The sequence below is a fragment of the Dyadobacter sp. NIV53 genome, assembly GCF_019711195.1.
In the GTDB taxonomy this organism is placed as follows: Bacteria; Bacteroidota; Bacteroidia; order Cytophagales; family Spirosomataceae; genus Dyadobacter.
On the sequence record NZ_CP081299.1, the window covers coordinates 2,652,890 to 2,710,560 of the forward strand.

General features: G+C 39.0%; 56 protein-coding genes and 2 pseudogenes (2 of these 58 running past the window's edge). 25 read left to right on the forward strand and 33 right to left on the reverse strand.

Annotation, left to right across the window (positions count from 1 at the left end; translation table 11 throughout):
- Positions 1-67, forward strand: partial view of a PepSY domain-containing protein gene (locus tag KZC02_RS10625; RefSeq protein ID WP_221394089.1) — the end only. It extends 1,484 nt beyond the left edge of the window; 67 of the gene's 1,551 nt are visible here — the last part of the coding sequence; its start codon lies off the left edge, out of view; it ends in the stop codon at positions 65-67.
- A 4-nt stretch (positions 68-71) separates the two neighbouring features.
- On the opposite strand, the gene KZC02_RS10630 is transcribed toward KZC02_RS10625, so the two are convergent.
- The 4 genes and pseudogenes from KZC02_RS10630 to KZC02_RS10640 all read right to left on the reverse strand — a co-directional run bounded on the left by KZC02_RS10630 (position 72) and on the right by KZC02_RS10640 (position 3,145).
- Entirely contained in the window at positions 72-995 is a 924-nt protein-coding gene (locus KZC02_RS10630) for a hypothetical protein (RefSeq protein ID WP_221394090.1), read from the reverse strand.
- A 157-nt stretch (positions 996-1,152) separates the two neighbouring features.
- Positions 1,153-1,917, reverse strand: coding sequence for an FGGY-family carbohydrate kinase (locus KZC02_RS10635; RefSeq protein ID WP_409014263.1), 765 nt, complete (start codon positions 1,915-1,917; stop codon positions 1,153-1,155).
- 24 nt (positions 1,918-1,941) lie between these two features.
- Positions 1,942-2,612: pseudogene (locus tag KZC02_RS31695) on the reverse strand (FGGY family carbohydrate kinase); the annotation flags it as partial.
- Between the two features lie 116 nt (positions 2,613-2,728).
- Positions 2,729-3,145 (reverse strand): hypothetical protein, encoded by a 417-nt coding sequence (locus KZC02_RS10640; protein WP_221394091.1) that lies wholly within the window; start codon positions 3,143-3,145, stop codon positions 2,729-2,731.
- Between the two features lie 324 nt (positions 3,146-3,469).
- Here KZC02_RS10640 and KZC02_RS10645 point away from each other — a divergent pair, with 324 nt between their 5' ends.
- Positions 3,470-3,679, forward strand: coding sequence for a hypothetical protein (locus KZC02_RS10645; protein WP_229254149.1), 210 nt, complete (start codon positions 3,470-3,472; stop codon positions 3,677-3,679).
- A 58-nt stretch (positions 3,680-3,737) separates the two neighbouring features.
- Here KZC02_RS10645 and KZC02_RS10650 read toward each other — a convergent pair whose 3' ends face one another.
- Positions 3,738-5,009 (reverse strand): metallophosphoesterase, encoded by a 1,272-nt coding sequence (locus KZC02_RS10650; protein ID WP_221394092.1) that lies wholly within the window; start codon positions 5,007-5,009, stop codon positions 3,738-3,740.
- Positions 5,010-5,220: 211 nt separating this feature from the next.
- Between KZC02_RS10650 and KZC02_RS10655 the strand changes: the two genes are divergently transcribed.
- Positions 5,221-5,736, forward strand: coding sequence for a DinB family protein (locus KZC02_RS10655; RefSeq protein ID WP_221394093.1), 516 nt, complete (start codon positions 5,221-5,223; stop codon positions 5,734-5,736).
- A gap of 71 nt (positions 5,737-5,807) precedes the next feature.
- On the opposite strand, the gene KZC02_RS10660 is transcribed toward KZC02_RS10655, so the two are convergent.
- Positions 5,808-6,794 carry a glycosyltransferase family 2 protein gene (locus tag KZC02_RS10660; RefSeq protein ID WP_221394094.1) on the reverse strand — a complete coding sequence of 329 codons (987 nt, stop codon included), beginning with the start codon at positions 6,792-6,794 and terminating at the stop codon, positions 5,808-5,810.
- A 128-nt stretch (positions 6,795-6,922) separates the two neighbouring features.
- Here KZC02_RS10660 and pgeF point away from each other — a divergent pair, with 128 nt between their 5' ends.
- Positions 6,923-7,681 (forward strand): peptidoglycan editing factor PgeF, encoded by a 759-nt coding sequence (gene pgeF, locus KZC02_RS10665; protein ID WP_221394095.1) that lies wholly within the window; start codon positions 6,923-6,925, stop codon positions 7,679-7,681.
- Positions 7,682-7,731: 50 nt separating this feature from the next.
- Here pgeF and KZC02_RS10670 read toward each other — a convergent pair whose 3' ends face one another.
- The 6 genes from KZC02_RS10670 to KZC02_RS10690 all read right to left on the reverse strand — a co-directional run bounded on the left by KZC02_RS10670 (position 7,732) and on the right by KZC02_RS10690 (position 11,473).
- Entirely contained in the window at positions 7,732-8,868 is a 1,137-nt protein-coding gene (locus KZC02_RS10670; protein WP_221394096.1) for a lamin tail domain-containing protein, read from the reverse strand.
- 52 nt (positions 8,869-8,920) lie between these two features.
- On the reverse strand, positions 8,921-9,469 hold the full coding sequence (locus KZC02_RS10675) for a lamin tail domain-containing protein (protein WP_221394097.1): 549 nt from the start codon (positions 9,467-9,469) through the stop codon (positions 8,921-8,923).
- A 109-nt stretch (positions 9,470-9,578) separates the two neighbouring features.
- Positions 9,579-9,860: a hypothetical protein gene (locus KZC02_RS31700; protein WP_229254150.1), complete on the reverse strand. Its 282-nt coding sequence runs from the start codon at positions 9,858-9,860 to the stop codon at positions 9,579-9,581.
- A 20-nt stretch (positions 9,861-9,880) separates the two neighbouring features.
- Positions 9,881-10,015, reverse strand: coding sequence for a hypothetical protein (locus KZC02_RS32475; protein ID WP_255637381.1), 135 nt, complete (start codon positions 10,013-10,015; stop codon positions 9,881-9,883).
- Between the two features lie 131 nt (positions 10,016-10,146).
- Entirely contained in the window at positions 10,147-10,683 is a 537-nt protein-coding gene (locus tag KZC02_RS10685) for a TrmH family RNA methyltransferase (protein ID WP_221394098.1), read from the reverse strand.
- Between the two features lie 169 nt (positions 10,684-10,852).
- The gene (locus tag KZC02_RS10690) at positions 10,853-11,473 is read right to left on the reverse strand and encodes a response regulator transcription factor (RefSeq protein WP_221394099.1); all 621 of its coding nucleotides are present in this window, start codon (positions 11,471-11,473) and stop codon (positions 10,853-10,855) included.
- 372 nt (positions 11,474-11,845) lie between these two features.
- On the opposite strand from KZC02_RS10690, the gene KZC02_RS10695 reads away from it, so the two are divergent.
- Positions 11,846-12,790 carry a GNAT family N-acetyltransferase gene (locus KZC02_RS10695; RefSeq protein WP_221394100.1) on the forward strand — a complete coding sequence of 315 codons (945 nt, stop codon included), beginning with the start codon at positions 11,846-11,848 and terminating at the stop codon, positions 12,788-12,790.
- Here the strand turns inward: KZC02_RS10695 and KZC02_RS10700 are convergent, their stop codons facing one another.
- Positions 12,791-13,432, reverse strand: a complete 642-nt coding sequence (locus KZC02_RS10700) for an FkbM family methyltransferase (RefSeq protein WP_229254152.1) — start codon at positions 13,430-13,432, stop codon at positions 12,791-12,793.
- A 212-nt stretch (positions 13,433-13,644) separates the two neighbouring features.
- Between KZC02_RS10700 and KZC02_RS10705 the strand changes: the two genes are divergently transcribed.
- Entirely contained in the window at positions 13,645-14,526 is an 882-nt protein-coding gene (locus KZC02_RS10705) for an FkbM family methyltransferase (protein ID WP_221394101.1), read from the forward strand.
- 64 nt (positions 14,527-14,590) lie between these two features.
- On the opposite strand, the gene KZC02_RS10710 is transcribed toward KZC02_RS10705, so the two are convergent.
- The 4 genes from KZC02_RS10710 to KZC02_RS10725 are packed head-to-tail and all read right to left on the reverse strand — an operon-like array spanning position 14,591 to position 18,441.
- On the reverse strand, positions 14,591-16,090 hold the full coding sequence (locus KZC02_RS10710) for a lipopolysaccharide biosynthesis protein (RefSeq protein ID WP_229254154.1): 1,500 nt from the start codon (positions 16,088-16,090) through the stop codon (positions 14,591-14,593).
- 9 nt (positions 16,091-16,099) lie between these two features.
- Positions 16,100-17,200, reverse strand: a complete 1,101-nt coding sequence (gene wecB, locus KZC02_RS10715) for a non-hydrolyzing UDP-N-acetylglucosamine 2-epimerase (RefSeq protein WP_221394102.1) — start codon at positions 17,198-17,200, stop codon at positions 16,100-16,102.
- A 33-nt stretch (positions 17,201-17,233) separates the two neighbouring features.
- Positions 17,234-18,172, reverse strand: coding sequence for a glycosyltransferase family 4 protein (locus KZC02_RS10720; RefSeq protein WP_221394103.1), 939 nt, complete (start codon positions 18,170-18,172; stop codon positions 17,234-17,236).
- Positions 18,121-18,441: a hypothetical protein gene (locus KZC02_RS10725; protein WP_221394104.1), complete on the reverse strand. Its 321-nt coding sequence runs from the start codon at positions 18,439-18,441 to the stop codon at positions 18,121-18,123. Before KZC02_RS10725 ends, KZC02_RS10720 begins: the two co-directional genes overlap by 52 nt.
- Positions 18,442-18,555: 114 nt before the next feature.
- Between KZC02_RS10725 and KZC02_RS10730 the strand changes: the two genes are divergently transcribed.
- Positions 18,556-19,362 carry an FkbM family methyltransferase gene (locus KZC02_RS10730; protein ID WP_221394105.1) on the forward strand — a complete coding sequence of 269 codons (807 nt, stop codon included), beginning with the start codon at positions 18,556-18,558 and terminating at the stop codon, positions 19,360-19,362.
- A gap of 251 nt (positions 19,363-19,613) precedes the next feature.
- Here the strand turns inward: KZC02_RS10730 and KZC02_RS10735 are convergent, their stop codons facing one another.
- On the reverse strand, positions 19,614-20,882 hold the full coding sequence (locus KZC02_RS10735) for a nucleotide sugar dehydrogenase (protein WP_304488626.1): 1,269 nt from the start codon (positions 20,880-20,882) through the stop codon (positions 19,614-19,616).
- 164 nt (positions 20,883-21,046) lie between these two features.
- Here KZC02_RS10735 and KZC02_RS10740 point away from each other — a divergent pair, with 164 nt between their 5' ends.
- Both KZC02_RS10740 and KZC02_RS10745 read left to right on the forward strand, forming a co-directional pair.
- Entirely contained in the window at positions 21,047-21,343 is a 297-nt protein-coding gene (locus tag KZC02_RS10740; protein WP_221394106.1) for a type II toxin-antitoxin system HigB family toxin, read from the forward strand.
- 14 nt (positions 21,344-21,357) lie between these two features.
- The gene (locus KZC02_RS10745; protein ID WP_221394107.1) at positions 21,358-21,717 is read left to right on the forward strand and encodes a type II toxin-antitoxin system HigA family antitoxin; all 360 of its coding nucleotides are present in this window, start codon (positions 21,358-21,360) and stop codon (positions 21,715-21,717) included.
- A gap of 131 nt (positions 21,718-21,848) precedes the next feature.
- On the opposite strand, the gene KZC02_RS10750 is transcribed toward KZC02_RS10745, so the two are convergent.
- The gene (locus KZC02_RS10750; RefSeq protein ID WP_221394108.1) at positions 21,849-22,760 is read right to left on the reverse strand and encodes a class I SAM-dependent methyltransferase; all 912 of its coding nucleotides are present in this window, start codon (positions 22,758-22,760) and stop codon (positions 21,849-21,851) included.
- 162 nt (positions 22,761-22,922) lie between these two features.
- Between KZC02_RS10750 and KZC02_RS10755 the strand changes: the two genes are divergently transcribed.
- The 6 genes from KZC02_RS10755 (at position 22,923) to KZC02_RS10780 (ending at position 32,655) form a co-directional block, all read left to right on the forward strand.
- The gene (locus KZC02_RS10755; RefSeq protein WP_221394109.1) at positions 22,923-24,173 is read left to right on the forward strand and encodes a glycosyltransferase family 4 protein; all 1,251 of its coding nucleotides are present in this window, start codon (positions 22,923-22,925) and stop codon (positions 24,171-24,173) included.
- A gap of 46 nt (positions 24,174-24,219) precedes the next feature.
- Positions 24,220-25,551, forward strand: a complete 1,332-nt coding sequence (locus KZC02_RS10760) for an RNA-binding domain-containing protein (protein WP_221394110.1) — start codon at positions 24,220-24,222, stop codon at positions 25,549-25,551.
- A gap of 32 nt (positions 25,552-25,583) precedes the next feature.
- The gene (locus KZC02_RS10765; RefSeq protein ID WP_221394111.1) at positions 25,584-26,354 is read left to right on the forward strand and encodes a glycosyltransferase family 2 protein; all 771 of its coding nucleotides are present in this window, start codon (positions 25,584-25,586) and stop codon (positions 26,352-26,354) included.
- A gap of 213 nt (positions 26,355-26,567) precedes the next feature.
- A complete protein-coding gene (locus KZC02_RS10770; RefSeq protein ID WP_221394112.1) occupies positions 26,568-29,645 on the forward strand; it encodes a TonB-dependent receptor in 3,078 nt (1,025 codons plus the stop codon).
- 69 nt (positions 29,646-29,714) lie between these two features.
- On the forward strand, positions 29,715-31,055 hold the full coding sequence (locus tag KZC02_RS10775) for a RagB/SusD family nutrient uptake outer membrane protein (protein ID WP_221394113.1): 1,341 nt from the start codon (positions 29,715-29,717) through the stop codon (positions 31,053-31,055).
- 148 nt (positions 31,056-31,203) lie between these two features.
- The gene (locus KZC02_RS10780; RefSeq protein ID WP_221390362.1) at positions 31,204-32,655 is read left to right on the forward strand and encodes an IS1182 family transposase; all 1,452 of its coding nucleotides are present in this window, start codon (positions 31,204-31,206) and stop codon (positions 32,653-32,655) included.
- A 214-nt stretch (positions 32,656-32,869) separates the two neighbouring features.
- On the opposite strand, the gene KZC02_RS10785 is transcribed toward KZC02_RS10780, so the two are convergent.
- The 6 genes from KZC02_RS10785 to KZC02_RS10805 all read right to left on the reverse strand — a co-directional run bounded on the left by KZC02_RS10785 (position 32,870) and on the right by KZC02_RS10805 (position 40,969).
- Positions 32,870-34,162, reverse strand: a complete 1,293-nt coding sequence (locus tag KZC02_RS10785) for a DUF4302 domain-containing protein (RefSeq protein ID WP_221394114.1) — start codon at positions 34,160-34,162, stop codon at positions 32,870-32,872.
- Positions 34,163-34,188: 26 nt separating this feature from the next.
- Positions 34,189-35,106 carry a putative zinc-binding metallopeptidase gene (locus KZC02_RS10790; protein ID WP_221394115.1) on the reverse strand — a complete coding sequence of 306 codons (918 nt, stop codon included), beginning with the start codon at positions 35,104-35,106 and terminating at the stop codon, positions 34,189-34,191.
- 47 nt (positions 35,107-35,153) lie between these two features.
- Positions 35,154-36,641: a RagB/SusD family nutrient uptake outer membrane protein gene (locus KZC02_RS10795; protein ID WP_221394116.1), complete on the reverse strand. Its 1,488-nt coding sequence runs from the start codon at positions 36,639-36,641 to the stop codon at positions 35,154-35,156.
- 36 nt (positions 36,642-36,677) lie between these two features.
- Positions 36,678-39,788, reverse strand: coding sequence for a SusC/RagA family TonB-linked outer membrane protein (locus tag KZC02_RS10800; protein WP_229254164.1), 3,111 nt, complete (start codon positions 39,786-39,788; stop codon positions 36,678-36,680).
- A 5-nt stretch (positions 39,789-39,793) separates the two neighbouring features.
- Positions 39,794-39,979, reverse strand: coding sequence for a carboxypeptidase-like regulatory domain-containing protein (locus KZC02_RS31705; RefSeq protein WP_229254168.1), 186 nt, complete (start codon positions 39,977-39,979; stop codon positions 39,794-39,796).
- Positions 39,980-40,387: 408 nt separating this feature from the next.
- Positions 40,388-40,969, reverse strand: coding sequence for a bifunctional precorrin-2 dehydrogenase/sirohydrochlorin ferrochelatase (locus KZC02_RS10805; RefSeq protein WP_221394117.1), 582 nt, complete (start codon positions 40,967-40,969; stop codon positions 40,388-40,390).
- Positions 40,970-41,123: 154 nt separating this feature from the next.
- Here KZC02_RS10805 and KZC02_RS10810 point away from each other — a divergent pair, with 154 nt between their 5' ends.
- On the forward strand, positions 41,124-43,079 hold the full coding sequence (locus tag KZC02_RS10810) for an ABC-F family ATP-binding cassette domain-containing protein (RefSeq protein ID WP_221394118.1): 1,956 nt from the start codon (positions 41,124-41,126) through the stop codon (positions 43,077-43,079).
- Between the two features lie 135 nt (positions 43,080-43,214).
- Here the strand turns inward: KZC02_RS10810 and KZC02_RS10815 are convergent, their stop codons facing one another.
- On the reverse strand, positions 43,215-43,799 hold the full coding sequence (locus KZC02_RS10815) for a Uma2 family endonuclease (protein ID WP_221394119.1): 585 nt from the start codon (positions 43,797-43,799) through the stop codon (positions 43,215-43,217).
- 106 nt (positions 43,800-43,905) lie between these two features.
- Here KZC02_RS10815 and KZC02_RS10820 point away from each other — a divergent pair, with 106 nt between their 5' ends.
- Positions 43,906-45,189, forward strand: a complete 1,284-nt coding sequence (locus tag KZC02_RS10820) for a DUF5103 domain-containing protein (protein ID WP_221394120.1) — start codon at positions 43,906-43,908, stop codon at positions 45,187-45,189.
- A gap of 42 nt (positions 45,190-45,231) precedes the next feature.
- Complete coding sequence (locus KZC02_RS10825) at positions 45,232-45,612, forward strand: hypothetical protein (RefSeq protein WP_221394121.1); 381 nt, start codon at positions 45,232-45,234, stop codon at positions 45,610-45,612.
- A 78-nt stretch (positions 45,613-45,690) separates the two neighbouring features.
- On the opposite strand, the pseudogene ychF reads toward KZC02_RS10825, so the two are convergent.
- A pseudogene (gene ychF, locus KZC02_RS10830) lies at positions 45,691-46,790 on the reverse strand (redox-regulated ATPase YchF).
- A gap of 162 nt (positions 46,791-46,952) precedes the next feature.
- On the reverse strand, positions 46,953-47,303 hold the full coding sequence (locus KZC02_RS10835; protein ID WP_221394122.1) for a DUF3276 family protein: 351 nt from the start codon (positions 47,301-47,303) through the stop codon (positions 46,953-46,955).
- Positions 47,304-47,545: 242 nt separating this feature from the next.
- On the opposite strand from KZC02_RS10835, the gene KZC02_RS10840 reads away from it, so the two are divergent.
- Genes KZC02_RS10840 through KZC02_RS10855 form a run of 4 tightly spaced genes read left to right on the forward strand, consistent with a single transcriptional unit; the run spans position 47,546 to position 50,129 of the window.
- Positions 47,546-47,998, forward strand: coding sequence for a septal ring lytic transglycosylase RlpA family protein (locus tag KZC02_RS10840; RefSeq protein ID WP_221394123.1), 453 nt, complete (start codon positions 47,546-47,548; stop codon positions 47,996-47,998).
- A 20-nt stretch (positions 47,999-48,018) separates the two neighbouring features.
- Complete coding sequence (locus KZC02_RS10845) at positions 48,019-48,933, forward strand: DUF58 domain-containing protein (protein ID WP_221394124.1); 915 nt, start codon at positions 48,019-48,021, stop codon at positions 48,931-48,933.
- A 48-nt stretch (positions 48,934-48,981) separates the two neighbouring features.
- On the forward strand, positions 48,982-49,830 hold the full coding sequence (locus KZC02_RS10850; protein ID WP_221394125.1) for a hypothetical protein: 849 nt from the start codon (positions 48,982-48,984) through the stop codon (positions 49,828-49,830).
- Positions 49,831-49,883: 53 nt separating this feature from the next.
- The gene (locus KZC02_RS10855) at positions 49,884-50,129 is read left to right on the forward strand and encodes a hypothetical protein (RefSeq protein ID WP_221394126.1); all 246 of its coding nucleotides are present in this window, start codon (positions 49,884-49,886) and stop codon (positions 50,127-50,129) included.
- A gap of 103 nt (positions 50,130-50,232) precedes the next feature.
- Here KZC02_RS10855 and radA read toward each other — a convergent pair whose 3' ends face one another.
- Positions 50,233-51,606 (reverse strand): DNA repair protein RadA, encoded by a 1,374-nt coding sequence (gene radA, locus KZC02_RS10860; protein WP_221394127.1) that lies wholly within the window; start codon positions 51,604-51,606, stop codon positions 50,233-50,235.
- A gap of 191 nt (positions 51,607-51,797) precedes the next feature.
- On the opposite strand from radA, the gene KZC02_RS10865 reads away from it, so the two are divergent.
- Complete coding sequence (locus tag KZC02_RS10865) at positions 51,798-52,490, forward strand: porin family protein (RefSeq protein ID WP_229254172.1); 693 nt, start codon at positions 51,798-51,800, stop codon at positions 52,488-52,490.
- Between the two features lie 145 nt (positions 52,491-52,635).
- On the opposite strand, the gene KZC02_RS10870 is transcribed toward KZC02_RS10865, so the two are convergent.
- Complete coding sequence (locus KZC02_RS10870; RefSeq protein WP_229254173.1) at positions 52,636-53,034, reverse strand: LytTR family DNA-binding domain-containing protein; 399 nt, start codon at positions 53,032-53,034, stop codon at positions 52,636-52,638.
- Positions 53,035-53,415: 381 nt separating this feature from the next.
- On the opposite strand from KZC02_RS10870, the gene pheS reads away from it, so the two are divergent.
- Positions 53,416-54,456 (forward strand): phenylalanine--tRNA ligase subunit alpha, encoded by a 1,041-nt coding sequence (gene pheS, locus KZC02_RS10875; protein WP_221394128.1) that lies wholly within the window; start codon positions 53,416-53,418, stop codon positions 54,454-54,456.
- Between the two features lie 134 nt (positions 54,457-54,590).
- Here pheS and KZC02_RS31710 read toward each other — a convergent pair whose 3' ends face one another.
- The 3 genes from KZC02_RS31710 to KZC02_RS10885 form a co-directional block, all read right to left on the reverse strand.
- Positions 54,591-54,902, reverse strand: a complete 312-nt coding sequence (locus KZC02_RS31710; protein ID WP_229254174.1) for a hypothetical protein — start codon at positions 54,900-54,902, stop codon at positions 54,591-54,593.
- Entirely contained in the window at positions 54,899-55,321 is a 423-nt protein-coding gene (locus tag KZC02_RS31715) for a hypothetical protein (protein ID WP_229254175.1), read from the reverse strand. The genes KZC02_RS31710 and KZC02_RS31715 overlap by 4 nt, the downstream gene beginning before the upstream one ends.
- A gap of 126 nt (positions 55,322-55,447) precedes the next feature.
- A complete protein-coding gene (locus KZC02_RS10885; protein ID WP_221394129.1) occupies positions 55,448-56,878 on the reverse strand; it encodes a circularly permuted type 2 ATP-grasp protein in 1,431 nt (476 codons plus the stop codon).
- Positions 56,879-57,218: 340 nt separating this feature from the next.
- Here KZC02_RS10885 and KZC02_RS10890 point away from each other — a divergent pair, with 340 nt between their 5' ends.
- Positions 57,219-57,671 carry the 5' end (the start) of a DUF5723 family protein gene (locus KZC02_RS10890; RefSeq protein WP_221394130.1) on the forward strand. 1,095 nt of this gene lie beyond the right edge of the window, so only the first 453 of its 1,548 coding nucleotides appear in the window; it begins with the start codon at positions 57,219-57,221; its stop codon lies beyond the right edge, outside the window.

Consider the following 57,671-nt stretch of genomic DNA (forward strand, 5'->3'; position numbering starts at 1 on the left):
GTTTTGGTTGATTACGGGAATTTTGGCTTTGTTTTTTGGTTGGAAAAGCTCCAGATCACTGTATTAAAGCATCAGTTTTTATATTTAAATTTACCTAAATCCCAACCATCAGTTTGAACCCTGCTTTGCAAAATTAGTCGTCCCTGATCATCGTAACTATTTTCAAATTGTTGCCTCGGAGATAAATAATGAGGATTCTCCATTATTTCAATTATATTATTTGCACTGAGATCCAGATTTGATGATGAGTACCAAAACATACCTTTTATAGGATTTTGTTTATTGTCGTATTTATAAGAACCCAACAATGAAACCTGATTTGTTTTCGGATCAACAGCTTCCATCATGGTAACATTACCGTCTGTGTAGGTGTAACGCTCACGTACAGCAAATTTATTGACATCTCTGGTTTCAATCAGCCGCCCTTCCTTATCATGGAACATTTGAATCCTGGAAGACAGCCAGGCATCTCCAGATAACTTAACGTAATACTCAAGTATGAAATCGGGTGTTTTCGATGATTTATAAACAAATTCATTCATCATGTATCCTTTGATGCCCGGAGTTCCATACTCTCCCGTTGCCCTAAATATTCTGTAAGGCAGGTTATTTTTATATTCGTAAACCCATGCGTTAGAGGAAGGTGCATTTGATCCAATGAATCCAATTATTCGGGCCTCACTATCATACAGGAAACGGATTGTAGATGAATTCTTAAACAGCTCACTATCGGGGGTATACCGCTGGGTAACATCACGTGTAAACTGATCCAGTTTTCCAAAAGGTGTTACCGATTTGTTGACAATGGATTCGAAGTCCGGAATGACCACCTTTATCAAGGAGTCCGCGGCATATGTCAACTCTGGTGTTACAACAGAATTATCCTTATTCTTACAGGAAATAATCAAGGCCAGAAAAGCTATCACAACTAAATACTTTATTGAGTCACGGCTTGTTTTTGACCAGAAGCTTTTATTTACTAAGGTGTATTTCATTTAATGTTTAAAATAGAAAAAGTAAAAATTGAAATTGAAAAGCAATGGAAGGATAGAAGCTAAAAGTGGCAAAATAAAAAAATTCACTCAAAGTGAGGTAAGTGGATGCCGCGCGGAAAACTTAGAGTGCTTTTCCTTTGCGTGAAACCTTTTTTTCTTAAACCGCGTGAGCCAGCATCAGCTTCGAACCTTTTATGAACCTGTCGCACAACGCCTTATACTGCTTATGCACAGCCGGATCTGCGTCGAACTCTTGCCCTACCAGCGTAAACGCACTCATTTCTGAATAGTTTTTATAAACACCCAGTGCCTTTAATGCCATCATGGCAGCACCAGCAGCGCCGGTTTCAACCGTTTCGTTCAAAACCACCTTTTTACCAAAAATATCAGCCAGCATTTGTACCCAGATCGGACTTTTTGCGAAACCTCCGTTGGCAAAAATGGTGTCAATATTGTGCATTTCAAGCATTGCCTTCGCTATGCTGCTAAGGTTAAGGAGAATTCCTTCCATCACGGCTCTTGCAAAATGCGGACGTGTATGCTGAATATCCAAGCCTGAAAAACCACCGCGAACTTCCGAACTCCACAATGGAGCACGTTCTCCTAAAAGATATGGGTAAAACAGCAGTCCGTCAGAGCCCGGTTTAATTGTCGATGCTTCCTTAAAAACCACATCGTATTCTTCATTGGCAAAAAAGGTATTCATCAGCCATTCAAAAATAACGGCACCGTTATTAGAAGGGCCGCCAACGATATATGTTTTTTCATCAAGAATATAGCAAAAAGTTTGCATCAACGGATCGGTATAGGCTTTGTCCGAACATATTCTTACCGCCGCACTCGTCCCGATTGTTACCGCCATCGAACCGGTACGAATTGCACCACTTCCCAGATTTGCCAGACAGCCATCACTGGCTGCCATAATTAGCGGCGTTCCGGCGGGTAGTTCAGCAGGATTATTAACCGGAAGTTTCTCGATGTGATAGGGAGAAACGGCTTCCGAAAGTTTGGAGGATCTTAACCCTATTTTTTTAAGGGTGTATTCATCCCATTTCAACTGCCTGATATTAAACATGCCTGTTGCAGATGCTATGGAATAATCGACTACAAATTTTCCGGTGAGCCGGTAGACGATATATTCTTTTATGCCAATGAATTTGCTCGTGTTGCGGAAAATTTCAGGTTCATTTTTTTGATCCAAAGCAATTTACACACCGGCGTCATCGCGTGAATGGGCGTTCCGTTGTGCTGGTACATTTTCTTACCAACAGAAGATGAACGAAGCTTAACGGCGATTTCAGAACTTCGGTTATCCGCCCAAATAATCAGGTTAGTAAGTTTTTTGCCAGTAGAATCGATGGACAAAACGCCATGCATGGCCGCACTGAAACTAATTCCCAGTAATTCACCATGTTCTTTACAGGAATTAGCTATAGTCTTTAAGGTTTTACATGCAGCCTGAAAAATCTCTTCCGGATTTTGTTCACTCCAATCCGGTTTTGGGTGATTCATTTCATAGCCTTCACTATGCGAAGTAAGAATGTGTCCTGAAACAGAATCAAAAGCAACAGATTTTACATTTGTTGTGCCAATGTCACAACCGATTATATATGGCATTTTAATTTGTTTTAGTCTGGAACTGTGCTGTTATGAAGTGCCAGCATATTTCACTTTTTACTAAAACAAATGTAAGGATTCAATACAAGAAACTATACTTAACAACAAATTCAGATTTAAAAACCGGTGACCACTGTAATCTCGTCATTTTGGGAAGTCACTACCCGTGTAGTTTTTGTCAGGACATTTATAGAATGTGTGAAAGTTTTCATACCATCTGCCAGCTCGAACGTGTACTGTCCATCCAAAAATGCCGACAGATCAAAATGTTTCTGATATTTTTTGTAAACCATTGCATTTTCTCCGAAAAGTATGTTCCGGTTCGCATCCAGAATACGTACCCGGACCCGCTCATTTACAGGAAAGTTATACGTTATTTTGAATTCCATTGGTTTAACCTCCATGACGTAAAAATCTGAATAAAAAGCAGATTCGTGCTTTTCAGTTATAATTTGCTCTTGTGCACTTGCCTTCTTAGTGGACAAACTAAAAAAGATGCTTAATAGAAAAAATAAAGTATAAACACTTTTCATGGAGATCGGGGTTTAATTACAATATAAAACCAATAATTCACTCAATAAATGCAGTTCAAAATCCTACAATTATGATATATGAAATTATAACATATTGAAATACAAACCTATGCATAATGAATGCATTTAGAAAAGTTGTTCAGAAAACAAATAGTTAACTTTAAATAGTACAACAATTATTGTTACAATAATGAAGATTGTTTTGATAGTACAATAACTGTTTTTATAATGATTTGACAAAATATGAGTTTTCATGACAGAAACTGGCAGCTATTTATTATTTTCGCAGCATAACATCATTACGATTAAAACTTATACTGAATCATGTCCGATTTGACCCATATCACGCCTGACCACTCACACGCTGAACCAAAAAGACTTTCAGCAGGAACGTATGTTGCAGCATTTATAATATTATTCCTGATACTCGTAGCTTTCGCAGATCTTTTCGTTTTAGTACTTGGGACAATAGGCCTTGTAATTACTTTTGCTGCATTTTACACAGATAGCGCAGATCACGGAGCACACCATTAATTGGTTATAACCGGTATCAGTCAATAAGTTACCTGTTATTGATAAAACGCCGAATCTGTTATTTTCCTGAAGAATTTTCAATGCCTGGCATATCTGTGCGGGGCATTTTTATTTCGGGAATTATATTATTAATGCTCCATTCAAGATGACCGTTTGATTTATCTACCAGCCATTGCTCTTCCAATACGCAGGTGTCTTCCAGATCACGGTATTCTGCCGTTAAATTTTCTCCTTTAATACAAAGCTTTACAAAGCCGTTATATCCCAGCTGATGCCTTTTAAGAATTTTCCTGACACGGCGGTCATAGAACAATATTTTTTGTTCATCTGCCTCGCCATCAGGCATTTTTATCTCCACAGGCAAGCCCCCATGCCCAAGACAGCGACCGTAAGCCATCGGCCCTTTGCCATTTTTAGCTTTGTTGTAAACAACCAGCCGGTGGTCATGGCCCCAAAACCATATAATCTCTCTTTCAGAATCGCCGAGTAATTCCTGGATTTGTTTTCCAGGTTTTTCGTATTCCTCGCGAAATGCAGAGATATAAGGATGATGACTTAAAATAACAATTCCTCTTTTATCCTCTGGATTGCCAATCCGGACAATGTCACGCAGCCAGTTAATCTGCTCTTTTTTAAGATGACAATCCGGCGGAGAAATAATTTCAACAAATGGCCTACCAACTGATGTGTAGCCGGTATCAATGCCAATAATCCGCCAGTGTTCATTTTCCAGACAGAAAAATCCTGCCTGCTGGGTTTTACGCACTTCTCCCTGCTGTACATACATGGCAGGAAGCAGATGCTGAAAAAATGCATTTCCATTCGAATACATTTCATGATTTCCCGACAATGCCAGACTGCCGGAAGCACCATAATACCAGGACGCGTGAGGAGCCGTAAAGTTGTCCTCCACTTCCTTAGGCGCGCCTACAAAATACACATCACCCATATGTATCGTGTAGTCGGGAGCATAACGAGCTACCAAATGACCAACTGAATCTGACTCAGCCGTATCACTGGCCCAGTCGGAAAGCAATGCAATACTTATTTCCTCACGGGATGGGATGGATGATTGTAATGTATAAACTCCGCTGTCATCATTTTTCGGATATGCCTGATATGCATGCCTTGGCCCAAACCTGCTTTTTAAATAATGCCACGCAAAACCAAGCAGATTAGTTTTAAAAAAACTGGAAATAACATTGGTTACAGCAGATGTATTTTTAACGTGTTTCTCGTAAAGTTCCAGCTGTGTTTTTGCATGATTTTCAGCTTCACTATGGCCCAGGTCAAGGTATTTTTGAGTGCGCTGTTCAGAAGATTCAGCCATAAATGCGTTTGATTCGTTATTATATCAGACAAGTAAAGAAAATATTCTGTTACTGAGACAGATAATACTTTTAGAAAATGTTTTATTTTAATTTAAGTAACTCATTGCACACATATCATTCACTAATTTCATTCCGGCCATATTGGTAATCACATTACTTCCTGCTACCTTTCCGATAAAATAATGTTTAACCACCAAACTAATAAGAACTATGAAACAATTGACTTTTACCTGCATGATGTTGTTTACAACCACATTAATGTTTGCACAAACGGCTCATGACAAACAGGTAGCAGACTGGGAAAGAGCAAAAGTTTATACCAGGGAATATCTGGATGCAATGCCTGATGATGGTTACAGTTTTAAGCCTACTCCTGAAATGCGTTCATTTGCCGAACAAATGGATCACATTGCAGACGCTAATTTTGGTTTTACTGCGGCAGCAACGGGAAAGAAGAGCCCATTTGAAGGAAAGGCAGAAAAAATGACAGACCAATCCAAAGCAGCGGTTACCAAAGTAGTTATGGACAGTTATGATTTCGTTATTGCTTCCTTGAAAGATGTTCCTGATGCGGACATGAATAAAGACATCAAGTTATTCGGAATGGAGACCAAAACCGGAATTGCATTTGAAAAAGCATTTGAACATCAAACCCACCACCGCGGACAAACAACCGTGTACATACGTTTAAAAGGTGTGAAACCACCACAGGAAAAGTTGTTTTAATATTTTTAGAAAACATAAAAAATGCCTCAGTAAGTTGAGGCATTTTTTGTATAATCTGATTTGGAAGATCACTAAGCTTTTACTTTCGAACGCAGGTGAAATATAGAAATAGCCAGAAAGCTATAAATTTTCAGTAAAAACGGCGGTACAACAAAGTCTCTGATGATCTCTTTCTTCTTTTCCGAAGGCGGCTCTGCCAAGGACAAATATTTTAATGCAAATTTCATTTTTGGCCAGTATTTATCCTTGTATTGTTTGGCAAATAACAACTTGTGGTAATAAACTGCAATGTTTTTCCTGATCCTGGAATCGTACTTATAACTGAACTCCTTATTAATATTGGAGTAAAGCTGAATACGATTAAAAAGGAAATCAGAACTATAATGATTATCGGCAAAACTGGCTCCTCCCCTGTTTTTTCTGTAAACAGACATTACTTCATCAATGTAACCGATTGGTCCCCGGCTTGCCAGCATTATGTTACGTGGAATATCACCGCTAGTTGACAGATTAGTCCACTCAGGATCAGGATTATCCGCAAAATCCTGACGACGAAACATCAGGCTGGACGTAGCGATGTAGCACAGTTCATCCTCACCAATGAGATCATCAACAGTAATTTCCGGTTTTTTAAGTTCGTTTACCAAATGAGATGGTGCTGAATTATCATCATAGATAGCCATCGCATTGTGGTAACTGGCAGAATAATGAGGATTTGCATCCAGCATTTCAACCTGTTTCTGCAATTTGTGAGGAGAAGTCAGATAATCGTCCCCATCAAACTGAGCTATATATTCCCCCTTCGCATTGGCAAAAGTATTAAGCGCATTGAACTTGCCGTTTAACCCCAGGTTTTTAGAATTCAGTAACAACCTGATCTTGTCAGGAAAGCGCTTTTGGTATTCTTTAAGAATGCTGACAGTATTATCTTTCGAGCAGTCGTCACCTACAATGATCTCATAAGGGAATGTGGTTTGCTGCATAAGCAGTGAATCCAGCATTTTGCTCACAAATTTTTCGTGGTTATAAGTAACAACACAAACACTCACTTTTATCATAAAAATTCATTTTCAAGCCGCAAAGGTAAGGCAATTGTAATAAAACTATACAAACGATACGGGAATCATAGTTTATAGTAACTTTGGAAATAATAAAAAACTGTACTCCGAACGCAAAACAAACTTCCATGATTGAACAGCCCCTTTTCAGAAGTCCCAAAATATTTAGTCAGTTTAAGTACCTTGTTGCTGCTGAAAGTACCAGACATGGAGGTGTAAGTACGCATCCCTATTTGTCTTTAAATCTGGGAGGAGCTACAAACGATGCGCCGGAAAATGTAGAGGAAAATAATTTAAGATTCTTTTCTGCTTTAAACATCCCGTTAGCCCAGGTTGCCAAATCTCATCAGGTCCATAGTTCTGAAATTCTGAATGTCCAAAATCCGGGAAGATATGAAGGATACGATGCCCTGATTACCAATAAACCTAATATACAGTTAGCCGTTACTATTGCAGATTGTACACCCGTTTTGATTTATGACCCAGTCAGTCATGCGGTTGCAGCAATTCATGCAGGATGGAAGGGAACAATGCTGAATATTGTGTTAAAAACAGTACAAACAATGCAAAAAGAATTTGGGTCTGATCCGAAGGCTTTTGTGGCTTACGTGGGCACATGCATTGACGAATGTTCATTTGAAGTGGGGGAAGAGGTTGCAATAAATTTTGATTCCGAATACAAACGCTGGGATGCAGAAAAAGGGAAGTTCTTTATTGATCTGAAACTCGCTAATAAAAATCAGTTGTTGCATGCCGGGCTGAATGCTGAAAATATTGAAATATCAGCCTGTTCTACGGTTCTGAACAACAACGATTATTTTTCGTATCGCCTTGAAAAAGGACTAACCGGCAGAATGCTGGCAACCATAGGAATGACAGGTGTTTAGGATTTAGAAAGAGTTCCTATACTCTTGACTTTTAACTCAAAACTCTGAACTTACTTGCCCTTCCTTGCCACTATCACCCTTTTTTTAAACTGCTGTTTATTACCAGTTGTATCGAAAGTATCAACGAGCAAAAGATAATATCCCGTTGGAACAAGTTGTCCATGATCGTCGGTTCCATCCCAGCGTATTTCTCCGGTTGTTCCAATCAGCTGGTTATCAATCATATTTCTGATTAATCTGCCGCTAATATTATAGATCCGTAAGGCAGCAATCCGGCCTGTTACACTTTGGCTGTAACGGATTATGGTATAGTCATCCAAGCCATCATTATCCGGAGTAAATGCTTCAGGTTCAACGGTAAAAACATCTTCCGGCATATCTGTCAACATTTGAGAATTTGCATATCCCGGTGTTGCATAACCAACAGTCGCGGCCGCAGAATGCCAGTTTGATAAATCGGCAGAAGTCTTTTCAGCATCTGTTTTTTCCAGGGAAACGCCTTTCACATCCGAAAGTAGTTCATGATGCATTTCTTCCGAATAAATAAATTTATCGGATAACCTTAGATTATTGTCTCTTAAAATTACACCTCCGCCTACATTTGAATATGCCGGAAAAGAAGCCATTTCCAAAAAATTCTGTGGCCGGTCAACAGGATACTGTTCCTTTACAACAGACGGTTCAGTTGTGAGGGCCAGATAGGAATTGGGTGGCATAATAACCTGATCAGTAGTAATTATGCTAAAAACATTTGGCTCTCCGTTTTTAGTGTTTCCTAATGCCCAGTTGTTCAGGCTGATATATTTCCTTGATTTATTATTTAATTCAACAAAATCGACTCCGCCTTCTCTGGGATTAAAAAGGATTTCGTTAATAACAATATCACCAGAGTCTGCCTGCGACGGCAATGCCAAAATATGGTTTGATTCTCTCAGAAGATTTCCGGCACAATCTGAAATATTACGAATGTTCAGCACGTACTCACGGCCTTCCAAAAGTGGCGAATCCAAGGTTAGAATTAGATTATGAAAAACTGGAAGTGCCAATTGCCGTTTAATAATGTTTCGCCCGGAAAGTGTAATGACAGATCCCAATACAGCATTTACACTATCCATTCTTTCATTAAATACAACAACCAATTCTTTATTCCCTAGTATATCTACCCTGGTCACAAGAGGAGGAATCACGTCAGTATCAGCCTTTTCAATACTATTTTTTCCATCTGGCGTACCTCCTTTTTTATCCAGGGGAAACCGACCAGTTACCGGCTTCTCCGCACGGATTGTTCAAGTCAGTCATTTCCAAAGAATAACCACCGTCCCTTTTATCAGAATCCCACCATTTTTTTTGGTAAGAAATGGAATATACAAGTTGGTTTTGCTTATTGTAAAGTGCGAGTGCCATACCGTCGTTTGTCAGCGAAAAAGAGCTTAGTCCAATCACTTTTCCATAAACGGATAGTAAGTCCGTGTTATTCCGATGGCAAATAATTCTAAAATTGCCAGGAGGAATCGTTGAGTCCGGAAGTAAAATTGAACGGTTGCCGGAAGTCAATTTCCATCCTTTTAAGGAAATTACATTTGAAGTTCTGTTATGCAATTCAATATATTCCGCATCCGGCAAACCAACCACAGGAGTTGGATCCGCCATAATTTCGCTGATTACAACTGAATTGTAAACTTGTGAATAGCCAAAAAGAGGTGAATTTAAAACTATAAAAAAGATAAATGTGCAGATCCTGGCCATAATGATAACAAGACGTAAAATAAGTATGTCCTTTGTTAACATATACGAAAAGGTACCAGTCAGGTAACAAAATGATGGCAGGTACTGAAAAACAAAATTCAACCCCAAACGAGGTTGAATTAAATATTCCTAAATAATGAGTTATGGCAAATTAATTATTATCTCCTGTTACTGCCGGATTTGCAACCACAGTAGATACCGGCTGAGCTGGTTTTGCTTTTGGAGTTGATACAGTTCTGCCCGTCACAGGTTTTGCCGCAACTGGTTTCGCTGAAACAACCTTTGCAGGCGTGGCCACCGGAGGTTTAGATGTTGCTGCTGCTACCAAAGCCGCAATTTTTTCTGATTTTTTCTTGTCTTTTTTACCTTCTTTCTTACCCTGTCCTTTTGCCTTTTTTTCAGCATTTTTTGCTTCTTTGGCCTTCAGTTTCAAGGTTTCCTTTTCAAATTTGGCTACTTTTTTGCCAGTTTGGCTGCTGCTTTTTCAATCGTTCTTTTTATTTTCTTCGAGCCGGTTACGATAGATTCGATTTTTCCGGATAGTGTTTCGGCGATCTCAGAGGATAATTTTTTTGTTGCGGATTTCATAATTTCTTATTTAAATACATTTAAAGATGGAATTAGTGTCAGTTAAGATTATTTCAGAATACATAAAGCTATATCCACACTATCAACCTGCAATTACAAGTTTATTTAATATAACATCCAAATATTTCGTGTTATATTTCTGTTAACTTATTTCTGACAAACTCCCACAAAATGATTCCCGCTGAAACTGAAACGTTAAAAGAATGCTTGGTGCCAAACTGAGGAATCTCCAGGCAACCATCAACCAATGACATTACTTCTTCCGAAACCCCTTCCACTTCATTCCCAAAAACGAAGGCATAAGACGTATTTTGAAGCGGTTGAAAATGTTCCAGCGAGGTACTTCCTTCCACTTGTTCCACGGCCAATACTTTATACCCCGAACTTTGTAATTTTCTTACTGCGTCAGTAGCAAGTGCTTCTTTTTCCCATATCACTGCAAGTTCAGCACCTAATGCGCTTCTTGTAATTTCACGATGCGGGGGTTCTTGTGTATAGCCGCACAATATCATTTTTTCGGCCCGAAAAGCATCAGCTGTACGAAAAAAAGAACCTATATTATTGAGGCTCCGTATGTTGTCCAATACTATTACATAAGGAAATTTATCTGAATCTTTAAACTCATCCACAGATAAGCGATTCATTTCTTCGACGCGCAGTTTTCGCATGAAAGGTGATTTGGTATAAATAAAGAACAAACCTACTACGAAATGCTCAGATTCGAACTGAAAACACAGCTTTACAGGAACGAAAATATGGACTGTGTAAAGGATCAGGCAAAAAAAATAACCCTGTAAAATAACAGGGTTATCATATAAAAATGAATGTTACTGACTACTACTTAATTTTGGTGATCAGCTCAACAATGTTTTTAACGCCAAGTTTTTCAAAAATCCTTGCTTTATAAGTACTAACAGTGGACAATTGCAAATTCAGCTTTTCCGCAATTTTTGCTGTTCCAAGCCCTTCTTTCAGCAAGTTCATTACATCTGTTTCGCGTGGAGAAAGTGTAACGATTGGATCCGGAAGATATTCCTTAGGATTGATAAGCCTGTTAATATTCATTTGCTGCATATCCTGGCTCATATATTTTTTATTGTCCAGAACGCTCATTACGGCTGCCTTAAACTCATCTTCAGGAGCATCCTTTGACAAGTATCCGTCAGCACCAGCTTGTAAATATAACAAACCATAAAGCTGCTCATCATAGCTGGAAAACATTAAAATCCTGGTTCCTGGTGATTTGGAACGTATGGTTTCAACCATTTTGGTAGTATTACCACCCGGTATATTAATATCCAGAATTAAAAGATCGTATGATTTTAATTCCAGCTCTTTAATTATCTTATCAAAATCATCAACATCTGAAATTGAGGAATCAGGAATAAGAGATTGAAGGAGATGTTTTGTTCCAATCCTCACTACAACGTGATCTTCGGCAATAAGTATGTGTTTCATGTACGGGTTTTGATCCAAATAAGAATGGAATTGCTCATGTCCAAAGTTAAATTAAACTATTAACTTTTAATTAACCATTTATCTTTTTTTATGAAAAAGTTATTGATTAATTACCAATTTTCTCCAGTTATCCGGTTTTGATTGATTTTGTTTGCACAAAAATAGCAATAGGCGTCGTATTTAACATAAAAAAAATGAAATTAGTATATTTTAATTAACTAACGGTCAAATTCACCGTTATTTCGATGCCAATCGAATTTATTCGCGTAAGTTAATTTTTTATTTATACTTTGTATCACACAATTCGTTAATTTTTTTTTAATTATTAAAAATAAAACTAATACTCCGGTTTTTAGGTGGGACACCGAAACCTTGGAAGTCTATCTTTATGAACTTGACAATCTGGTAGAACTTTCTCTAAAATTTGATCCGTATATTTTCCATACTCCAAAACATTTGCTTACACAGTCCCCGTCGACAATATTCTGCTTTTATCTTTTTCGCAAAGTTGAGGATGCGGCAACTGCTATTTTTCAATGTGTTTCGGATCATGAGAAAAACTGGCTATCTCCCGCAAAAGCACCATTTGGTGGAATTCAGTGTGATGAAAGTTGTGTACCAGAAGACATTACATTTTTTATCCAGTGCATTGAACAGTGGATTTCAAGCTGTGGAGGAAACAGAATATCCCTAAAAACCCCGCCGTCATGTTACGATGAAAATGTAAATGTATTAATTTCAAATTGCCTTGGTGTAGATAATTATACAAAAACCACCATTTACGCCAATCATCATATTGTAGTGACATCAAATTTTTTCGAAAGTATAATTCGCAATTCCGAAAAAAGAAGGCTAAAAAAGTGTAACATGGCAGGCTTCAATTGTAGCATATATAAAGGCCCATCCACCGAAATTATTTACAGCTTTTTGTCATATTGCAAATCAGAAAAAAATTACAGTCTGTCAGTAACATTTTCTCAGCTAGAACAATTACTCACCACTTTCCCGAATGAGTTTACCGTTTTTATAGTCAGAGACCTGGATACAATCGTAGCACTCACCGTAACGGTTCGTATAAACCAGTCTATTCTTTATAATTTTTTGTCCGCAAGCTTGCCTTCATACAGTCGTTACAGTCCGGCTGTTATGCTGACTGAGGCAGTATATATTTTTTGTCAGGAAAATGGGATTTCAATACTCGACCTGGGCATATCGCTGGATCATCATGGGAATGAAAAACCAAACCTGATCCGTTTCAAAGAAAATATTGGTGGTAAAAGAAGTTATAAGGCCATGTATGAGAAAAATCTGAAATGATCAGATTTCAAGACAGTTCCCGTCCCGGTAAAATACAGTGCTGCAGCTTTCTGTACTGATAATAGGTAAAGAGCCCTGGAAATCAAGTTTTCTGAAACCACGCTGCTTCATAAGATCTTTTGCATTCTGATACCATTCGCGTTCAGAATTATCCAGTATTAATACCCCGTCTGGTGTTAAAAAATCGACGGCAGCTGCTGTGCATTTTACTCGATTTCTTCCATCTACCACAACTATATGATAACGCTTACCTTCATTTTTAACAGCATTGATGTAATCATTGCCAACAGGCTGAGCCATTACTTTGGTATTCGAAGGCAATTGTGAACTAATTTGCTTAATCCAGTTTGTATCATGTTCAACAGCAGTTACATGCTTTACCTGACTGGCATACCAGCGTGTTGAATTTCCTGAACCGTACTCAAATACTTCAAAATGAGGTTTCAGGCGAGGTTTCAAAAAGAATATAAAGGAATAAGTATACCATGGAAGCGGGTTCCCGTCAGCATCCACCGACTGTTTAGAATTATAACTCCTAAACCAGCCATATTGCTTTAATGCACCTGTCATTACAAGTTGCAAACTGGCCCCTAATCCTACTGTATTCAGTACATCCCAAACTTTATTCTTTAAAGCAAGCATTATAAAAACTTAAAAATCCTGATTATATATTTTTTCTGGTCATTTTTTAAATAATCCCGATACAATATTAGCTTGTTTTTAAATACAGAATCTACTCATATTGAAAAGAAAATAGTCATGATATTCATTTCTAACATTCTGAATACCTGTTGTACCAAAAGGTATGTTAAATTAAATGTTATATTTTTGCCACCATATAATCCGTCGTAATAATGAAATTAAAGACCATAAAGACCATTCTCAATCATCCTTTAAATAAAGACAGAAAATTAAATGCGCTGTTTACCTTCTTCAAACGAGGAATTATAATCCGGCTCCACAAGCATCCGATCGTATATCCATTCATTGAAGATACTTTTCTGGTTGTTGATAAAGGGATGTCGAGTGCTGAATTACAGATATATACAAGTTTGTATGATACCAATGAAATGCTTTTTATGATGCATTACCTGCGTCCGGAAGATACATTCGTAGATATTGGAGCGAACATCGGTGTGTATTCAGTTTTGGCGTCGGGGGTTGCAGGCGCAAAGTCATTGGCTTTTGAACCAATTCCATCTACATTTTTCCGCCTGAAAAGAAATATTCATTATAATAATTTACAACAGAAAGTGGAACTCTTCAATCTGGGGGTAGGTGACAAAGAAGAAACTCTCGTATTCTCGGACTCCCTGGATGCAATAAACCATGTCGTTACCGACGGAAAATATTCAGGTCCGGTAACAAATGTACCTGTTAGCACCCTGGACAAACTGATGTTAAACCAAACTCCGAATCTTTTAAAGATTGATGTGGAAGGTTTTGAGGCAAATGTGATCAATGGCGCCACAGAAACACTCCAGCGGCCAGAATTGAGAGTAATTATTATGGAAACCAACGGCCTATCCGATCAGTACGAATTTGGTCAGAATTACATCCATAACAAGTTATTGTCGCTTGGATTTACACCGAACAGCTATTCACCTCAGGACAGAAAAATTGTCCCCATTGAATCTACCAATCCGGAAAACACAATTTATATCCGTGATATGGAATTTGTAAAAGAGCGGATCAAAACCGGCAAAAAAGTAAGGTTATTGAATCAGCTGTTATAAGCGAACGAACTAAGCGGAAATCGAAAGCTTAAAACCGGAATTGATAAATTCAAACTGGTATAACTTATTTCAAAAATCTGCTCCTGACACTTGTTACCAATCCGGTTATTTCTTCTGAAACATTCAATCTTACAATAGCCAAACCAAAGAACAAAATGATCAGGGTTGAACGAATCGAGATCATGCCCATGGCGCTGAAAATTGTACGCGTATAATGTGGTGAGACGAATGTTAAAGCATACAGGATGGACAAGATCAGGAAAACCTGTAAAGTCTGGTAGGTGAAGGGCATCACATCAAACTTTAACCATACGAAGGTCATTCTGGCAATTGAATAAAATAATGTCGTCAATGCCGTAGCAATAGCAGCTCCTACAAAACCATGCAACGGAATCAGCCATAAATTTAGTAGCACACTAATAGCAGCAGCACCTACAATGAATAAGGTTCCCCATTTGAAATACCTGGAATATAGAATGATCTCACTATTAAGGCCTGTGGCGATATCGAAAACCTTTACCAAAGCAAGGAATAGAACCACATATTTACCTTCGCCATAGGTTTCACCTTTTGGAATTAAAAAGAAAATATCGTCAATACTGGCCCAGATCAATAAAAAAACAAGTCCTCCCGCTATCAATTGATTCAATGCAGACTTTTGATTCATCTTTTGAATCTGTTTCCGATCATTGTTTAATAGTGCGGTAGTCAAAAGTGGTATGGATATTTGCGCAATGGCCTTCCTTGGTATTTCTATAACATTGGCAATGTAAGCTGCAATAATAAATATCCCGGTGCTTACCAGTCCCCGTTCTCCCGCAATCATAGACCTGTCAATAAACATGACCAGGCTGACTCCAATTCCTCCGAGTATAGTAAAACTGCCATACGCAAGCATTTGCCTGAACAGTGCACCGGTCAATAATGAAGCATCAGGTAACCGCCAATACCATTTCCCAAGCTTTTTTATATAGATAAACAAAAAAACAATGGCCAAACCATAAGATGCAACGATCAGATACAGCATCAGATCAAAACTTAACCAACCTAAGCCAAACATCAGAATAAGAAATACGTTGGCAAGTTTCAGATAAACTTCACGTATAAAATTAGGGATAGCTATCCGCGCATTATTCCTGCAGTAAGAATCGAGTATAGTTATATATATCCAGAAAACCGTCCAGGGAACGACAAGGAAATGATATTTTACAATCATCGGAGATTCTTCCGAGAAGTAACTTTTAATTTCAGGAGTAAAAACCAAATATAGAAGAGCAAAAAGAAGCGCACCAATAAATGGCAAAAAAAGTAGAAACGGCAAAATTCCCCGATGTTGCTGTTCATCGTCCCTGAAAAGTCCGAAAAACTTATCTGCAATAAAAGGCGTCCCCAAATGAGCAAATGCAGAAAAAAGAAGACTGTTTTCCAGCAGCAAACGGGAAAGGGCCAGTTGTTCCACCGAAAGGAATTTCGTAGAAACATACATTTGATTTACTATGCCAATACCCACGCCAATATAGGAGCCCAACCCCGCTTTAAGACTCTGCCTTACAACTATTCCCACTATTGCTTCTTATTTAGCGTATTTGTTTCTCAGGATTTCCACAATTCTCTCGGCAGCGTGGCCATCCCAAAGTGGAGGAATCTGCCCTTTCTTTGATTTCCCACCTAAAATTTCACTTACCAGTTCCTTCACCGATTCAGGATTCAGGTCACTTAGTAAATAATTGGTGCCCAGTTCCACAGTGACCGGCCGCTCAGTACTCGCGCGAAAAGTGATACAGGGCACCTTCAGATAAGTTGTTTCCTCCTGAATACCACCTGAATCTGTAATGATCAGCGCTGCGTTTTCCATAAGATATAAAAACTCCAGATAACCTTGCGGTTCCAGTAAGGTTACATTCGACAATGTTTTCAAGTCATCCAGAAGTCCAAAGGTTTCCATATTTTTAAGCGTACGGGGATGTACCGGAAACAATACATGTTTATGCTCCGATGTATCTTTCACAATAGCCAGAATATTTTTAAGGCCTTCTGCATCATCCACATTGCTTGGCCGGTGCATAGTTACCAAAACATATGACTTGCGATCAAGATTAAGTTCTTTCAGTAATTCAAGCTGCGAAGCTTTTGAGCGGTAGTAAACCAAAGAATCGATCATCACATTACCTACAAAATGCACTTTTTCGTCCGGAATACTTTCTCGTTTTAGATTGGCCATTCCGGCCTGTTCTGTTACAAACAAATGATCTGAAATACAGTCTGTCATGATCCGGTTAATTTCCTCCGGCATCCCGCGGTCATTACTTCTTAATCCTGCCTCGACATGCACAACAGGAACATGCTCTTTTACAGCTACCATGGCACAAGCAATCGTTGAGTTTACATCGCCAACAACCAGCACAATATCAGGTTTTTCGGCCAGCATAACCTGCTCAAATTCCACCATGATTTTGGCAGTTTGCTGTGTATGTGACCCTCCTCCTACTCCCAAAAAATAATCCGGCTTTGGCAATTCCAGCTGATTAAAAAATACATCCGACATTTTTGCATCGTAATGCTGGCCTGTATGTACTATTTTGGATTCAATGTCAGAAAATTTCGAAAAAGCCCTGTGTAACGGAGCCACTTTCATGAAATTTGGACGAGCGCCAACAATACTTAAAACTTTCATTTTTATTATCAATATTTTTAGAAACCAACCTCATTACTTTATAACATACTGAAATGCAGCATTATACTCCCGAAGTACGGTATGTATATTAACTTCATTTTTAACAATGTTTAATGAATTTTCGCCAAATGATTTTATTCTTTCAGAGTTATTCAATAAATTTTCAACTGCATGATTCATACTTTCCTGATCTCCATTTTTGAAATAATACCCATTATAACCTTCCCGTACCAGTCGTTTTTCAGTTCCGTCGGCTACTGAGCAAATTACCGGTTTGGCAAAACACATGGCATCGTTAATAGACAATCCACCCATTCCGCCCAAAACATAAACCGTTGATGCATGAAGGTATCTGCCTAATGTAAGCGAATCGTATACGCCCCCAACAAATTTGATCCGGTTGGAAACGCCTGAATCCAAGGCTATTTTTTTCAAATTTTCTTCTTCCGGCCCAAAGCCCACAACGACCAGTTCAACATCCGGGAACAATTTTTCGAGATCTTTAACACACTGGATCAGCATATCAACGCGCTTCCATTTTACCAGCCGGCCCACATGGATCAGCCGTTGCGGATTAGGCGGCAAAATATCCGGTTGTTGTAAAACCCTATCATACGTTGCCAGTAATTCGTCTGTATCGGGCGAATTGGCTGCTATAAAAATCTTTTCCTGTGGCACTCCGTAACTTCCGGTAATATTTCGCGCTTCATCAAAATAGTTGATATGTGCATCAGCAAGAGGCAGATACAACCGGCGTAAACAAGTAATAATGAAGAAATAAAGATAACCTTTCCAATTCTTGTTATCGGCGCCAAGATCTTCTGTAATGTTTTGCCCCGAATAATAATATTCCTTGCTTTTGCCCCAATAGGAAATATTAAATGGAATATCACGGCAGATTATTTTGGCTCCGGTTTTTCTTAATCTGGAATAAAAAAAGGATTTAATACCAATTGCAAAAAATACGGCCATGCTGACATGACAATAATATCCGGCTTAATTTCATTAAGAGCAGGAATGAGGTCCTGGAAAAAAGATTTCCCATACCAGGTTGTGTATTCAGGAAGCTCTACCAGTTTGAACTGCATGGAAGAATGATCTTCTTTTACACCTGCACCCACAGCTTTGCTTTTTTGACTGGGTTTGATCAGAACAAGATCGGTTCCTAGCTCGGAAACCATTTTATTCAGGATCAATGTAAAATAATGCGGCAACCCCGCCATGACAAAACAAACACGCATGCGTCAGAAAATAGGAAGATATTTCTGCAAAAGTACACATTCAAAAGTAATTTTAAGGTCGGCTACAATCTTTGCCCTATCTTCGCCAATAAAATTAATGCATAATTGTATTTCATGTACTGGCTGCGCTATTTGCTAAAAGAACCATTTCAGGCGTTACGTACCCCGCGTGACAGAGAATTTATTAAGCTCCTTTTAAAATACGGTGATTCCATAAGGCATGACCGTAAGCACGTTGGTTTTGGAAAATATCATTTGGAAGTGCCTGATGTAATGTCTTTTTTATGGCAATACAAGGAAATATTTGTTGATGAATTCTACTTTTTCAAAACATCTAATTCTAAACCGGTTATTCTGGATTGCGGCAGCAATATTGGAATGAGTATCCTATATTTCAAGGAGTTATATCCTGATGCTAAAATCATGGCGTTCGAGGCAGAACCCGCAATTATAGAACTGCTTCGTTCGAATCTGATACGGAATAACATCACCGATATTGACCTGATCCCGAAAGCAGTATGGAAAGATGAAGAAGGAATCTGGTTTGGAAGTGAGTCGGCAGATTCATCTTCTATTTATTCAAAAGCTAAAAAAAGAAAAATCGATTCCGTCAGGCTTAAAGATTATCTGGAAAAAGAAGAGCAGATTGACTTTTTAAAAATAGACATTGAAGGAGCAGAAACAGAAGTGCTGGACGATTGCAGAAATTCCCTTTCAAACGTCAAAAACCTGTTTGTCGAATTCCATTCTTATATCGGAAATACCCAGGGTTTAGCAGACATTATCAGGATTTTTGAAGAGAATAATTTCCGGTATTTCATTGATACAAATCAGCATCGCCTTCGTCCATTCGTAAATCATCAATACAGAGGAAACGATGTAATGGATTTGCAGCTGAATATCTTCGGGTGGAGGGAGTGACGCCAGAAAAAAGGTTTCACGCAGAGTAGCCCAATAAAAGAGTTATGTTTCGATAAAAATAACTTTGTGGCAAATTTGCCTTGGCAGGAACCAAAACTACCGCGAAGACTCGAAGACACAAAGAAGAAATTAGGGAACCTTTGTGTCTCCGTAACTTAGTTGTAAAACAGAAGACATATAATGTTAAGAGAGGTTAAGCGCAGAGAATATAGAGCAAACTTAGCGTTCTCTGCATGAAACCTTCCTTTCTCCTACAACCGCGAATCAACAGAATCCTTCGGCAGCGTAGATTTCAGATCGTAAATAACTGATTTTTCATACGTAAAATCGGAAATTGTCAATTCCTGAAATGACTGATGCGCAACTGCAAGCACCACAGCCTCATATTTCCCCGCCGGATTGTCAATCAATGAAATACCATATTCTTCATCAACTTGATCTGGTGATGCCCATGGATCATATACATCCACCTGCATGCCAAAATCCGTCAGTTCTTTGTAAACATCTACAACACGCGTATTCCTGATATCAGGACAATTTTCTTTAAATGTTATACCCAAGATCAGAACCCTGCTTCCTTCTATTTTATGTCCTTTTTTGATTAGCAATTTGACTAACTTATTAGCAACAAAAATGCCCATTGTATCATTTACACGCCGACCAGAAAGTATTACCTGAGGATAATAACCCAGTGATTCTGCTTTGTAAGCCAGATAATACGGATCTACTCCAATACAATGGCCGCCAACAAGACCCGGTTTATATTTAAGGAAATTCCATTTCGTACCCGCAGCTTCCAGGACTTCCGTTGTATCAATCCCCATTCTGTCAAAGATCAGGGCAAGTTCATTTACAAAAGATATGTTGACATCGCGCTGTGCATTTTCAATTGCTTTGGATGCTTCGGCTACTTTGATCGATGTTGCCAGATGTGTTCCGGCTTCAATGATGGAAGCGTATAAATTATTGACCAGAATGGCTACTTCTGGTGTGGAACCGGAAGTTACTTTTTTGATTTTGGTTAATGTATTGATCTTATCACCCGGATTGATTCGCTCCGGAGAATAGCCGCAAAAGAAATCAACATTGTACTGTAATCCGCTCGCTTTTTCCAGAACAGGGACACAATCTTCCTCCGTACAACCCGGATAAACAGTAGATTCATAAATCACTACATCACCCTTTTTCAAAACACTGCCGATCGTTTGGCTTGCCTTTAAAAGCGGGCCTAAATCCGGTTTTTTGTAATTATCAATCGGCGTGGGAACAGTTACAATATAAGTATTATAAGCAGCCAAAGATTGAATATCGCTTGAAAATACGAGGTCTTGAACACGCTGCAAATCCTGCTCTGAAATTTCCTGGGTACGGTCATATCCCGTTTTTAACTCCTGGATACGCTCTGTACTAATATCGAAACCCAATACCGAATATTTCCGGCTAAACTCTACTGCCAACGGCAATCCAACATAACCAAGACCAATAATTGCAATTTTCCTTGCGTCCACTTCTGACAACATTACTGTAAATTTTATAAGAGGACATAAAACTATACATATTAATCCTGATCAGAAAATTTTGACAGGATCGCACAAAAGAAACTAAGAATTGATTTTGTTGACAGATTTAAAAGCACGCTTCATAAGTTCTAAATATTGGAACTTTAATTATCTTTACTTCTAATATGAGAATATTTTCCAGAAATACACTCCAAGAGTTTTGGACAACACATAGCGATTCAAAAACAGGTCTTTTGAGTTGGTATGATAAAATGAGCAAATCAGAAAATACTCCACAAGAAATAATTGCCGACTTTAAAGGTGCTGATTATGTTGGTAATGAAAGAATAGTATTTAATATTGCCCGCAATAAATACAGGCTAATTGTTTCCTTCAATTATGAATTTAATGTCTGCTGGGTCAAATTTGTAGGAACACACAAAGAATATGACAAAGTAGATGCAAAAACTATAAAATTTTAGCCATACTTTATACAATGAAAACTTTCGAAATTAGACCCATAAAGACTGAAACTGAATACAAGGCAGCTTTGCAGGAACTCGAAAAAATCTGGAGTGCAAAACGCGATACACCAGAAGGTGATATTTTCGAATTACTCGCGTTAGTTATTGATGACTATGAATCAAAGCAATTTCCGATGCCTGCACTTGATCCGATAGAGGCTATCAAATATCAAATGGAGGAAAGAGGTTTGCATCAAAAAGACCTTCTGCCTTATTTTGGCTCAAAAAGCCGTGTGTCAGAAATCCTGAACAGAAAAAAACCACTTACTTTAAAGATGATTAAAACTTTATTTAAGGATTTCGGTATTCCCGCTGAAACTTTATTATCTTAAAAAATTTAAGCACGAAGTTAAGGAATATCATATGGCTTAAAAAAGTCTAATGTCACAAATTGTGATCTTAGACCAAACAATATTCATGCAAATTTGAGATCCTTTCCACTGTTCAATTCGCAACTAAAACCTTACTTCCCCGCATAAGGATTAACCGGGAAAACATGAATTTGAAATCCATCCTTTTTCATCGCTTCAATAACCTGTTCAGATGGCGTCCTTTTGAAAATGACCGCGCAAAGAACCTGCGACGGCATAAGCGACAATCGTGTCAGGAAATTATGCAGTGCCAGTTTGCTTTTTATCTTTTTAAATGCTGATGAAGAATCATCTGCTTTTTCGTGACCGGCCGCCGCATTATAATAATTATTGTTAATTCCTTTAAAAGCGACCATTGGTAATCCGATTCCGTTTGCCAGCTTATCAATTTCCCTCTCCGATAATTTAAAAACGTAATTACCAACTTCTTCAAAAGAATAGCGGTTCTTCCAGTATTTCTGTAATAATGTCGTGTCCCGTCGATCCAGAATATTCCTTAAAGCCAATAATAAAGGCATTTTTGAGATCGGATCATGTGGTTCAACGAGTACAACGCCTTCTTTTGCCACTCTTAGCATTTCATATACAGCCATATATGGACGTGGAAAATGATGATAGGCTTCTTTGCAAAATATATAGTCAAAGCTATTATCGGCAAAGGTTAGGTTTTCAGCATTTTCCACTGAATATTTTTCAAAAAGTCCGTGTCGCTGTGAAAGAGGTAAAAAAGTATCAGAAATATCTGTTGCTGTTACATCCAAACCTTTTTCGTAGAAAAAATTAGCGTCAAAACCATAACCATCACCCACTGTCAGCCAGCTTTTTTTCTCAGTAACCAACGGATTTACCATTGCCAGTAACCGGCTGTGTATCCAGTTGTTGATCGTTTTATTTTCAGCATCATATTTCCAATCAGCAATTGCTTTTTCCTGCGCCTCTCTGGTTGCATACTGTACTTCGTACCAGCCTGAATGGGCTTCGTGACTTTGTTTTTCCGTAGACATCGTTTTTCAATTACCTGATAATTGGATAAAGATACTTTTAACGAATAAAAATAAATAAACGTAAGAACTATTAATTTTACCTTTCAGGCTAAAAGCGCAATTGAAAATCCCGAATTCTTCACTGTGCCGGTTGCCTTGTCAAAATTCATTTTTTCTCTTAATATGATTCTTCACCTGAGTACTTTTCATTTGGAAGGAGGAGCCGGAGTTGCGGCCACACGCCTGCACCGGGCACTGCTTTATTCGGGAGAAGATTCTTACATGCTTATACCTGAAGTACAAAATCCGGAACAAGGAATAATTCCATTAGCCAATACCAAATGGAAATCCAGAATAAATTTCTTTCGTTTCGTTTCAGAAAGATTACAGTTTCTCCCTTTTGAAAAAGACAAAAGCGTGAGGTTTGCATTTTCACCAGCCGCTGCCGGTGCTGATATCAGTACTCATCCTCTTGTAATTGAAGCCGATATTATACATCTGCACTGGATCAACTTCGGGTTTCTTTCTATGGATTCTCTGGAAAAATTGTTTTCACTGGGTAAACCAATCGTCTGGACTTTACATGATATGTGGGCTTTTACCGGCGGTTGTCATTATAGCAGAGGCTGCGAAAACTATTTAATCCATTGTCAGTATTGTCCATATCTGGCACAACCGGATGAATATGATATATCATTTTCTCAGTTTGAACAAAAAGCTGCTATTTACAAAACGGCCAAAATGGCTTTGGTTTCTCCCAGCAACTGGCTGAACGATTTAACAAAAAAAGCAAAATTGACTAAAAACCTGCCGGCATTGAGTATTCCAAATTGCCTGGATACGGAGATATTTAAACCTAAAAGTAAAACTGAAATCAGAAAAGTGCTGAATTTGCCTATTGATAAAAATCTGATCCTTTTTGCCGGCGCTAATACCCAGGATCCAAGAAAGGGATTTGATTATTTTAAAGAAGCAATCAGGATAAGTAGTGCGTTATCAGAAAATATTGAAGTATTGATTTTTGGAAAATCTAATCCTGATAGTTTTGCTTCTTTTCCTGTTCCGGTTCATTACCTGGGAAAAATTACGGAAACTGAACAAATGGTAAATGTCTATAATGCTGCTGATATGATCATTGTGCCCTCTTTGGAAGACAACTTACCTAATACAATTATGGAGGCTATGGCCTGCGGCACTCCTGCGGTTGGATTTGCTACCGGGGGAATTCCTGAAATGATAGATCATCAGGAAACCGGTTACGTTGCCAAATTAAAATCTACAAATGCTTTATCAGAGGGAATTGAATGGATAATCCGGAATAATATAAATGGTGAAATTTCAGCAAAAGCGCGTAAAAAAGTAGAAGATTGTTATGCCGAAAATGTTGTTACCGGACAATATTCGAAACTTTACAAATCGTTATTGGAAAAATAATGTGCGTAGTATGTCTATATTCGTTACTTGATTTCCTCTTTTTATTATGTCTGAAAATTCACAAAATGAATACAAAAGCAGTTTTGGCGATGCTGTGATCGAAACTTTGGTAGCATTTGCAAACTCAAAAGGCGGACAGGTATTTGTTGGCGTAGACGATGATGGAAAGCCCGTCAAAAACTTTTCTATTAAAGAGGAAACCGTTCAGCAATGGATAAATGAAATCAAAAATAAAACACAGCCTTCTATCATTCCGGATGCAGAAACTATCGAAATAGACGGAAAAGAAATCGTTATTCTTTCTACAAAAGAATTTCCGGTTAAGCCGGTTTCATTTAAAGGACGTTATTATAAAAGGGTTCAAAACTCAAACCATCAATTGAATCTGAGTGAGATTTCTAATTTGCATCTCCACACTTTCAATACCAGTTGGGATAGTTATGCAACCAATGATTATACTTTGGAAACCATTTCATTAAGCAAAGTCAATGCATTTATTGAAAAATCGAATGCCTTTAAAGAGTTTCCTTTACAAGATGACCCACTAACAGTTTTATATAAATTCGAACTTCTTAAAGAACCTCACATCACTAATGCCTGCCATTTGTTATTTTCTCAAAATGATGTTTTTCAGGCAACCATTGAGCTTGGGCGATTTGCTACTCCGACTTCTATCAAAGATGGATTTACACTTCGTAGTGACCTATTCAGCGAAGTAGACGAAGTGATGAATTTTGTTAGAAAACATATTAATAAAGAATATATTATCACCGGAAATCTGCAACGTGAAGAGCGTTGGCAATACCCATTGAATGCGATAAGGGAAATAATTGTTAATATGATTGTTCATCGTGATTATATGCACTATGGGGATTCTTCTATTAAAATTTATGATGATCATATTGAATTTTTCAATCCCGGCTCCCTTCCTGAATCTATATCCATTGAGCAATTAATGGATGGTAACTATACATCGCAAGCCAGAAATAAAAAAATAGCCTTTGTTTTTAAAGAAGCCGGAATTATTGAAAAATATGGATCGGGCATAAAAAGAATAAAAAACAGCTTTATTGACTATGGCCTGGAAGTGCCCGGATTCGAAAATTTTCAGCACGGATTCAGAGTAATTGCTTTTTCAAAAACTGTGGAGAAAACTGTGGAGAAAACTGTGGAGAAAACTGTGGAGAAAACTGAAATTCAGATTTTAAACCTGATTAAAACTAACCCAAAGATAACAACTAAAGCCATTCAGGAAACCACGGGATTAACCAGAAGAGGCATAGAATGGCAGATTCAAAAGTTAAAAGAGAGAAATATAATCGAAAGGGTTGGACCAGATAAAGGAGGGTATTGGGAAGTGAAAACTGAAAAATTATAGCTATTGCTCTATCACTTTCTAAAATTGAAATTATGCCCTTTCTCACCATAGTTACCATTACCTACAACGCTGAAAAATATCTGGAAAGAACCTTGAAAAGTATTCAATCGGCACTTTTCAATACAACTAACTCTTCTGAAATTGAGTATTTGATCATTGATGGTAATTCCCAGGACACCACATTAAAAATTGCAAAAGAATATTCTCAGATTATCACCAAAATTGTTTCCGAACCAGACAGCGGTTTATACGATGCTATGAACAAAGGCCTGGCTCTGGCAACAGGGAAATATGTTTGGTTTATGAATGCAGGGGATGAAATATTTGACAAAAATGTGGTTTCTAATCTCATACTCAGTTTTGAAACCAATGCTGATGTTTATTACAGCGATGCTATGCTGGTCAGGGAGGACAGTACTGAAGTGGGGCTCAGAAGTAAATTTACACCACACAGTTTACCGGAAAATTTAAAATGGCAGGATTTTGCGCTTGGAATGAAAGTTTGCCACCAGGCATTTATTGTAAAAAAAGCCATTACACCAATCTACGATATTACCAATCTCAGTGCTGATATTGACTGGGAAATAACCTGCCTTAAAAAAGCAGACAAAATTCAGTTTCTTCATTTTACACTTTGCCGTTATCTGCTTGGTGGCATATCAGTGAAAAATCACAAACGTTCATTAATCGACCGGTTAAAAGTTCTCAGAAAACATTTTGGACTTATACCTGCCATTTGGAACCATCTGTTTATTTTTTGGCGTGGTTTCCTGTTTGCCCGGTCCAATGGCAAATATTGGTAATTTACAATACTTTATAGGCGAATAGTATACTGGTTACTAACAAATATCCCTCTTTCTATCCTAATATTTATTCTTCCGATAATTTAAATTCTGCAAAGAAATTCGCAGTTTAAAATTACATTCATTAGTAAAATTTCAATATAAATATTTTGTTGCCACAACAATAACCATATATTTGTTTTGAAGTTTTACAAAAAACAAAATCTAACTATTATGAAAAAAGTTTTTCTACTAACTATTTTCAGTGTATTTGGTATATGGTTGTCATCATTTGGACAAAGTATACGTATTACCGGAAAAGTAACATCCCTGGAAGATGAATCCGTCCTAGCCGGGGCCACAGTACAGGAAAAGGGTTCTACCAATGGAACCCAGACGGACTCAGAAGGAAATTATACGATAACCATACCGTCTTCTGGTTCAACACTGGTTTTCAGTTTTGTAGGTATGATTGCAAAAGAAACTGCAGTAAAAAATCAAAGCGTGATAAACGTCCAGCTGGAAAGTGATCTGCGTAGTTTGAGCGAAGTAGTGGTCGTAGGATTTGGCACAAAAATCAAAAGAGACCTTACAGGAAATATTGCCAGCATTAAAGGTTCTGAAATTCAGAATACACCAGTTCCAAACTTTAACCAGGCACTTCAGGGACGTGCAGCCGGAGTATTTGTGGAATCAAGCAGTGGTAAGGTTGGGGAAGGAGTAAAAGTGAGGATAAGAGGAACAGGCTCAATTAGCGCATCTAATGATCCTTTGTATGTAATCGATGGGATTCCGGTAAATTCTGCTGCCTTGTCAGGAGCGTCTACTTCCGGCACTTCACCAGCTCCGGCTGGTAATCCGTTAGCAGATATTAACTTCAATGACATTGAATCTTTCGAAATATTGAAAGATGCGTCTGCTGCCGCTATTTATGGTTCAAGGGCCGCAAATGGAGTTGTATTAATCACGACTAAAAAAGGGAAATCAGGCAAAACAAATCTTAGTGCCAATGTGCAATACGGATTTAACAAACCAACACACCTTAGAGGTTTTCTGGATGCAAAACAATATGTAGACCTGATCAGGGAAGCAGCTATTAATTCTGATGCAAGAGATGGTGTTACTTCAACAGATCCTGCTCAATATCCGGATTCGTGGCTTGAGTTTGCGGAAGGAAGGCTGGATCGCTATTCAGGAGGTACCGACTGGAAGACACAACAAACGAATACAAACTGGGAAAAGCTGGCATTTAATGATGCTTCTAAAACGAAAATCGTTGATATTAATGCATCGGGCGGAACGGACAAAACCCGTTTTTATGTCAGTTTAGGTTATAATGACCAGGATGGTATCCTTTTTGGAAATGATTTCAAAAGAATTTCAGGCCGTATCAACCTGGAACAGGATATTACTCCAAGGTTAAAACTGGGGTTTAACATGGGCCTTTCCAGAACCGTTTCTAACAGGGTTGCAGCTGACAATGAATTTTCAACACCAATGCAAATTGTAGCATTGTCGCCAATTACACCGCTGAGAAATGCAGACGGAGAATTGAACGACCGTCCTGTAACAACTTATTACAATCCATTGATAGAACTTGATAATAAAAGGAACGTTACAACCGGATTCAGGAACATTGGAAGTACATTTTTATCATACAACATTGCAAAGGGCCTGAATTTCAGAACGGAATTTGGATTTGATGTTCTGAATCAGGACGAAGATTTATTTTATGGGATTAAAACAGAAGTAGGCCAGTCTGTAAACGGTCAGGGGTCGTCCTATTTTTATCGCACTGTTAATTATAATACGAACAACTACTTTAACTATAATCTTACTAAGAACAAACATGTGATTGATTTCACAGCTGGTATGTCTTTTCAGGATTATAAAGACGACCGTAATTCTGTAACAGGCCAGGATTTTCCTGTAGATGATTTGAAAAAAATTGAAAGTGCAGGGAAAATTACGGCTGGTTATTCTTCTTCTTCACAGTCATCATTTTTATCTTATTTCGGGCGTGCCAATTACAAGTTCGACAACCGCTATTTACTTTCATTAAGCGGAAGAGTAGATGGTTCTTCCAAGTTTGGTAAAGACAGCAAATACGGATTTTTTCCTGCGGCTTCTGCCGGATGGGTTCTTTCCGAAGAAGCATTTTTAGCAGCAAACAACGTTGTAAGTTTCCTGAAATTAAGAGGTAGCTGGGGTATTACTGGTAATGCCGATGGATTTGGGGATTTCAAACAACTTGGTTTATGGGGTGGTTCCAAATATGGCGGGACTTCCGGCCTGACACCAACACAATTGGCCAATCCGGACTTAAAATGGGAGAAATCGAACCAGGTTGATATAGGAATTGATTTTGGATTTTTCAAAAATCGTCTTTCGGGAGAAATTGATTATTATGTAAAAGACACAAAAGATCTGATTTATAATGTACCCGTTCCTGGAACTTCCGGTTTTACAACACAAACTGTCAACATAGGTTCTATGCAGAATAAGGGTTTAGAGTTTGTATTAAATTCTAATAACATTGTGGGAAGTGCTTTTACGTGGAATACCAGTTTTAATCTTTCTAAAAACATAAACAAACTGACCAAGCTTGACGGAGAAAATCAACTGATTCCTGGCAACGATGGCCGGTTTATGAACTCTCTTATTGTAGGTGAATCAATTGGTGTATTCTACGGGCCAAAATATGCAGGTGTTGATCAGGCAAATGGTGATGCGCTTTATTATACCCAGAATAATGAAACTACCAACGATTACAATGCCGCTGGAAACTTTGTTGTAGGAAATCCAAATCCGGACTGGATTGGTGGAATTACTAACAATATTGGTTATAAAGGATTAGAATTAAGCGTTCTGTTCCAGGGTGTTTTTGGCAATCAGGTAACAAATGGTGGAGGCGGATTTATGACTGCCAGTTTTGACTGGTTTGATAACCAGACTAAAGAAACTTTGAACAGATGGCAAAAACCAGGTGATATTACAAGCGAGCCTCAACTCAGACTTTCAGGAGCAAATGGTACCGGTGCTTCAAGCAGATATGTATATGACGCATCTTATGTTCGTCTTAAAAATATTACACTTAGCTATAAACTGCCTCAGGCTATTTTAAAGAAAGCCAAACTAAGCACAGTCCGCTTGTATGTAACCGCCGTAAACCTGCTAACATTTACAGATTATCCTGGCTGGGATCCTGAGGTAAATGCAGACTACCGTGCAGGTAACAGAAATCAGGGTGGTGATTTTTATTCTGCTCCCCAAATCAAATCTGTAACATTTGGTGTTAACCTGGGTCTATAATTCAAGCAAAAACGATTCATCTCCACTCGTCCGGACGATGATTTCTAATCCATAAAAAAATATTAGATTATGAAAAGATATAATTCACTCATACTGGCATCCGTGCTTCTAATTTCGTCCTGCAGCAGTAAACTTGACCTGGTACCACAACAGGAAATTGAAGGAGAAATTGCATTAAGTTCAGATACCAATATTAAGAGAGTCCTTGGTGGCGCTTACGATGCAATAAGCAGTTCTTATGTATTGGGAGGTGACATAGCCCTGTTTTCAGAATTACTTGCTTCTAATGACGAAATTGCTTGGGAAGGCACCTATAATCAGCCCCGGGAAATTTATACCAAAAAGATATTGGTTACCAACAGTTACGTAAGAGATATGTGGCTTGACTCTTACAAAACGATCAATATCAGTAATAATATTTTAGGGGCAATCGATAAGGTAAACGAGGATGATCAGGACCGTGTAAAAGGAGAAGCATTGATGCTAAGGGCAATTACTTACTTTGAGTTGGCTCAATTATTTTGCCTGCCTTACAGTGATGGTGCAGCTGCAACCAATCCGGGATTGCCTATCGTATTAACCCCAACCACGGTTATTGAAGCAGGAACGAAAGTAACCCGCAGTACCTTGGAAGCAACTTATGCCCAAATACTTGCAGATGCAACGGAGGCGGAAGGATTGTTACCGGAAACCAACGGAATATTTTTATCACAAATTGCCGCTAATGCATATCTGTCACGTATTTACCTGCAAATGACAAATTACAGTAAAGCACTTGAAGCATCTAACAAAGCTATTGGGCTTGCGGCAACAAATGGTATAACCCTTACCAGCACTTATGCCGCGGCATTTAACAACGCAACTAATAGCAGCGAAGATATATTTGATATCCAGGTATCTGATCAGGATGGTGATAATGACATGCAGCTGTTTTGGTCAATTCCAGCTTATGGCGGACGCGATGGAGACGTTTCTATTCAGGATAAACATCTGGCATTATATGAAGCCAATGATGCAAGATTAAAACTATTCTATGAAGGTGCAGGCTCTATCAGAAGTGGCAAATGGATGTTGCAGTACAGAAATATCCCGGTTATCCGTCTGGCCGAATTATATTTGACAAGAGCAGAATGCAACCTGAGACTTAGTTCTCAAACTGGTGCAACACCTGCGGCTGATTTAAACTTGATACGTAGAAGAGCCGGACTGGCAGCAATTACGACTCCTACTTTGCCCATCATACTAAAAGAACGCAAACTGGAACTGGCACATGAAGGCCAGGCAATTCAGGACTTGAAACGTCTTAAAGGAACGACAGACGGCCTTGAATATAATTCAACTAAACTCGTTCTGCCAATTCCACAAAGAGAAGTAGATGCTTCCGGTATTGCTCAGAACAGCGGATATTGATTTAAAATTTATTCATTACAAAAAAACACTCCTGGTTATGGAGGGTACTGAAAAAGTCCTCTTGTATCTGAGTCAGAGAAAGGAGTAGGAAATTAAGTTTTTCTGCTCCTTTTTTGGTATCTTAAGGTGGATTTAGAAAGGGATTCAGATGTTAATTCACCAACAAAAAATTCAATTTACTGCGTTCGCCGGATTGTATGACCTGATCATTCCCAAGGACAATCTTCTTCGCAGGATTAATGAATTGATCGACTTTAGCTTCATTTATGATGAGCTTGCAGGTAAATATTGTTCTGATAACGGACGTGCAGCACAGAGCCCCGTACGGATGTTCAAATTCCTGTTGCTGAAGACAATCTACACCATTTCAGACGTAGATGTAGTCGAACGTTCCCGCTACGATATGTCCTTCAAGTATTTCCTTGGCATGGCCCCCGAGGATGAAGTCATCAATCCGAGCTCTTTGACAAAGTTTAGAAAATTGCGTTTGAAAGATGCCGACTTATTGAAGCTGTTGATAGGCAAAACAGTCTCCATAGCGATTGAAAAGGGTATTGTTTGCTCTCGATCCATTATCGTAGATGCTACCCATTCGCTTTCCAGATCTAATCCACATTCAGCCCTTAAGGTGCTTAGGGAGCATTCAAAGCTTTTACGCAAAGCCGTTTATGCTGTGGATGCTGACATTAAAGAGCGTATGCCTAAAAAGAATGATTCGGGCGAGCTCGAAAAGGAGCTTGCCTATTGTAATGAGCTTGCGAAGTGTATAGAATCGGATCAGACGTTGATCTATATCCCTGCGATCAAGGAAAAACTAAACCTGTTAAAGGAAACAATGGAGGATACTTTGGAGAACTATACGCTCTCCAAAGACAGCGATGCCAGGACGGGCCATAAATCGTCTGACAGCAAGTTCTTTGGCTACAAGACCCATATTGCCATGACAGAAGAACGTATTATTACCGCCGCAGTGGTCACCTCGGGAGAAAAGGGAGATGGTCCACAACTTCCTGAACTTTTGCAGATCAGCCAGGACAACGGCATTGAAGTAGACACGATCATCGGCGATTCAGCCTATTCGGGAAAGGATAATCTTCAACTAACCAGTGAGCAGGATATCAAGGTGGTTGCCAAGCTGAACCCTTCTATTACCCAAGGATCCAGAAAGAATGAAGACCGCTTCGATTACAACAAAGATGCGGACATGTTCGTATGCCCGGCCGGGCATCTGGCCATTCGAAAGGCACGTCAGGGAAGGAAGAATGTGGGGACAAATCAGACCTATACCTACTATTTCGATGTCGAGAAGTGTAAAATCTGTCCCTTAAGTGAGAACTGTTATAAGCGGGGGGCCAAAACGAAATCCTATTCAGTGAGCATAAAATCGGACTCGCACCTCCAACAGACAGCCTTTCAGGAAACTGACTATTACAAGCAGAAAATAAAACATCGGTATAAGATCGAAGCAAAAAACAGTGAATTAAAGAATGTCCATGGCTATGGCCGCGCAACATCTTATGGAATTGAAAATATGCAGATGCAGGGAGCATTAGCCATCTTCGCAGTAAATCTGAAAAGAATTATCAAACTTACCAACTAGGCTCGCAAAACTAAAGACAAACACTGATAAACCTAAATTCGAACATTTTGGGACGGTAGTCCATTTGCAGATCACATTTAAACAACAAAAGCGGTCAAGTAAATAAAATTTACCTGACCGCTCTGGGTAGTCCTATAATTGAGAAGCTTTTTCAGTGCCCTCTGGTTATGGGAGTGTTTTTTTGTTAGAAAACTAAACTCTTTTTGAAACAAATTTAAAAAGGATACCACCAGGAAATCCATGTTTTGGCGTCTTTTGCGCTCACCATATCGTATCTGATAGGTGATGTCTGAACAAGATAATAGCCACTTGCATCTTCTATTTGATCAGCAACAGTCGTATTCATCAGAGTATTTGTTCCGTAAGTACCTAAAATGGAAAAGATAATTCTTCCATCCGACGTGTACGAAGGCACAACAGCAGGGCCCATCAAATTGGTTTGATCATACGCCGTAAAAGCATCATAAGTAGTTCCCTGGCTGGAAGCTATGTCCGGGAAAAAGAGCATATAGTAAAAGTCTGGAATTTTGGTTATCCCAAAATAATCTTCCTTTCCTCCAACGTTAAAACCCGTTTCGGAAATCCAGTAAGATCCTTTGTCGATTACAAATTGTCTGAATCGTTTAGGAGCTGCAATGTCTACGATCAGAGGTTTTGCTGCCCCGACAACCGTTACATTGGCCGTGCCCGCAGTAAATCCGAGGGACAGCTTGGATGCATCCCAAGTTAGGTTTGTAAGTGAGTTTAAGGTTAATAAACCATTAACAAAAGGTGTTATAAATGCTACACCTGTCGAGCTGTGATAGTACTCTGTTGTAAAAGATTTAGAAGTTGTCCCTTCAAGCCAGGATAAAGTGATAGTTCTGGCGGCTGTATTTACGTTAATCTCATAGGTGACACCCCCAATCGTCACTCGTTTGAAATAAATCGGATACAAATCGATATTGCTAAACAACAAACTCTTCGCCAATCCGCCATTCCCGTAAGCAACGGCTTCTTCCTGACTGGCTTTGTTCAGTACCAATCTGGTCCTGTTTTTAGTTCCAGTTAGGGTTAAAGTGCCATTGTTGAGCGTGTCTGAGCCAAATGAAAACTCAAAATCAGATTTAAGCCCTTCACCGTAAACACCCCCGTTCACTATTCCCTCGGGATCAGCCAGTAAATGCAGATAAGAATATGTGTCAAAAATCAGCGAAGGCGACTGCAATGATTTCACCAGATAGCTGCTTTCCTTGGAAGTAACAGCTGCCTCTTTATTAAAGTCAGAATACATGACTACCCGATTCTGATCATTAAACTTAAAATAAAAGCTATAAACGCCGCCGGTTCCCGGGTAAATGGCTCCTTTCCAGCCATATTCGGCCTCGATAAGCTGTTTTTGATATTTTTCTACAGACGCGTTAACACGTTCGTTAGATGTTTGCTCGAAAACTGAATCTTCCGTTTTACAGGAAATCAATACAACGAACAGAAGAAATGGTAAAACTATTGAAAAAGTCTTTTTCATAAAATCATTATTTACGGCCAAACGATTTAGATCAATTTGACGAATTCAGCTCTGCATTTGGCTTGTAAACTGTAAAAATCAATTCCCCAGGCTGTCTTAAAATAATTTACGACCAAAGCTTCCTTACGCCTCAGCTTCGCCTGGGCATCCGCTTTACTTGTACCATTCAGACTCGCACCTTCCTGAACAGAATTTACCATTCTGGTGTAGCCGTCCTTGCCTTCGGTTAGCAAAATGGCGATTGTCTCCACAAAATCGTCATCGTATTTGGATGAAGCATACGGGCTTACAAAACCATCTGCCAAAGCCTCAGCATCGCTGATATTAAACCAGTTCTCCCCCTGAAATAATCCTTCGCTTACTCTTTTGAACTCGACTGGGTACATAATATTCTGGTGCAAAATATGTCCGAATTCGTGCTGAAGCGTACGGATGCCCTCCTTGACGACAACAGAGTCATTAGCTACATAGCCATTCATCCCCTTGACCTTGAAATTATTGACATCAAAGACAATAATTTTTCTTCCACCCTCAGCCTGTCCCAAAACTTTACTTTGATACTCATACTGCGCACTGCCGGACAGCACAAATAGTTTGGGAGAATATTTGTTAAAAAACACAAGCCCGGCTTGCTGCACATACGGCCCGATCCAGGCTTGACGTACCACCTTTGAAAAAGGAATCACCATCTCTTCTTTTGGAGGGACGAGCGTTTTTGAAATATCTGTGAATTCAAACTGATCCCATTTGTAATTGACAGCAATATTATAAGGAGTTGTAAGGCTGTCAGATATCCACTTATCAATAGCAGTCTGAACAGGCAAAGGTCTATTAAGGCCTGAAATGGTTTCAACGTCACCAAGTTCTTCTTCTTTACAGGACTGCATGATAAGCACCAGGCCGAGCACTGCAAGACAGTTTAAAAAAGTGGATTTCTTATTCATATATATTCTTTTTTTCGATCAAGAGAATTTCCGATACTTGTATAAGCCTACCTTTTATTTAGTTCCAAACCTGACAGCGTAACAGACTGTGGAAGCTGCAACTGTCTTCGAGCGTCTCCATCAAGAACCGTAATTGTCTGTCCCTCAGCAGTAACGTGTTCCACATCTAATCCATATCTCAGTATATCAAACCAACGCATTCCCTCCTGTGTAAATTCAAGTCTCCGAAGGTCCATAATACTGTAAAGAAGCCCAAGGCTGTTATTTGTACCAGAATTGGCTAATCCATAATAGGTACGGATCTTTGGTAAGGTTATCGCATATGTACTAGCATTGTAGCTTCGGATGCGTTTGCTGGCAAACAGGTTCAAATCAGCTAACGCAGCAGACTGATTACCTAAAAACAAGTTTGCCTCGGCACGGTTGAATAAAACCTCTTCTGTTGTAAACAGAGGTACCATTACCCATACAGAGCCGATCTCAGCATTTACAGATTCTTTGACAAAATATTCGTCAAGCTTGGGAATCAATAAATTGCCTTCTCCAACGTTGAAAAGTGGATAAGCCCAGCTAACTGATGAACCAGTGATATTGCCAACAGCCTTTATCTCATCCCAGATGGCATTGGTAAGGGCATATCGGTAAGTAGGCGTGAAACGTGAAGCTAACGAATTGGTCTCTACAAGCAAAAGGTTAGCATTTTCAGTCGCTCTGGTATATCGTTTATACAATTCCTGATAAGAAAGAGGTAAATACTCTGTATTCCAGGGGCGTAAATTAGGCCCGATATCTCCGCCTGGAAAAACACTATTTGCATATTGAAGAACCTTCGCATAATCCTTTTTGACCAGATAGAAACGACAAGCGAAAGCGTTCGCAGCTGCAATATTGAAATGGTACTTGGGAACGGTGTAACTAACATCCTTTATCAATGGCAATCCTTCGAGCAAGTCCTTTTCAATCATGTCGTACACGTAGGCGACTGTCCTACGTTCGTACTGCTTTACTACCACAGTTTCCGGCTCAGTTACATAGGGTATCCCTGCGTCGCTTGATGCTGTTGCAGGATCGTAAAATTTACTGTAAAAGCTGACAAGCATAAAATGTGCATATGCCCTGGCAACCAATGCTTCTCCTTTCTGAGCAGAAAATGATTCAGGATTAGTTGACTCAGCTATTACCAAAAGTGCCTGGTTTGCAACCGAAATGGCATGATAAGCCTGAGCCCAGTACATGTCGGGCGAATCTTCCTGATCCACTGGCGCATCTACCACTTCAAACCGGTACGAACCTCTGTTTACCCGATCATCAGTTCCGGCCCCTTTGTCGTCAGCATTATCGCTCATCGCTTCGCCGAATACGACATAACTTCCCTGCGGATAGGCTGTCGTTAACAATTGTGAAACCTGTTCAGGTGTCTTTAAAGTTGCACGGGTACTATCCGGCTCCGTTGAAAGAAATTGTTCACAACTAAGTAGTGTAAGAAAAGGGAACACCAGTGAAAAACCTTTCAGATATTTTTTTATATGCTTCATTTCCATTTTACTTCCCGATAATCTTGGATGTTAGTCTTACAATGAGAATTTTAAAGAAGCCGTAAATTGCTTTTGAATCGGTTGAGCTACCCCGCCCGTATTAAAAAATTCAGGATCCTGCCCTTTCAATTTCTTATCAGCATAAATCAACCACACGTTTATCGCAGAAACCTGGATCGATGCGTTGGTCATTCCCAATCGTTTAGCTGCAACGACTGGTATTTTGTAAGCAAGTGACACCGATTTCAACCTTACAAAATCTCCGCTGGCCACGCGTTCGGAAGAATAATTGTATGCTGTGTAGGGATAAATACCAGCTAACTCTAATGTGTTGGTAGTCAACGTCGGTATCGAAGGAATAGTTGTAATTTTCTCGTCGCCGATCAACTCCCAACGATCGTTAAACTCTTTCGGAAAGGCATCCAAATCACTAAATGCAAACCGTGAGTTAGAATTACCATTGTACAAAGGTCGTAACCTGATCTTGTTCCCAGCCTGGCCAGTCAAAAGCAGGTTGAGTGTAAAATCCTTGTAGGTAACAGAATTATTCAAACCGCCTGTCAGAGGTGGATCCACCGGGCCCTCATATTTCAGGTAGCTTACATTCTGGTCTTGCAGGTAAATATCAGAACTCACCTCTCCTTTCTCATTGATAAAAGTAGGAACTCCGTTTCTGGGATTCAGGCCTCTGAAATCAACAGAATATAAGCTTCTTACGGGATGCCCCTGTACATTCGCACCCTCAGGCTTTACCATATCAAAGATCGTCGGCAGATTATCTACACTGGTAATATTTGTGTGAGAATATCCGGCAGTAAGCCTGGTTCGCCACGATACGTTTTGTGATTTATGCAAAACCACATCCACGGAAAGATCAATTCCCTTAGATTGCATATCGGCATAGTTGGCAACCTTAAATGTTTGCCCACCTATACCGGATGTTTTAAAACGATCAATCAGATCAAAGCTGTTCCGTAAGTAAACATCTGCTGTAAGAGACAGTCTGTTTGCAAAAAGTCCCAGGTCCAGGCCGATATTGGCGCTGTAAAGTTTTTCCCAGGTAAGCTCAAGATTTGCAAGTGAAGCTAGGTTAATCGCCGCTTCTTTTTCATCTGCATAAGGACGATTCGTAATCAGACTTTGAAGCAAGACCGCAGAATTGGAAGCAGGACCTGTGCTTGCAGTAAGGCCATAACTTCCGCGAACTTTGGCATAGCTGATCCATGGAAGGTTCTTTATGAATTCTTCACGATCGATATTCCAGGAACCGGCAACTGTCCAGGTTGGAAGCCAGCGCCCGATATTGGATTTGCCAAACCGGTTGGACCCGTCGTAACGTGCGTAGGCGGTGAAATTATATTTGTCATTCAGCGTGTATCCTAAACTTGCATAAAAGGCTGCAAAGCGGTCAAATGTCTTCCCCATTTCGTAGTAGGGAAAATTGGCCTCAATCGTTTGCTTCAAAATTCTATAATCTACAAAAGGTACACCACCCTGATCGTACTGATATCCGTAACCGGTATTGTTGAAACTCTGACGATTGGTAAACTTAATTTCCTGTCCAAACAACGCATTCACTGCGTGTTTCTCCTGAAAAACCTTGTTATACCGCAGATTGTTTCTGACGTTATAAAATGTCATTTCGTCCTCTGCACGGTTGTAGAATCCTCCTCTTGGCAAAACGACCACGGGTTGAGCATCAGGATTGTCGGGATCGGTGTATAGGAATTTGTTATTTCTCGCAATCTCAGAATTGCCCGCTGCCCTGTAAGCATTGGCCATGTTTGCATTCTCAGTAATCATGTGTTCGCGGCCGGTTTTAATGTACCTGAGCGCTCCCATGAAATCGTATTGAATATGCGGTGTAATTTTGTAAGTAAGGTCACCTTGTAACCTGATATCTGCCAGATTAAGTTGAATTTTGTTATTTTCGAGCTCTGTCAGAATATTAAACGGAGCAAAATTTCTTCTGAAATATTCTCTATCACCATTTTCATCGAACGCAGTTAGCGTGCGGCTTGTATTCAATGCATAACTAAACGGATTGATATCAAAATCGCGTCCATAAGTACCGTCTACCGCATTGCTTTGACGAGAAAGAGAGCCCGGTGCATTTTGACGTCTCAATGAAGACAGGGTGGAAAAGCCAACTTGTACTTTGTCTGAAAACTTATAATTATTTCTGAAATTCAAAGTATAGCGACTAACCTTGTCTGCAAGTGTCCAGCCGTTGTCGTTCAGAAAACTGGTAGAAAAATAAGATTGACTTTTTTCAGTTCCGAACGAAACGCTTAATGAATGCTCTTGCAGGAAATTATTTTTGAAGAGAATATCAAACCAGTCTGTATTGGTTTTGGCATATCGCATTAGAAAGTTATTTCTCGCTTCTAATGTATTTGCAGCGCCAAAAGAACCGTCGTCGGTCCCTGGAAGCATACTAAAATACTTACCAAAAACGCCATAATCAGGTCTATCAAGAATATTCGACCTCAAATATCCCTTATCGTACAACTCCACGTAAGCACCCATTTGCTCCGCAGAATTCATGATATTAAAGTTTTTGTAAGAGGGTTTTAGTTGTGTACTAAAATTACCTGAATAGGAAACGGATAAGCTTCCGCTTTTACCCTTCTTAGTCGTAATCACAATAACCCCATTCATAGCCCGCGCTCCATACAAAGCAGCAGCGGCTGCATCTTTTAATATATCAAATGTCTCGATATCATTGGGATTAAGACCTGCAACAGCTGAACCAAGCAAGGTTGTAGGATCACCGCTGGAGAGCTGGTCATTGGAAATGTTAACAATGTCTTCTAAAACGACACCATCCACAACCCATAAAGGTTTATTATCTCCATTAAGGGAAGTAGCACCGCGGATACGGATTTTAGGAGCAGCGCCAAATGTTCCGGAAACATTTTGAATAGAAACACCTGCCGCACGACCTTCGAGAGAGCGGCTTATATCCGGCAAACCGTCAATCTTCACATCGTCAGCTTTCAAGGTAACCGCCGAGCCTGTGAATTTTCCTTTGTCAATCTGCTGAAATCCTGTTACGACCACATCTTGTAAGCCAACTGCATCTTCTGAAAGCTCAATGGAAACACTTTTGGCAGCTTTTACTTCTTTGGGTAAAAAACCAATCATCGTTACTACCAGAGTAGCACCATTGCCAACTCCTGGAAGAATAAATTCTCCTTTTCATTAGTTACAGTTCCTTTTTGTGTTCCCTTTAACCTGATAGTAGAACCAATTAAAGTTTCACCGGAAGTACTTTTTACAACCCCACTTACATCAAATGTCTGCGCAGTTGCTTCCGATGAAAAATGCAATAACAAAATGACACTAAACAGGTGTGCAAATAGCCGACTCCGACCACAGATCCGATAAAAAATTTCCATACAGAAAGTATAAGTCTAACGCTAAATTAATGGGGCGGTAACAACCGCAGTTTGGTTATTTATAAATTCAATAATACACATAAACACAACAAAAAACGAGAAGTTTTTTCACGGGAAGTTTTAGTGTATCTCATTGGTGACTAAAAACGGCAGGTTTATTAAATACTAACCTGAATAATTATGGACAAATTAATTTAAAATAAATACACTGATATATGTCATTTAGAGAATAACGAAAAATAATATAATTTTATATGTGTCTGATTCTCATTTGTTATGATCAGCATGAAGATTAAAACGGGAGGTTTTAAACGTAGAAATTACAGTTGAGATATGTGCATATTATTATTTTTCTGCCTTTTCTACTAAAACAGAAGTAATACGATTAAGCTCATCAACTTTATATGCAAAATCGCCTTTTAGCATATCACGAACGGCCTTCAATTGTTCCATAGCAGTTTCCAGATTATCAGGCAGTGCTTCTGTCAAAACTTCTTTCAAACGTTTCGCCATGGTCGGCGACATACCATTTGTTGAAATAGCCACTTTTAAGTTGCCTTTTCTGACAACAGAAGACAGATAAAAGTCGCATAACGGAGGCGTATCAGCCACGTTACAAAGAATATGTCGTAACCGCGCCAAACCTTTAATACGCTTATTCTCTTCCTTATCATTCGTAGCAACGATCACCAGATCCTTTTCAAAAAAATCATCTTCTTCAAACTTCCGTTCAATCAGCAGAACCCGTGGATTTGTTAAGGCAATTTCTCTAATCTCATTCCTGATCTCAGGAGATATCAACGTAATTGTTGCTTCCGGAGAGTTGTCCAACACAGCAGTAATTTTCTCTAAACCTACATAACCACCACCAATGATAAGTGTATGAAGATTTTCGAGTTTGAGGAATATGGGAAAAAGATTATTCAAATGAATTTTATCAGTAAAAATGTTAACGCATAAAGCTAATTGCTCTAACCAAATTTACAAGAATAATGTTGTATTTCGGATTAACTATTTGATTTTATAACTATTCCAACAATTACCTTTTTACTATCTCCTACTTTCGCCGTACCTTTGCGGCATGATCGCGATTACGAACCTCAGTTATTTTCTTGGCGACCGTGCATTATACGATAGCGCGTCGCTTCATATCAAGCCTAAACAAAAAATCGGCCTTATTGGTCTGAATGGAACCGGAAAATCTACCTTACTCAGGATGATTAACGGTGAATTTCAGCCAGATGGAGGTTCTATATCAAAATCCGGTGATTGTACGATCGGATTTTTGAACCAGGATTTACTTTCTTACCAAAGTGATGATTCAATTCTTGCGGTAGCCATGCAGGCTTTCGAACGTCAGAACCATTTACAGGTTCAGATTGACAAAATACTGTATGAAATGGAGCATGACTACAAAGATGCGCTGGTTGACAAGCTTGCAAGGGTTCAGGAAGAATTTGAAGCATTGGATGGTTACACCATTCAATCCAAGGCTGAAGCTATTTTAGAAGGGCTTGGATTTGTTACAGATGACTTGCAAAGACCGCTCAAATTATTTTCCGGAGGATGGCGTATGCGGGTTATGCTTGCAAAACTGCTTTTACAAAAACCAGCTTTGCTGATGCTCGATGAACCTACCAACCATTTGGACTTACCGTCTATTCAGTGGGTTGAAAAGTATGTACAGAATTATGAAGGTGCAGTAATTGTGGTTTCTCACGACAGGCAATTTCTCGACAACACCATTGATGTAACCATTGAAGTTGCAAACGGAAAATTGAATTATTACGCGGGAAACTATACTTATTATCTGGAAGAGAAAGAGCAGCGCAATGACATTCAGCGAGGAGCTTACGAAAATCAGCAGGCTAAAATTCGTCAGACCGAGCGTTTTATTGAACGTTTCAAGGCAAAAGCTACGAAATCCAAACAGGTACAAAGCCGTGTGAAAGCGCTTGACAAACTGGATGTGGTAGATCAGGTAATTGACGAAAATGCCAAGGTACATTTCCGGTTCCAGTTTACCACCCAACCGGGCAGGCATGTTTTCCAATTGGAAGACGCATCCAAAGCTTATGGTGAAAAAGTAATTTTAGATGGCACCAATATCAGTATGGAACGTGGTGATAAAATTGCTTTGATCGGAGCCAACGGACGCGGAAAATCTACTGTTCTCCGTGTAGTTGCAGGCGACGAGCCAATTGAAGGAAAAAGAAGGCTTGGACATAATGTTATGTTCACTTTTTATGCCCAGCATCAGCTTGAATCATTAAATATCAATCATAACCTGATTGAAGAGCTTAAATATGCCAATCCAAATAAAACAGAAACAGAGCTAAGAACGGTTTTGGGCTGTTTTCTTTTTACAGGAGATGATGTTTTTAAGAAAATCAAAGTACTTTCCGGTGGTGAAAAATCACGTGTGGCGTTAGCAAAAGTTTTACTTTCTCAGGCTAATTTCCTGTTACTCGATGAGCCTACCAATCACCTGGACATGCAATCGGTCAATATTTTAATACAGGCTTTGCAGCAATATGAAGGAAGTTATATTGTAGTTTCCCACGATAGGTATTTTGTTGAAAACATAGCAAACAAAATCTGGTATATTGAAGATCACGAGATCAAACAATATCCTGGCACTTATCAGGAATACGAAGTATGGATTGAGGAACGTGGATTACAATCGGCAACGAGTGCAAAAGCGGTAGTTAGCAGTGCCCCGCCTCAAAAAAGCAACCCGCAACCTGCTTCAAATGCAAACGCACAAAAGACCAATAATAGCCGTCACGTCTCTAATGAAGATGCACAAAAGGTAAAAAAAGCTAAAAAGCAGGTAGAAGAACTGGAAGCGACTATTAGCAACCTGGAAATCAAAAAGAAAGAAACGGAGACTAAACTGGGTGAACCGGCAGTATACAATGACGCAAAAGCATTGGCTGACCTGAACCGGTTTTATGCAGATATCAAACAAAAACTTGAAAAAACGACCGAAGCCTGGGAAAATGCAATGATAGAAATAGAGGAACTTGCCGGGTAAAACTTTTCTAATTTTAGTAAATTAAAAATATTCAATTCTCAATATTTAACGCTCAATGTCCATAGCTTTTTGCTTTGAATATTGAGCATTAGGTATTGATTATTCTTTAAAACCAATATTAATTTCAACAGTATATCAGATAATCACCAGATCTTCAGTATCGGCATATATATCTGCCAGATTCAATTTAAGATCAATACTGCCGAGCTCAATAGATTCACTGATATCATAAGCTTCTGAAGCCAAAAACCAGACTCCCTCATCATTTTTTTTGAATACTTCCGCCGCTACTGACAAAGAATCTATTAAAACATACTCTTTTAAGGAAGGAATGCTGCGGTAAAAATGGAATTTCTCTCCTCTGTCGTATCCTGATGTACTTTCTGAAAGCACTTCGATAATAATTGCAGGGTTAAGAACTGTATCTTTTTTATCATCCCGATATTCATTTTTACCACACACAATCAATAGATCGGGATATGTGTACAGACCATTTGAAGGAATATACATACGTAAATCACTGGAATATGTCCGGCACGATTTCCCTTTTAAAAAACTTCCAATATCAATAGACATATTTTCAGTAATCCGATTATGGTTATGACTTGCTCCGGCCATTGCAAATATCTCTCCCCGGTAGTATTCACTTTTATAATCGGCTTCTCTTTCCATTTCGAGGTATTCTTCCTGCGAGTACGTTTTTTGCGGTTGTGCTGTCATATTCTTAAAGTTGTTAAACAAAAATAGCTATTTCCCTTAAAAAGCAGATTCAAATTGCTATATATACAATAATATAAAAAGGGATCGTTACTTTCTTAAAATTTCTATGCGTCTTGTTTTATTATTTTTATTGATTACCGGTTGTTTACAGGCAAAAGCTCAAAGCGCTAATGTTCGTCTGGAAGATTATATTTATAATGACCGAATCACGACCGTACTGCTGTATCCGGGTATCGATGATCTTGAAAACCCAAGAAGATTAATCAGTGCACCGATCATTCCAATTCAGAATACATTTCCGCTAATACTCGAATTTGATGACCTTTCTGCATCTTTTGTCGGATATCGTGCCAAAATCATACATTGTAACGCAGACTGGAGTAAATCAAGTCTGAACGACATTGAGTTTACTTATCAGTATAATGAATATCCGGTTGTTACATACGAGCAATCGTTTAGTACCAAAGTCCCCTATTTTCATTATAAGCTGGAAATACCGAAACTTAAACTTTCAGGAAATTATGTTGTATATGTATACTCCGAAAACGACCGTAAACTAGTATTGTCGCGCAGGTTTATGATTTATGAACCGGGTGTAACGATTGATGCCGAAGCACGATTTTCACAAGGAATACAACAGCAGTTCTCAGATCAGCAGATTGATTTTAAAGTTGATTACAAAGGTTTTCAGTTAAATGCACCGCAAACAGACCTTAAAGTTGTAATCCGTAAAAATATGCGTTGGGACCAAATCAAAACAGGATTTAAACCCACCAATGTAAGACCATTCGACAAAACACTGGAATACACTTTTTTTAATCTTGAAAATACTTTTCCCGGTGGAAACGAATTCAGGTATTTCGACAGTCGTACGTTGTCAGGAAGAGGTTATGGAATTGAGTCTATGGAACGGACATCGGAATTTACCAAGCTTTTTTTATTTCCGGATAAGCCACGTTCCGAAGGCGTTTACATACAGGTTGACGACCTGAATGGGCAGTATATTGTGGATCAGACGGAATCCGGACGTGGAAGTGTGGAAGCAGATTACTCACCGGCTGTTTTTACTTTACGTACTCCGGAAGACCCTGACGCCACATATTATGTAAATGGCGCCTTTAATTTATGGCAGTTGAATGATCGTAATAAAATGGCCTTTAATCCGGATATCAATGCTTATCAGGCAGAAATATTTTTAAAACAAGGTGTGATTAATTACGATTATACTGTTGTGAAAGGGCAGGACAAAAAACCGGATGAAGGCTACGTAGAAGGGAACTATGTAGCAACTGAAAACGATTATGATATTTTAGTTTATTACAGGCCTCAGGCAGGCAGATCTGACCTGTTGGTTGGATATAGAACTGTTGAATGGAATAGAAGAAGATAGAATTACGCTGCTTTTCAGCAACACTCAAATCAGCACATGGCTATGCTCACCAGTTATATAACTCCGAATTTATACCTGACCCGTGATGAATCGTCCATCATTGACCTGCTGGTTGATCATAAGGAAATGCCTACGGATTTTGAGAACAGTCATGTATTATCCTTTTACCACGAACGGAATTTTCATCTGGCTTTATACTTTCCAAACCAGGAAGACAGAGGATTTCACATGTATGTGGTGCAGGATTTTTCCATGCATGTGGATGAACTCATTATTTTAAGAGAAATTTTCGCCAGTCTCATCAGTCAGGGTTATGGCTTTCCTATACTAAAAAAAGCGCATGACCAGACAGATAACATGGTACATATGGCTAAAACGTTTCGGGTGATGATGAATCCGGGTGAGCAGGATTTCGAACAATAGAGATTTATAACATACTCATAAGCAAGAAAAGCGGAGCTGTATAAGAGCTCCGCTTTTCTATTATCAGTATTTACAAGCCTACACATTAAATCTAAAATGCATAATATCACCGTCTTCCACTACATATTCTTTCCCTTCAACAGCCATTTTACCCACTTCTTTCACTGCAGCTTCTGTTTTATATTTTTCGTAATCAGCTACTTTAATCACTTCTGCGCGGATAAATCCTTTTTCGAAATCACTGTGAATTACTCCTGCTGCTTGTGGTGCTTTCCAGCCTTTCACGATCGTCCAGGCTCTTACTTCCTTTACACCAGCTGTGAAATAAGTGATCAGGTTCAGCAATGCGTATGATGCTTTGATGAGTTTACTTAAACCCGATTCTTTCAGGCCATACTCACCTAAAAACATTTCATGCTCCTCAGGATCTTCTATTTCGGATATCTGAGATTCAATCGCGGCACAAAGAATAATTACTTCTGCACCTTCATGTTTTACAGCTTCACGTAACTTCTCAGAATATTCGTTGCCGCTAAGCATTGAATCCTCATCTACATTGGCCACATACAAAACAGGTTTTGCCGTTAGTAACTGCAGGTCTCCGATTACCGATTCTTTTGTTTCTTCGTCGATCTGCACACTGCGTGCATTTTTACCTTCTTCCAGTGTTTGTTTATATAATTTCAGCCATTCCAGCTCCGATTTTGCCTTGGCATCGCCGGCTCTCGCACCTTTTTCTGTTTTCTGTATTTTTTCTCGACCGATTCCAAATCTTTCAATTGCAGCTCGATATCGATAATTTCCTTATCAAAAACAGGATCAACACGGCCTTCTACGTGAACTACATTTTCATCCTGAAAACAGCGGACAACATGGACAATAGCATCCACTTCCCGGATATTTGCCAAAAATTTATTACCCAATCCGGCTCCCTGGCTTGCACCTTTTACCAGACCTGCAATATCAACAAATTCAATTATCGTTGGTATAGTCTTTTGAGGCTTTACCAATCCAATCAGTATATCAATTCTTTCGTCAGGTACAGTTACTACACCGACGTTGGGTTCAATAGTGCAAAAAGGATAATTGGCGGCTTCGGCTTTACCGGTAGAAATAGCATTAAAAAGAGTGGATTTACCTACATTTGGTAATCCTACAATCCCACATTGAAGACTCATATATAAAGGTATGCAGTTAAAAGCCAACGGCGATTTGTATCATTTTAGAAACGCACCAGCCATCAGCCAAATAATAATTTTGCACAAAATTACTATTTAGGCAATACAAAAACCAAAAGCCCTCGTAATTGATTGCGAAGGTTTAGGCTGAAAAGTAAAATTTTATTCCCATTTCAGGTCTGACGATTCTCCTACAACGTCCACTTCGTCAGTTTTGGTTTCGAACTGAGTGAAGTCAACTTCCGGCATCAGCTCGGTTTTTACGTGATCGACTGTTTCTTTTAAAGCATCAACGAACTTATCGAAATCTTCCTTGTACAAAAACATTTTGTGCTTTTCGTACGTAAAACCATCTCCCTGAGGATGACGACGGCTTTCTGTAATGGTAAGATAATAGTCGTTGGATCGCGTGGAGCGAACATCGAAGAAGTAAGTCCGTTTTCCTGCCCTAACCCTTTTGGAGTAGATTTGCTCTCTGTCTTCCACTATGTTTGATTTTAAATAGGTTTTCAAACGCTAAAATAGAAAGTTTATTGCTGTGAACAAAAAAACATAAATATTTACCCAATTTCCATTTTCAAAATAAATATAATTTTTATCAGAAACATTGTACTTAAAAGTAACAGAATAATAGTTTCTCCGATTATTCTGTTACTTTTGAAGAATCCGTGATTCTAATTCTCAAAAAGATCACATATTCAGATAGGAAATAAGGTTGTTGCAATCTTATTTATGTTTCATCCTAAACCTCAGATATGACTTATCATCGGATTCTGATTCTAATTCTTTTTGCATTTGCCTGGCAGCCGGATTTATTTGCCCAGGTATCGTTAGGCAAAACTGAAACAGGGCGTGCTTCTTATTATTCAACCCGTTTTCACGGACAGAAAACTTCCTTCGGAGAAGTGCACAAAAGCACTGAATTGTCGGCTGCCCACCGCAGTTATCCGCATAATACCATGCTGGAAATCACGAATCTGAACAACAATGAAAAAGTAATTGTACGTGTAAATGACCGAGGGCCTTATTCCAAAAACCGGTTGATCGATATCAGCAAAGAAGCTGCAAGGTTATTGGGAATCCTGGCAAAAGGTGTTGCAAATGTGTCAGTAAGGGTAGTTGGAATGGAAGGAATGGTTTTATTACAAAAAGACGAAGATATTGATCCGAATTCGGGAAAAATTGTTTCCTTGCGTACGAAACAATAATCCTTAATTTTCATCACGTTATGAGCATCCGGAAACTTGATTTAACGAAAGTAAGAGAGTTCGGAAATCTGGAATTTCTTGCCAAACAACTGGTAGAAGGATTTATTACCGGGCTGCACAAATCTCCCTTTCATGGTTTTTCTGTTGAATTCGCCGAACACCAGTTATATAACACGGGGGAATCTACAAGGTATATTGACTGGAAAGTATTTGCAAAATCCGACCGGCTATATGTCAAACGTTATGAAGAAGAAACCAACCTTCGTTGCCATATATTAATCGACACATCTTCGTCGATGTATTATCCCGAAGAGAATTATGGTAAAATAACTTTTAGCGTAATGGCAGCCGCAAGCATTACGTATTTACTTCAGCGTCAGAAAGACGCGGTGAGTTTGTGTACATTTTCTGAAAAAATAGAAATGCAGACGGCAGTAAAATCCACGCCATCGCACGTACATAAGATCATGACAGAGCTGGAAAACCTGTTGCAAACCAGCAGGCCATTACTTAAAACTTCTGTGTCGGACGTACTACATCAGATTGCTGAGAAGATCCATAAGCGTTCGCTCGTTGTAATCTTCAGCGATATGTTTGATAATCTGGAAGAAGCTGAACATATTTTTTCCAGCCTTCAGCATTTAAGGCATAATATGCACGAGGTGCTTTTATTTCATGTAACCGATAAAAGAACCGAAGAAACTTTTGCTTTTGAAAATCGTCCATATGAATTTATTGATTTAGAAACAGGTGAAAAAGTAAAAGTACAGCCCGATCAGGTCAGGGAATCGTACCAAAAGTTTGTTGGTGACTTTTACCGGAAATTAAAACTAAAATGCGGCCAGTACAAAATTGATTTTATTGAAGCAGACATTGCGCAAGGTTTCGATCCTGTTTTGATGGCGTATTTAGTAAAACACTCGAAAATGAGATAATTATTTAAGAAATTTGGCTGAAACTTCATCCATTTTTCGGCCGTTATTATGAAAAAATTCTTCCCTGTTCTCATTTTAATCCCCCTATTATTTTGTCTGTTGTATGGATGCAAATCTGCTAAAAAATCTTTAAAACGGGGAGATTTCGACGATTCTGTACTACGTGCAGTTGAAAAGCTAAAAGACAATCCTGATCATACCTCTTCCATTGAAATTCTAAAACAAGCTTACCCGGCTGCATTAGAGCAGCATTTGCAGGAACTTAAACAGATTCAGTTATCAGCAGATCTTTTCAAGTCCGAACCGGAGTTAATTTCCTACGAAAATCTTAATAAACTGTACAAAGCCATAAGCCAGTGTAATGTTTGCGCAAAAGCGGTAGATGCCCGAAACTTCGAAAATGAGGAATACACGGCTCGTAACAACGCAGTAAATATTCGTTACAAAGAAGGTGAAAGATCCCTTTCTAATGGTGACCGGGAAAGTGCGCGAAAAGCCTACGAACATTTTGAAAAAGTAAATCTGCTTATTCCGGATTTTAAGGAAGTTCGAAAAAAAATGGATCTGGCTTATGAAATTGCGTCGTTTAAAGTCGTCGTAGAACAGGTTTTGGTTACTTCAAAAACATATAAGCTGAGTAACGAGTATTTTCAGGATAAGATAGATGAGTTTTTAAAAACCAATAAACGCCTTAACAAATTTGTAAGGTTTTACAATCCGAATGAAGCTGCTGAAATTAAATTGCAACCGGATCATGTTGTAACTCTCCAGTTCGATGATTTTGTAGTTGGACAAACTTTAATTGAGAAAAATACAGAAACTGTTGTCAGTAAGGACAGTGTGAAAATTGGAGAAAAAATGATTGGCAGAAAAAAGTTATCATTTATGATAAAGTAAAAGCCAGCTTCACTAAAAACAGGAAAACAGTCCATTCTGCCGGATTACTTGATATGCAGATCAGGGATTTTAAAACAAAAAGAATTGTAAACCAGGAAAAATTTAATGGTGAATACAACTGGATGTGTGAATGGGCAAATTTTAATGGAGACGAACGTGCACTCACTTCTGCCCAGTTGCGAATGACCAAAAGCCAGGAAGTTTTACCGCCGGCACCGCAGCAGCTTTTCATTGAATTCAGTAAACCAATTTATGACCGGCTCACCAATAAATTAAGAGAATTTTACGCAAAATATTAGAAAGCCGGTTAACAATCGGCTTTCGGCAAAATTAAACTTTCCAAGACTAGGTTTCACCGACTGTAACATGGAGACGCTTTGGCTTGAAAAGTCTTTGCGGCTCCTACTGATTCAGGAACAAATCCATAAACAGCTGATCGAGATGCGCTACCGGTATTATTTTTATTTTAGAGCGTTCCAAATCCAGCCCTTTACTGTTATATTTCGAAATATAAATTTTCTTAAAACCTAACTTTTCAGCTTCTGATATTCTGCTTTCAATACGACTCACAGCCCGCACTTCACCGCCTAATCCTACTTCCGCCGCAAAACATGCTGAAGCAGGAATAAACTTATCTTCATAAGATGATACAATAGAAGCTATTACGGACAAATCGATTGCCGGATCTTCCACTCTCAGGCCTCCTGCAACATTCAGGAAAACATCCTGTACACCTAACCGGAACCCACCGCGTTTTTCAAGAACTGCCAATAACATTTGTAACCGCTTTGCATCAAATCCCGTACTGCTCCGCTGTGGAGTTCCATAAGTAGCAACACTTACTAACGACTGTATCTCAATTAATAAAGGGCGGTTTCCTTCCATCATAGAACCAATTGCAATTCCACTCACAGGTTCATCGCGCTGGGAAATCAGGATTTCAGAAGGATTGCTGACTTGCCTTAAACCTTCGCTGTGCATTTCATATATACCTAGTTCAGAAGTACTTCCGAAACGATTTTTCATTGTACGCAAGATCCGGTATGTAGTATGCCGGTCTCCCTCGAATTGCAATACCGTGTCAACCATATGTTCAAGCACTTTTGGGCCCGCCAAAGATCCGTCCTTGGTAATGTGCCCGATCAGAAAAACCGGAACTCCTGTTTCTTTTGCATATTTCATAAATTCCGCCGTACATTCCCGCACTTGGGATATGCTGCCTGCACCTGACTCAATATAGGTAGACTGCATAGTCTGAATAGAATCGATGATCAGAATTTCAGGTTGAAATTCCTCAATCTGGCGAAAAATACTTTGTGTCTGGGTTTCGGTCAGAATAAAACATTTATCACTTTTAGATGACATTCGTTCCGCACGCATCTTAATCTGTTGTTCCGATTCTTCACCCGAAACATATAAAACCCGCTTGTCTGAAAGCGTAAGTGCTATCTGAAGCATCAGCGTCGACTTCCCAATTCCTGGCTCTCCTCCTATTAATACCAGCGATCCCTGTACGATCCCACCTCCCAATACACGATTAAGTTCCTGGTCAGCAGTGGCAATACGGGGTTCATTTTCATAAATAATTTCAGCGATTGCCTTTGGCTTACTTGCCAGATTTACCGATTTCCAGGAAACGGTTGGTTTCGCATCTTCTTTTTCTATAACTTCCTGTACAAATGTATTCCATTCGCCGCATGAAGGACATTTTCCCACCCATTTGGGCGAATTATACCCACATTCCTGGCAAAAATAAGCTGTTTTGGCTTTGGCCATAAAGGATTAATGTTGTTGATTTATTTTTAAAGGATAACAAAATTGAAAGAAAAATTATCCAAAGATGGTAACGTTTCATCACATCACTCAAAAAATAAATCTGCGGGGTACAGTTTTTTGCATTTTGACGTTATTATCCGATTTTATTTACAACAACTATTTTATTAAATGAACACACTTACAAAATTAGCATGTATCTGTTTGCTGTGCCTTCTGGGCATAACTTCTGCACAGGCACAAAAAAAGGTTTTGCATTTGGTATTAAAGGAGGTGTAAATCTATCCCGGCTGACGATGGGAGACGTTTTTACAACGCGTTATGATGACAATGGAAATCCTTATCTGGGTTATGATGGCAAGGCAGTGCGCGATAATATCAAACAAAGTTTTAATACCAGAACAGGAGCAGTGGGAGGAATTTATGCAAGATTCGGCCGTACTTTATTTATCCAGCCCGAAGTATTGGTTTCTACAAAAGGAGGTTCATTTGATATAATCCAGACAGATCGCGAAACACCGGTTACAAAAACGATCAATATTAAGTACAGCAATATTGATGTTCCATTGCTGATCGGTTTAAAAGGCGGCCCGATCCGGATTCTTGCCGGACCTGTTGCTTCATTCAGGATTGGTGATAATCAGAATCTCAGGGATGCGTTCAGGCAATATTCTTCTGACTTAAACAATGCCTTGTCGCAGGCTACATTTGGTTATCAGCTCGGTGCAGGCCTTGATCTTGGAAATTTTAGTTTGGATGTAAGAAAAGAAGGTTCATTTACCAATCTTGCTTCGTTCGAATTGAATAGCCAGCCAATCGACGCAAGCGCCTCTGTTAAACAAAAAGTTACTTCATGGCAAGTTACCCTGGGTATTAAGTTATTCTGATCAATAATAAGTGCATAGTTTAAATTTCAGGAGTTTAAACTAATGATTTAAATATTGCTTATAAAAAACAAACAAGCAGCCTTCGATCTGAGCGATGGCTGCTGTTTTAATAAATAACCCACTAATTTAATTCACTACAAATATTTTAAGCACTGATCCTTAGGTTTGTATGATCCAGGATTTCAGTGATCTCTTTAATTTTTCTTCTGGAAACAACTACCTCTTTTCCACATGACATGCGCAGCATACGATCGTCTTCCATGCGCTCTACAACGTAATCTGCATTGACGACATATGATTTGTGTACCCTTATAAAATTTTGATTCAAGTGTCCGGAAAGTGACTTTAATGTTTTGGATACAAGATATTTTTTTCCGGTATTGGTATAAATGAAAGTGTAATTTCCTTCACCTTCCATAAAGGTGATTGCATCGGGAGACAAAAAAATAGTTCTACCCATGGATTGAACTGAAATGAATGCTGTGCTGTTGCTGAATGATGTATCCGGCAGATTTTGAAGAGGAAAAGATGCAAAAGTTTTCATGTCAATACTGATTACGTTGATCTAAATATCTAATCAAATTTAGCACTTTGCAACGCACTCAAAAAATACGTAAAATTACGCGTATTTTAATAACTAACTGATAATCAGTTTATTATTTTTAATTAAAAAATAAAATGACGTAACTGAACTTACTAAAACACGTAGTTTTACTTAGTTACTTAATTGCTAAAAACAGGCACTTTACTTCCGGAAATGAATGACATTACAAAAAGAACACCTTTGACAATGTCAACATTATTTATATTTGCATGAGTTTTTAGGCACTTCATTCAACTTTAAAAGAAGAAATAAGAAAATTTATCAGTAACGATCAGTTGTTTTACCATCAGCAACTGTTTCTTCCCATAAACATTTAGTAATATGATTACCGATCGGGTACAGGATTTAATTTCAGAAATTGAACAGACTGAGGTTCAGAATAAAGAACAGCTTGAAGCATTCCGGATGCGTTACATTAGTAAAAAAGGTGTTGTAACAGAATTATTTGAAGGGCTTAAAAACATTCCTCAGGACGATCGCCGTGCAGTTGGACAGGAATTAAATACGTTAAAAAATTTAGCCCAGAATCGTTTTCAGGAATTTACAACAACCATCGAAACTGCATCTGACTCAAATCCTGAATCACTCATAGATCTGACACTGCCTGTTGCTCCGAATTTACAGGGAAGTTTGCACCCGCTTACTATTGTTCGCCGCCGCATCATCGAAATTTTTGAACGAATGGGTTTCAATGTTTCTTATGGCCCCGAAATAGAAACTGACTGGTATAATTTCAGTGCACTCAACTTCGCGGATAATCATCCGGCACGCGAAATGCAGGATACTTTTTTCATTTCAAAAAGTAAAGGGGAAGTTAAAGACGATGTGCTTCTTCGTACACATACTTCCAATGTACAGGTAAGGCTGATGGAGAGGCAAAAACCGCCAATCCGTTCAATCATGCCCGGACGTGTTTTCAGAAATGAAGCGATTTCAGCACGTGCGCATTGTGTTTTCCACCAGGTAGAAGGCTTATATATTGATAAAAATGTGAGTTTCAAGGACTTGAAAGATACGCTTTATCACTTCGCAAAAGAGATGTTTGGCAAGGATTCTAAAATTCGTCTGCGTCCTTCTTACTTCCCATTTACAGAACCCAGTGCAGAAATTGATGTTACCTGTCTGATTTGTAAAGGAAAAGGGTGTAATGTTTGTAAACATACCGGCTGGGTAGAAATCGCAGGTGCAGGAATGGTTGATCCTAATGTACTTACTAATTGCGGAATTGACAGCGAAGAATATACAGGATTTGCTTTTGGAATGGGGATTGAACGCATAACCATGCTTCGTTATGAAATTAACGATTTACGCCTTTTCACTGAAAATGATGTCAGGTTTTTAAGGCAATTTGAGGGAGCGTGATCAAAAAAAGGTCAAAAGTAAAAAGGTCAACGGTCAAAGGTGATCAATATCCAATTCACAATGTTCAATTATCATTAGGTGCAATCCTTGAAAATTGAATACTGTGAGTTGAATTTTGATCATTTTTATTTCTGTTAAAACCTGGTTTCCAGGTAATGAGGTAACATCATTTTCCATACCCACCAGTCGTGCGGCATGTCTGCTCCCCAAATATCAAGCTCGTTATGAACATTCTTCGCGTTCAGTATGGAAGAAATATGCCTTGAACAATCAGGCATTTCAAAGGCACCTGAACCAGTCACAAAATGGATATGCCGGCTTTCTCTGTACATAGCCAGATGCCACTCTGCTTTTAACTGGGGCAGATAGTGAACCGGCGAATTAAAATAAACATTATCATCATAATAACCATCAGTATACGCACTCAGGTCGTAACATCCGCTCATTGCAATAATTCCATTGATATAATCCGGATGTTTAAAAAAAGATTTGCCGCGTGTAAAGCGCCAAATGAAGCACCTCCAGCTATAATTTCATTGGTTTGGCTGCTTGTGTCTTTTATGAACGGAATCACCTCTTTGATCACATAATCATTAAAACTTTGATGCCTTACAGCTTTATCGTAACCATGCATATAAGGATTAAGCCAGCTCTCGGAATTAATACTATTGATACAATAAACTTTTACTTTCCCCGAATCGATATAAGGACGAATACTTTCTATTAGTCCGTTTTGTTCATACTCCAGATAATCAGATGCGGCAGTAGGGATTAATAATAATGCGAACCCATAATGACCATATACAGCCACTTCCATATGTTTATTCAGGGAAGGACTGTACCATCCTGTTACTTCTCGCTGCATGGCTCTAATTTTAAATTGCTATAAATAAACTACCGATAAACAGTTGCGGGCAAGTTGTTGAATTATCAGCTTCAATAATTAAACTGATGCTATCAATAAAACGTGCCAGCAACTGTTAACAATAACTCAATATAACACCCAGGTATCTTTTCCGCCTCCGCCTTGCGAAGAATTTACAACCAAAGAACCTTTTCTCAAAGCAACACGCGTAAGACCACCTGGTATTACGCTGATATCATCTCCGTATAAAATATATGGGCGCAAATCGACATGCCTTCCTTCTGCGTGCCCATCCACCATACAAGGTACCCGAGAAAGTGAAATAGTGGGCTGGGCAATATAATTACGCGGATTGTCTCTTATTTTTTGTCTGAATAACTCATGTTCTTCCGCATCCGCTTTCGGGCCGATAAGCATACCGTATCCCCCGGCTTCATTGGCTTCTTTCACAACCAGTTTCTCAATATTTTCCATTACATAGTCAAAGTCCTCTTTTTCACCGCAAATGTATGTTTTCACATTAGGGATGATCGCTTTTTCCTTTAGGTAATACTCAATAATACGGGGAACATAAGCGTATACAACTTTATCATCGGCAACACCGGTTCCTGGTGCATTTGCCAATGCAACACGTCCTTTCTTATACACTTCAAAAATACCCGGGATACCAATCAGTGAATCCAGATTAAATGCTTCCGGATCAAGGAAAGTATCATCAATACGACGATAGATCACATCAACAATCTGTAAACCACTGGTTGTACGCATTTTAACGTAGCCGTCGGAAACAACCAAGTCGCGTGCGTCCACAAGTTCCACACCCATTTGCTGGGCAAGATAGGAATGCTCAAAATAAGCTGAATTGTAAATACCAGGAGTCAAGACCGCAATTGTCGGGTTAGGACGATCCGCCAGATGCTGCAGCATTTGCAGCAGGCGTGTAGGATAATCTGAAACAGGCCTTACTCCTGTTCTTGCCAGAACATCAGGAAAAATCTGCTTGGAAAGTTCTCTGTTTTCCAGCATGTAAGAAACACCGGACGGACAACGCAAATTATCTTCCAGCACCATAAATGTCCCATCGTCACCTTTTATCAGGTCGGTTCCGGTTATGTGGCACCAGATACCTTTTGGTGGTTTTAATCCTATACATGGTTTCAGAAAACACTTGCTCGATTCTATCAGTTCTCTTGGTACCACACCGTCATTCAATATATGCTGCTCATTATAAACATCGTTAATGAACATATTTAAAGCCTTGATCCGCTGTTTTAACCCTTTTTCAAGCCATTCCCATTCTGCATTGGGAAGTACACGCGGGATAATGTCAATAGGCATAATACGCTCAGTTCCTTCACCTTCCGAATATACATTGAACGTAATACCCATAGAAAGCAAAGCACGTTCGGTAGCAAGCTGACGATTTGTAAGATCCTCATTAGTGAGGTTTTCAAATTTAGTTTTTAGATGCTCATAGCCGGAACGGATATCTCCGTCAGGGCTAAACATCTCATCGAAGAAATTTTCGGTTTGATAGTCGGAGAATGAGAAATTCATACAATACAAAATTTGAATAAGTACATTACAATTATTTACAGAACAATATATGGTCATTGTTTGAATTTACAAAACATATGACAATTATATATCATCAGACAGCTGCGTAACTTCTTCTAAAATAGCACTTATTATCTTTTATTGACACTTTGAAGCAAAATCTCTTTTAAGTCGATTTCCGCAACCTGTCTTTACTACCAAATTTCCTACTAAAACCATTCCTTTACGTATAATGTAAAATTAATTTAAGTTAATGAAACATTCGTTGCAAGTACGTTCGTTAGGTTCTTTCTTTGTACCCTCATATTGAAAATATCCTGTTTATCGTTTTACCCACACTATGTATAAAAGTTTACCCTTGGTAGTAGTGATTTTTTTTAGCTTTTGTTACAAAAGCTGGTCACAACATCTGCCAGGTGCTGCAATGGGCAATTATTCCGGCATCAACGCATTATATCACAATCCGGCATTTGTATCTGACAATCGTTACAGCGTTCAGGTCAATCTGGCTGGCGCACAATTTTACACGGGCAATAACCATGTCAAATACGATGCGCCATTTTCTTTTTTGAGTCTGCTTACCAATTCAGTACCAAATGAATATAGAAGTGAAAGAGGAGCCGTTGAGTTTCCACGCACCTACCTGGACGAAAAGCTGAATGGAAATAAAAAATATCTGAATGTTGGTGGAGATATTCGTCTGCCTTCCATTATGTTTCAGCTTTTTGATGGTAAAGCAGGCCTGGGGATTTCCACAAGAGCCCGATTTATGCTAAATGCGTCCGGAATTACT

Excerpts from the sequence above, each read along its gene's own strand:
- pheS (WP_221394128.1), top strand. The coding sequence starts at position 53,416 with ATGATTACCGATCGGGTACAGGATTTAATTTCAGAAATTGAACAGACT.
- KZC02_RS10850 (WP_221394125.1), top strand. The coding sequence starts at position 48,982 with ATGAAAAAATTCTTCCCTGTTCTCATTTTAATCCCCCTATTATTTTGT.
- KZC02_RS10790 (WP_221394115.1), bottom strand. The coding sequence starts at position 35,106 with ATGAATAAGAAATCCACTTTTTTAAACTGTCTTGCAGTGCTCGGCCTG.
- KZC02_RS10795 (WP_221394116.1), bottom strand. The coding sequence starts at position 36,641 with ATGAAGCATATAAAAAAATATCTGAAAGGTTTTTCACTGGTGTTCCCT.
- KZC02_RS10770 (WP_221394112.1), top strand. The coding sequence starts at position 26,568 with ATGAAAAAAGTTTTTCTACTAACTATTTTCAGTGTATTTGGTATATGG.
- KZC02_RS10705 (WP_221394101.1), top strand. The coding sequence starts at position 13,645 with ATGAAATTAAAGACCATAAAGACCATTCTCAATCATCCTTTAAATAAA.
- KZC02_RS10700 (WP_229254152.1), bottom strand. The coding sequence starts at position 13,432 with ATGCTTGCTTTAAAGAATAAAGTTTGGGATGTACTGAATACAGTAGGA.
- radA (WP_221394127.1), bottom strand. The coding sequence starts at position 51,606 with ATGGCCAAAGCCAAAACAGCTTATTTTTGCCAGGAATGTGGGTATAAT.
- KZC02_RS10660 (WP_221394094.1), bottom strand. The coding sequence starts at position 6,794 with ATGATAAAAGTGAGTGTTTGTGTTGTTACTTATAACCACGAAAAATTT.
- KZC02_RS32475 (WP_255637381.1), bottom strand. The coding sequence starts at position 10,015 with ATGAAATCCGCAACAAAAAAATTATCCTCTGAGATCGCCGAAACACTA.
- KZC02_RS10760 (WP_221394110.1), top strand. The coding sequence starts at position 24,220 with ATGTCTGAAAATTCACAAAATGAATACAAAAGCAGTTTTGGCGATGCT.
- KZC02_RS10655 (WP_221394093.1), top strand. The coding sequence starts at position 5,221 with ATGAAACAATTGACTTTTACCTGCATGATGTTGTTTACAACCACATTA.
- KZC02_RS10690 (WP_221394099.1), bottom strand. The coding sequence starts at position 11,473 with ATGAAACACATACTTATTGCCGAAGATCACGTTGTAGTGAGGATTGGA.
- KZC02_RS10650 (WP_221394092.1), bottom strand. The coding sequence starts at position 5,009 with ATGGCTGAATCTTCTGAACAGCGCACTCAAAAATACCTTGACCTGGGC.
- KZC02_RS10840 (WP_221394123.1), top strand. The coding sequence starts at position 47,546 with ATGACTTATCATCGGATTCTGATTCTAATTCTTTTTGCATTTGCCTGG.
- KZC02_RS10775 (WP_221394113.1), top strand. The coding sequence starts at position 29,715 with ATGAAAAGATATAATTCACTCATACTGGCATCCGTGCTTCTAATTTCG.
- KZC02_RS10735 (WP_304488626.1), bottom strand. The coding sequence starts at position 20,882 with ATGTTGTCAGAAGTGGACGCAAGGAAAATTGCAATTATTGGTCTTGGT.
- KZC02_RS10810 (WP_221394118.1), top strand. The coding sequence starts at position 41,124 with ATGATCGCGATTACGAACCTCAGTTATTTTCTTGGCGACCGTGCATTA.
- KZC02_RS10675 (WP_221394097.1), bottom strand. The coding sequence starts at position 9,469 with ATGTTAACAAAGGACATACTTATTTTACGTCTTGTTATCATTATGGCC.
- KZC02_RS10870 (WP_229254173.1), bottom strand. The coding sequence starts at position 53,034 with ATGAAAACTTTTGCATCTTTTCCTCTTCAAAATCTGCCGGATACATCA.
- KZC02_RS10815 (WP_221394119.1), bottom strand. The coding sequence starts at position 43,799 with ATGACAGCACAACCGCAAAAAACGTACTCGCAGGAAGAATACCTCGAA.
- KZC02_RS10865 (WP_229254172.1), top strand. The coding sequence starts at position 51,798 with ATGTATCTGTTTGCTGTGCCTTCTGGGCATAACTTCTGCACAGGCACA.
- KZC02_RS10785 (WP_221394114.1), bottom strand. The coding sequence starts at position 34,162 with ATGAAAAAGACTTTTTCAATAGTTTTACCATTTCTTCTGTTCGTTGTA.
- KZC02_RS31715 (WP_229254175.1), bottom strand. The coding sequence starts at position 55,321 with ATGCAGCGAGAAGTAACAGGATGGTACAGTCCTTCCCTGAATAAACAT.
- KZC02_RS10845 (WP_221394124.1), top strand. The coding sequence starts at position 48,019 with ATGAGCATCCGGAAACTTGATTTAACGAAAGTAAGAGAGTTCGGAAAT.
- KZC02_RS10855 (WP_221394126.1), top strand. The coding sequence starts at position 49,884 with ATGCAGATCAGGGATTTTAAAACAAAAAGAATTGTAAACCAGGAAAAA.
- KZC02_RS10885 (WP_221394129.1), bottom strand. The coding sequence starts at position 56,878 with ATGAATTTCTCATTCTCCGACTATCAAACCGAAAATTTCTTCGATGAG.
- KZC02_RS10740 (WP_221394106.1), top strand. The coding sequence starts at position 21,047 with ATGAGAATATTTTCCAGAAATACACTCCAAGAGTTTTGGACAACACAT.
- KZC02_RS10630 (WP_221394090.1), bottom strand. The coding sequence starts at position 995 with ATGAAATACACCTTAGTAAATAAAAGCTTCTGGTCAAAAACAAGCCGT.
- KZC02_RS10780 (WP_221390362.1), top strand. The coding sequence starts at position 31,204 with ATGTTAATTCACCAACAAAAAATTCAATTTACTGCGTTCGCCGGATTG.
- KZC02_RS10825 (WP_221394121.1), top strand. The coding sequence starts at position 45,232 with ATGCTCACCAGTTATATAACTCCGAATTTATACCTGACCCGTGATGAA.
- KZC02_RS10745 (WP_221394107.1), top strand. The coding sequence starts at position 21,358 with ATGAAAACTTTCGAAATTAGACCCATAAAGACTGAAACTGAATACAAG.
- KZC02_RS10725 (WP_221394104.1), bottom strand. The coding sequence starts at position 18,441 with ATGCGTGTTTGTTTTGTCATGGCGGGGTTGCCGCATTATTTTACATTG.
- pgeF (WP_221394095.1), top strand. The coding sequence starts at position 6,923 with ATGATTGAACAGCCCCTTTTCAGAAGTCCCAAAATATTTAGTCAGTTT.
- KZC02_RS10820 (WP_221394120.1), top strand. The coding sequence starts at position 43,906 with ATGCGTCTTGTTTTATTATTTTTATTGATTACCGGTTGTTTACAGGCA.
- KZC02_RS10685 (WP_221394098.1), bottom strand. The coding sequence starts at position 10,683 with ATGCGAAAACTGCGCGTCGAAGAAATGAATCGCTTATCTGTGGATGAG.
- KZC02_RS10730 (WP_221394105.1), top strand. The coding sequence starts at position 18,556 with ATGTACTGGCTGCGCTATTTGCTAAAAGAACCATTTCAGGCGTTACGT.
- KZC02_RS10635 (WP_409014263.1), bottom strand. The coding sequence starts at position 1,917 with ATGGCAGCCAGTGATGGCTGTCTGGCAAATCTGGGAAGTGGTGCAATT.
- KZC02_RS10750 (WP_221394108.1), bottom strand. The coding sequence starts at position 22,760 with ATGTCTACGGAAAAACAAAGTCACGAAGCCCATTCAGGCTGGTACGAA.
- KZC02_RS10765 (WP_221394111.1), top strand. The coding sequence starts at position 25,584 with ATGCCCTTTCTCACCATAGTTACCATTACCTACAACGCTGAAAAATAT.
- KZC02_RS31710 (WP_229254174.1), bottom strand. The coding sequence starts at position 54,902 with ATGAGCGGATGTTACGACCTGAGTGCGTATACTGATGGTTATTATGAT.
- KZC02_RS10800 (WP_229254164.1), bottom strand. The coding sequence starts at position 39,788 with ATGATTGGTTTTTTACCCAAAGAAGTAAAAGCTGCCAAAAGTGTTTCC.
- KZC02_RS10720 (WP_221394103.1), bottom strand. The coding sequence starts at position 18,172 with ATGGCCGTATTTTTTGCAATTGGTATTAAATCCTTTTTTTATTCCAGA.
- KZC02_RS10640 (WP_221394091.1), bottom strand. The coding sequence starts at position 3,145 with ATGAAAAGTGTTTATACTTTATTTTTTCTATTAAGCATCTTTTTTAGT.
- KZC02_RS10755 (WP_221394109.1), top strand. The coding sequence starts at position 22,923 with ATGATTCTTCACCTGAGTACTTTTCATTTGGAAGGAGGAGCCGGAGTT.
- wecB (WP_221394102.1), bottom strand. The coding sequence starts at position 17,200 with ATGAAAGTTTTAAGTATTGTTGGCGCTCGTCCAAATTTCATGAAAGTG.
- KZC02_RS10645 (WP_229254149.1), top strand. The coding sequence starts at position 3,470 with ATGTCCGATTTGACCCATATCACGCCTGACCACTCACACGCTGAACCA.